The organism is Alcanivorax sediminis (genome assembly GCF_009601165.1).
GTDB classification, from domain to species: Bacteria; Pseudomonadota; Gammaproteobacteria; order Pseudomonadales; family Alcanivoracaceae; genus Alcanivorax; species Alcanivorax sediminis.
In genome coordinates this window covers 800551-855959 of sequence record NZ_WIRE01000001.1, presented here as the reverse complement: position 1 = coordinate 855959, position 55409 = coordinate 800551, and the positions used below count along the sequence as shown (strand labels likewise).

Annotated in this window: 59 protein-coding genes (2 of these 59 only partly in view); 29 read left to right on the top strand and 30 right to left on the bottom strand. The window is 59.0% G+C overall.

Annotation, left to right across the window (positions count from 1 at the left end; all coding sequences use genetic code 11):
• The 4 genes from GFN93_RS03755 to GFN93_RS03740 all read left to right on the top strand — a co-directional run.
• Nucleotides 1-1197: the 3' portion of a DUF3604 domain-containing protein gene (locus tag GFN93_RS03755; protein WP_153499064.1), read on the top strand. Its footprint begins 828 nt before the window's first position; the window shows 1197 of its 2025 coding nt (coding positions 829-2025); its start codon lies off the left edge, out of view; its stop codon occupies nucleotides 1195-1197.
• Nucleotides 1198-1211: 14 nt separating this feature from the next.
• Nucleotides 1212-2093, top strand: a complete 882-nt coding sequence (locus tag GFN93_RS03750) for a peptidylprolyl isomerase (RefSeq protein WP_153499063.1) — start codon at nucleotides 1212-1214, stop codon at nucleotides 2091-2093.
• A gap of 3 nt (nucleotides 2094-2096) precedes the next feature.
• Nucleotides 2097-3047, top strand: coding sequence for a HupE/UreJ family protein (locus GFN93_RS03745; protein ID WP_153499062.1), 951 nt, complete (start codon nucleotides 2097-2099; stop codon nucleotides 3045-3047).
• Between the two features lie 345 nt (nucleotides 3048-3392).
• Complete coding sequence (locus GFN93_RS03740; protein ID WP_153499061.1) at nucleotides 3393-4112, top strand: hypothetical protein; 720 nt, start codon at nucleotides 3393-3395, stop codon at nucleotides 4110-4112.
• Between the two features lie 21 nt (nucleotides 4113-4133).
• Here GFN93_RS03740 and rhuM read toward each other — a convergent pair whose 3' ends face one another.
• Nucleotides 4134-5132 (bottom strand): virulence protein RhuM/Fic/DOC family protein, encoded by a 999-nt coding sequence (gene rhuM, locus GFN93_RS03735; RefSeq protein WP_153499060.1) that lies wholly within the window; start codon nucleotides 5130-5132, stop codon nucleotides 4134-4136.
• A gap of 358 nt (nucleotides 5133-5490) precedes the next feature.
• Between rhuM and GFN93_RS03730 the strand changes: the two genes are divergently transcribed.
• Nucleotides 5491-5991, top strand: coding sequence for a CPCC family cysteine-rich protein (locus GFN93_RS03730; RefSeq protein WP_208993715.1), 501 nt, complete (start codon nucleotides 5491-5493; stop codon nucleotides 5989-5991).
• Between the two features lie 317 nt (nucleotides 5992-6308).
• On the opposite strand, the gene GFN93_RS03725 is transcribed toward GFN93_RS03730, so the two are convergent.
• Nucleotides 6309-7259, bottom strand: coding sequence for a LysR family transcriptional regulator (locus GFN93_RS03725; RefSeq protein ID WP_153499059.1), 951 nt, complete (start codon nucleotides 7257-7259; stop codon nucleotides 6309-6311).
• Between the two features lie 253 nt (nucleotides 7260-7512).
• Here GFN93_RS03725 and GFN93_RS03720 point away from each other — a divergent pair, with 253 nt between their 5' ends.
• Both GFN93_RS03720 and oadA read left to right on the top strand, forming a co-directional pair.
• Complete coding sequence (locus GFN93_RS03720; protein WP_153499058.1) at nucleotides 7513-8928, top strand: acetyl-CoA carboxylase biotin carboxylase subunit; 1416 nt, start codon at nucleotides 7513-7515, stop codon at nucleotides 8926-8928.
• A gap of 26 nt (nucleotides 8929-8954) precedes the next feature.
• A complete protein-coding gene (gene oadA / locus GFN93_RS03715; protein ID WP_153499057.1) occupies nucleotides 8955-10772 on the top strand; it encodes a sodium-extruding oxaloacetate decarboxylase subunit alpha in 1818 nt (605 codons plus the stop codon).
• A gap of 192 nt (nucleotides 10773-10964) precedes the next feature.
• Here oadA and doeB read toward each other — a convergent pair whose 3' ends face one another.
• Both doeB and GFN93_RS03705 read right to left on the bottom strand, forming a co-directional pair.
• Nucleotides 10965-11954 carry a N(2)-acetyl-L-2,4-diaminobutanoate deacetylase DoeB gene (gene doeB / locus GFN93_RS03710; RefSeq protein WP_153499056.1) on the bottom strand — a complete coding sequence of 330 codons (990 nt, stop codon included), beginning with the start codon at nucleotides 11952-11954 and terminating at the stop codon, nucleotides 10965-10967.
• Nucleotides 11955-12160: 206 nt separating this feature from the next.
• The gene (locus tag GFN93_RS03705; protein WP_153499055.1) at nucleotides 12161-12520 is read right to left on the bottom strand and encodes a hypothetical protein; all 360 of its coding nucleotides are present in this window, start codon (nucleotides 12518-12520) and stop codon (nucleotides 12161-12163) included.
• A gap of 218 nt (nucleotides 12521-12738) precedes the next feature.
• Here GFN93_RS03705 and gmk point away from each other — a divergent pair, with 218 nt between their 5' ends.
• From gmk to spoT, 3 genes are all read left to right on the top strand, one after another.
• A complete protein-coding gene (gmk, locus tag GFN93_RS03700) occupies nucleotides 12739-13362 on the top strand; it encodes a guanylate kinase (protein WP_153499054.1) in 624 nt (207 codons plus the stop codon).
• 136 nt (nucleotides 13363-13498) lie between these two features.
• Nucleotides 13499-13762: a DNA-directed RNA polymerase subunit omega gene (gene rpoZ / locus GFN93_RS03695; protein WP_035232669.1), complete on the top strand. Its 264-nt coding sequence runs from the start codon at nucleotides 13499-13501 to the stop codon at nucleotides 13760-13762.
• Nucleotides 13763-13935: 173 nt separating this feature from the next.
• A complete protein-coding gene (spoT, locus tag GFN93_RS03690; RefSeq protein WP_153499053.1) occupies nucleotides 13936-16044 on the top strand; it encodes a bifunctional GTP diphosphokinase/guanosine-3',5'-bis pyrophosphate 3'-pyrophosphohydrolase in 2109 nt (702 codons plus the stop codon).
• Between the two features lie 126 nt (nucleotides 16045-16170).
• Here the strand turns inward: spoT and GFN93_RS03685 are convergent, their stop codons facing one another.
• A complete protein-coding gene (locus GFN93_RS03685) occupies nucleotides 16171-16608 on the bottom strand; it encodes an REP-associated tyrosine transposase (RefSeq protein WP_407921780.1) in 438 nt (145 codons plus the stop codon).
• 243 nt (nucleotides 16609-16851) lie between these two features.
• Between GFN93_RS03685 and GFN93_RS03680 the strand changes: the two genes are divergently transcribed.
• Nucleotides 16852-17238 carry a RidA family protein gene (locus tag GFN93_RS03680; protein WP_153501806.1) on the top strand — a complete coding sequence of 129 codons (387 nt, stop codon included), beginning with the start codon at nucleotides 16852-16854 and terminating at the stop codon, nucleotides 17236-17238.
• A gap of 194 nt (nucleotides 17239-17432) precedes the next feature.
• On the top strand, nucleotides 17433-17669 hold the full coding sequence (locus GFN93_RS03675) for a DUF2789 domain-containing protein (RefSeq protein WP_153499051.1): 237 nt from the start codon (nucleotides 17433-17435) through the stop codon (nucleotides 17667-17669).
• A gap of 414 nt (nucleotides 17670-18083) precedes the next feature.
• On the opposite strand, the gene GFN93_RS03670 is transcribed toward GFN93_RS03675, so the two are convergent.
• Entirely contained in the window at nucleotides 18084-18662 is a 579-nt protein-coding gene (locus GFN93_RS03670; RefSeq protein ID WP_328594208.1) for a TVP38/TMEM64 family protein, read from the bottom strand.
• Between the two features lie 203 nt (nucleotides 18663-18865).
• Here GFN93_RS03670 and GFN93_RS03665 point away from each other — a divergent pair, with 203 nt between their 5' ends.
• On the top strand, nucleotides 18866-19318 hold the full coding sequence (locus tag GFN93_RS03665; RefSeq protein WP_153499050.1) for an SRPBCC family protein: 453 nt from the start codon (nucleotides 18866-18868) through the stop codon (nucleotides 19316-19318).
• Nucleotides 19319-19595: 277 nt separating this feature from the next.
• Here GFN93_RS03665 and GFN93_RS03660 read toward each other — a convergent pair whose 3' ends face one another.
• From GFN93_RS03660 to GFN93_RS03650, 3 genes are all read right to left on the bottom strand, one after another.
• Complete coding sequence (locus tag GFN93_RS03660) at nucleotides 19596-20702, bottom strand: 5-(carboxyamino)imidazole ribonucleotide synthase (RefSeq protein ID WP_153499049.1); 1107 nt, start codon at nucleotides 20700-20702, stop codon at nucleotides 19596-19598.
• A 44-nt stretch (nucleotides 20703-20746) separates the two neighbouring features.
• Complete coding sequence (purE, locus tag GFN93_RS03655; protein ID WP_035232652.1) at nucleotides 20747-21238, bottom strand: 5-(carboxyamino)imidazole ribonucleotide mutase; 492 nt, start codon at nucleotides 21236-21238, stop codon at nucleotides 20747-20749.
• 526 nt (nucleotides 21239-21764) lie between these two features.
• The gene (locus GFN93_RS03650) at nucleotides 21765-22619 is read right to left on the bottom strand and encodes an NAD-dependent epimerase/dehydratase family protein (RefSeq protein ID WP_153499048.1); all 855 of its coding nucleotides are present in this window, start codon (nucleotides 22617-22619) and stop codon (nucleotides 21765-21767) included.
• Between the two features lie 204 nt (nucleotides 22620-22823).
• Here GFN93_RS03650 and GFN93_RS03645 point away from each other — a divergent pair, with 204 nt between their 5' ends.
• Together GFN93_RS03645 and recG are read left to right on the top strand one after the other, a co-directional pair.
• On the top strand, nucleotides 22824-23726 hold the full coding sequence (locus GFN93_RS03645) for a hydrogen peroxide-inducible genes activator (protein WP_153499047.1): 903 nt from the start codon (nucleotides 22824-22826) through the stop codon (nucleotides 23724-23726).
• A 99-nt stretch (nucleotides 23727-23825) separates the two neighbouring features.
• On the top strand, nucleotides 23826-25922 hold the full coding sequence (gene recG, locus GFN93_RS03640; protein WP_153499046.1) for an ATP-dependent DNA helicase RecG: 2097 nt from the start codon (nucleotides 23826-23828) through the stop codon (nucleotides 25920-25922).
• Between the two features lie 165 nt (nucleotides 25923-26087).
• Here recG and GFN93_RS03635 read toward each other — a convergent pair whose 3' ends face one another.
• Nucleotides 26088-26870, bottom strand: a complete 783-nt coding sequence (locus GFN93_RS03635) for a substrate-binding periplasmic protein (protein ID WP_153499045.1) — start codon at nucleotides 26868-26870, stop codon at nucleotides 26088-26090.
• A gap of 238 nt (nucleotides 26871-27108) precedes the next feature.
• On the opposite strand from GFN93_RS03635, the gene GFN93_RS03630 reads away from it, so the two are divergent.
• The 3 genes from GFN93_RS03630 to GFN93_RS03620 all read left to right on the top strand — a co-directional run bounded on the left by GFN93_RS03630 (nucleotide 27109) and on the right by GFN93_RS03620 (nucleotide 28917).
• Nucleotides 27109-27384: a hypothetical protein gene (locus tag GFN93_RS03630; protein WP_153499044.1), complete on the top strand. Its 276-nt coding sequence runs from the start codon at nucleotides 27109-27111 to the stop codon at nucleotides 27382-27384.
• 203 nt (nucleotides 27385-27587) lie between these two features.
• Nucleotides 27588-28478, top strand: coding sequence for an NmrA/HSCARG family protein (locus tag GFN93_RS03625; protein WP_153499043.1), 891 nt, complete (start codon nucleotides 27588-27590; stop codon nucleotides 28476-28478).
• Nucleotides 28479-28491: 13 nt separating this feature from the next.
• The gene (locus GFN93_RS03620) at nucleotides 28492-28917 is read left to right on the top strand and encodes an SRPBCC family protein (RefSeq protein ID WP_153499042.1); all 426 of its coding nucleotides are present in this window, start codon (nucleotides 28492-28494) and stop codon (nucleotides 28915-28917) included.
• A gap of 155 nt (nucleotides 28918-29072) precedes the next feature.
• On the opposite strand, the gene GFN93_RS03615 is transcribed toward GFN93_RS03620, so the two are convergent.
• From GFN93_RS03615 to GFN93_RS03605, 3 genes are all read right to left on the bottom strand, one after another.
• Entirely contained in the window at nucleotides 29073-29435 is a 363-nt protein-coding gene (locus GFN93_RS03615) for a SpoIIAA family protein (RefSeq protein WP_194285739.1), read from the bottom strand.
• An 84-nt stretch (nucleotides 29436-29519) separates the two neighbouring features.
• Complete coding sequence (locus tag GFN93_RS03610) at nucleotides 29520-29714, bottom strand: hypothetical protein (RefSeq protein ID WP_153499040.1); 195 nt, start codon at nucleotides 29712-29714, stop codon at nucleotides 29520-29522.
• 145 nt (nucleotides 29715-29859) lie between these two features.
• Entirely contained in the window at nucleotides 29860-30306 is a 447-nt protein-coding gene (locus GFN93_RS03605) for a YtoQ family protein (RefSeq protein WP_153499039.1), read from the bottom strand.
• Nucleotides 30307-30467: 161 nt separating this feature from the next.
• Here GFN93_RS03605 and GFN93_RS03600 point away from each other — a divergent pair, with 161 nt between their 5' ends.
• Nucleotides 30468-31274, top strand: a complete 807-nt coding sequence (locus tag GFN93_RS03600; protein WP_153499038.1) for a DUF3298 and DUF4163 domain-containing protein — start codon at nucleotides 30468-30470, stop codon at nucleotides 31272-31274.
• Between the two features lie 60 nt (nucleotides 31275-31334).
• Here the strand turns inward: GFN93_RS03600 and cobS are convergent, their stop codons facing one another.
• Genes cobS through GFN93_RS03585 form a run of 3 tightly spaced genes read right to left on the bottom strand, consistent with a single transcriptional unit; the run spans nucleotide 31335 to nucleotide 33490 of the window.
• Complete coding sequence (cobS, locus tag GFN93_RS03595) at nucleotides 31335-32075, bottom strand: adenosylcobinamide-GDP ribazoletransferase (RefSeq protein WP_328594205.1); 741 nt, start codon at nucleotides 32073-32075, stop codon at nucleotides 31335-31337.
• A gap of 18 nt (nucleotides 32076-32093) precedes the next feature.
• Nucleotides 32094-32627 carry a M23 family metallopeptidase gene (locus GFN93_RS03590; protein ID WP_153499037.1) on the bottom strand — a complete coding sequence of 178 codons (534 nt, stop codon included), beginning with the start codon at nucleotides 32625-32627 and terminating at the stop codon, nucleotides 32094-32096.
• Nucleotides 32606-33490, bottom strand: coding sequence for a LysR family transcriptional regulator (locus GFN93_RS03585; RefSeq protein ID WP_153499036.1), 885 nt, complete (start codon nucleotides 33488-33490; stop codon nucleotides 32606-32608). The genes GFN93_RS03590 and GFN93_RS03585 overlap by 22 nt, the downstream gene beginning before the upstream one ends.
• 188 nt (nucleotides 33491-33678) lie before the next feature.
• Here GFN93_RS03585 and GFN93_RS03580 point away from each other — a divergent pair, with 188 nt between their 5' ends.
• On the top strand, nucleotides 33679-34455 hold the full coding sequence (locus GFN93_RS03580) for a ferredoxin--NADP reductase (protein WP_153499035.1): 777 nt from the start codon (nucleotides 33679-33681) through the stop codon (nucleotides 34453-34455).
• 150 nt (nucleotides 34456-34605) lie between these two features.
• On the opposite strand, the gene GFN93_RS03575 is transcribed toward GFN93_RS03580, so the two are convergent.
• The 3 genes from GFN93_RS03575 to GFN93_RS03565 form a co-directional block, all read right to left on the bottom strand.
• A complete protein-coding gene (locus GFN93_RS03575) occupies nucleotides 34606-34800 on the bottom strand; it encodes a YheV family putative metal-binding protein (protein ID WP_153499034.1) in 195 nt (64 codons plus the stop codon).
• Nucleotides 34801-34865: 65 nt separating this feature from the next.
• Nucleotides 34866-36902 carry an oligopeptidase A gene (prlC, locus tag GFN93_RS03570; RefSeq protein WP_153499033.1) on the bottom strand — a complete coding sequence of 679 codons (2037 nt, stop codon included), beginning with the start codon at nucleotides 36900-36902 and terminating at the stop codon, nucleotides 34866-34868.
• Nucleotides 36877-37059 carry a hypothetical protein gene (locus GFN93_RS03565; RefSeq protein ID WP_153499032.1) on the bottom strand — a complete coding sequence of 61 codons (183 nt, stop codon included), beginning with the start codon at nucleotides 37057-37059 and terminating at the stop codon, nucleotides 36877-36879. Before GFN93_RS03565 ends, prlC begins: the two co-directional genes overlap by 26 nt.
• A gap of 43 nt (nucleotides 37060-37102) precedes the next feature.
• Between GFN93_RS03565 and GFN93_RS03560 the strand changes: the two genes are divergently transcribed.
• A complete protein-coding gene (locus GFN93_RS03560) occupies nucleotides 37103-37645 on the top strand; it encodes a gamma carbonic anhydrase family protein (protein ID WP_153501803.1) in 543 nt (180 codons plus the stop codon).
• Between the two features lie 441 nt (nucleotides 37646-38086).
• Here GFN93_RS03560 and GFN93_RS03555 read toward each other — a convergent pair whose 3' ends face one another.
• From GFN93_RS03555 to GFN93_RS03520, 8 genes are all read right to left on the bottom strand, one after another.
• Nucleotides 38087-39085 carry a lipid A deacylase LpxR family protein gene (locus GFN93_RS03555; protein ID WP_153499031.1) on the bottom strand — a complete coding sequence of 333 codons (999 nt, stop codon included), beginning with the start codon at nucleotides 39083-39085 and terminating at the stop codon, nucleotides 38087-38089.
• 171 nt (nucleotides 39086-39256) lie between these two features.
• Entirely contained in the window at nucleotides 39257-39706 is a 450-nt protein-coding gene (locus tag GFN93_RS03550) for an ion channel (protein WP_235901631.1), read from the bottom strand.
• Nucleotides 39707-39709: 3 nt separating this feature from the next.
• Complete coding sequence (aroE, locus tag GFN93_RS03545; RefSeq protein ID WP_153499030.1) at nucleotides 39710-40522, bottom strand: shikimate dehydrogenase; 813 nt, start codon at nucleotides 40520-40522, stop codon at nucleotides 39710-39712.
• Nucleotides 40519-41427: an oxygen-dependent coproporphyrinogen oxidase gene (gene hemF, locus GFN93_RS03540; RefSeq protein WP_153499029.1), complete on the bottom strand. Its 909-nt coding sequence runs from the start codon at nucleotides 41425-41427 to the stop codon at nucleotides 40519-40521. Before hemF ends, aroE begins: the two co-directional genes overlap by 4 nt.
• Before the next feature lie 80 nt (nucleotides 41428-41507).
• Complete coding sequence (locus GFN93_RS03535) at nucleotides 41508-42056, bottom strand: L-threonylcarbamoyladenylate synthase (RefSeq protein ID WP_153499028.1); 549 nt, start codon at nucleotides 42054-42056, stop codon at nucleotides 41508-41510.
• Between the two features lie 62 nt (nucleotides 42057-42118).
• Complete coding sequence (locus GFN93_RS03530) at nucleotides 42119-42343, bottom strand: hypothetical protein (protein ID WP_153499027.1); 225 nt, start codon at nucleotides 42341-42343, stop codon at nucleotides 42119-42121.
• A gap of 162 nt (nucleotides 42344-42505) precedes the next feature.
• Nucleotides 42506-43579: a DNA-processing protein DprA gene (gene dprA, locus GFN93_RS03525; RefSeq protein WP_153499026.1), complete on the bottom strand. Its 1074-nt coding sequence runs from the start codon at nucleotides 43577-43579 to the stop codon at nucleotides 42506-42508.
• Between the two features lie 83 nt (nucleotides 43580-43662).
• Complete coding sequence (locus GFN93_RS03520) at nucleotides 43663-44733, bottom strand: LysM peptidoglycan-binding domain-containing protein (protein WP_235901630.1); 1071 nt, start codon at nucleotides 44731-44733, stop codon at nucleotides 43663-43665.
• A gap of 147 nt (nucleotides 44734-44880) precedes the next feature.
• Between GFN93_RS03520 and def the strand changes: the two genes are divergently transcribed.
• The 6 genes from def (at nucleotide 44881) to GFN93_RS03490 (ending at nucleotide 51470) form a co-directional block, all read left to right on the top strand.
• Nucleotides 44881-45387 (top strand): peptide deformylase, encoded by a 507-nt coding sequence (gene def / locus GFN93_RS03515; RefSeq protein ID WP_153499024.1) that lies wholly within the window; start codon nucleotides 44881-44883, stop codon nucleotides 45385-45387.
• 132 nt (nucleotides 45388-45519) lie between these two features.
• Nucleotides 45520-46500 (top strand): methionyl-tRNA formyltransferase, encoded by a 981-nt coding sequence (gene fmt / locus GFN93_RS03510; RefSeq protein WP_153499023.1) that lies wholly within the window; start codon nucleotides 45520-45522, stop codon nucleotides 46498-46500.
• Nucleotides 46487-47782 carry a 16S rRNA (cytosine(967)-C(5))-methyltransferase RsmB gene (rsmB, locus tag GFN93_RS03505; RefSeq protein WP_328594199.1) on the top strand — a complete coding sequence of 432 codons (1296 nt, stop codon included), beginning with the start codon at nucleotides 46487-46489 and terminating at the stop codon, nucleotides 47780-47782. The genes fmt and rsmB overlap by 14 nt, the downstream gene beginning before the upstream one ends.
• 8 nt (nucleotides 47783-47790) lie before the next feature.
• Nucleotides 47791-49167, top strand: a complete 1377-nt coding sequence (gene trkA / locus GFN93_RS03500) for a Trk system potassium transporter TrkA (RefSeq protein WP_153499021.1) — start codon at nucleotides 47791-47793, stop codon at nucleotides 49165-49167.
• A 97-nt stretch (nucleotides 49168-49264) separates the two neighbouring features.
• A complete protein-coding gene (locus tag GFN93_RS03495) occupies nucleotides 49265-50716 on the top strand; it encodes a TrkH family potassium uptake protein (protein WP_153499020.1) in 1452 nt (483 codons plus the stop codon).
• A gap of 127 nt (nucleotides 50717-50843) precedes the next feature.
• Nucleotides 50844-51470 (top strand): hypothetical protein, encoded by a 627-nt coding sequence (locus tag GFN93_RS03490; protein ID WP_153499019.1) that lies wholly within the window; start codon nucleotides 50844-50846, stop codon nucleotides 51468-51470.
• A 162-nt stretch (nucleotides 51471-51632) separates the two neighbouring features.
• On the opposite strand, the gene GFN93_RS03485 is transcribed toward GFN93_RS03490, so the two are convergent.
• A complete protein-coding gene (locus GFN93_RS03485) occupies nucleotides 51633-52781 on the bottom strand; it encodes an alkane 1-monooxygenase (RefSeq protein WP_153499018.1) in 1149 nt (382 codons plus the stop codon).
• A 146-nt stretch (nucleotides 52782-52927) separates the two neighbouring features.
• On the opposite strand from GFN93_RS03485, the gene GFN93_RS03480 reads away from it, so the two are divergent.
• Together GFN93_RS03480 and GFN93_RS03475 are read left to right on the top strand one after the other, a co-directional pair.
• Nucleotides 52928-53593 carry a GntR family transcriptional regulator gene (locus GFN93_RS03480; RefSeq protein WP_153499017.1) on the top strand — a complete coding sequence of 222 codons (666 nt, stop codon included), beginning with the start codon at nucleotides 52928-52930 and terminating at the stop codon, nucleotides 53591-53593.
• A 267-nt stretch (nucleotides 53594-53860) separates the two neighbouring features.
• The gene (locus GFN93_RS03475; protein ID WP_153499016.1) at nucleotides 53861-54325 is read left to right on the top strand and encodes a hypothetical protein; all 465 of its coding nucleotides are present in this window, start codon (nucleotides 53861-53863) and stop codon (nucleotides 54323-54325) included.
• A 116-nt stretch (nucleotides 54326-54441) separates the two neighbouring features.
• Here the strand turns inward: GFN93_RS03475 and GFN93_RS03470 are convergent, their stop codons facing one another.
• Nucleotides 54442-54852 (bottom strand): hypothetical protein, encoded by a 411-nt coding sequence (locus GFN93_RS03470; protein ID WP_153499015.1) that lies wholly within the window; start codon nucleotides 54850-54852, stop codon nucleotides 54442-54444.
• Nucleotides 54849-55409, bottom strand: partial view of an OsmC domain/YcaO domain-containing protein gene (locus GFN93_RS03465; protein ID WP_153499014.1) — the end only. It continues 1659 nt past the right edge of the window; 561 of the gene's 2220 nt are visible here — the last part of the coding sequence; its start codon lies off the right edge, out of view; its stop codon occupies nucleotides 54849-54851. The genes GFN93_RS03470 and GFN93_RS03465 overlap by 4 nt, the downstream gene beginning before the upstream one ends.

Below are 55409 nucleotides of genomic sequence, written 5' to 3'. Positions count from 1 at the left end.
CTCTTGTGGCAACAACTGGATGAGGCCTGCACCGGTGATTGCGATTACCTGACCATCCCCCACAACTCCAATCTGAGTAACGGGCGCATGTTTGCCGGGCCGGATGAGGATGGCTACGACATCGCCGACAAGCGCCGCGCCGAACCGCTGATTGAAATCTTTCAGGTGAAGGGGGATTCCGAGTGTGTGCAGGCAGAGAACGGCAGCCCGAATGACCCCCTCTGTGATTTCGAAAAGCTGCCCGCCACTAACTTTTTTGAATTTTTCCTGGGCGTTAACCCGATTCCCGCCGCACCGGAACATCTTAACTATGTGCGCCACGGTTTGAAGGAAGGCCTGCTGATTGAAGAGAGCAAAGGGGCGAACCCGTTCCAGTACGGGTTCATTGCCAGCACCGACAGTCACTTCGGTTTGCCGGGTGCGGTGGACGAAGACAATTTTGTCGGTCACCGGGATGTGCCTCCGGCGCAAGGGGTGAAGGATGACTACTTCAATAACCCCGGTGGCCTGGCCGTGGTGTGGGCGGAAGAGAATACCCGTGAGTCGTTGTTTGCCGCCATGCAACGCAAGGAAACCTACGGCACCAGCGGCCCACGCATGCAGCTGCGGGTATTTGGTGGCAGCACCGAACTGTTGCCGGAGGATCTGTGCCAGCGTGGCGGGCGCGCCTTTGTGGAAACCGGTTATGCAGCCGGGGTACCCATGGGCGGCGAGCTGCATGCCGGTCAGGGCACGCCACGTTTTGCGGTGTGGGCCACCGCCGATACGTTCCCGCGGGAAAATGATCGCTCGGTGAGTGTGCCGCTGGAGCGGGTGCAAATCGTGAAAGGCTGGATTGAGAAAGATGCCAACGGTCAGTCTCAGGCCCGCGAGCAGGTGTATGACATTGCCACCGGCAACAGTGACTGGTCGCTGGATGATGACACCTGCCAGGTATCCGGGGACGGCCCGCGGCAGATGTGCGCGGTGTGGGACGACCCGGATTTTCAGGCAGACCAGAGTGCCTTCTATTATGCCCGCGTGGTGGAAGCGCCTACTTGCCGCTGGCTCACCCGGCAGTGCCTGAATGCCCCTGCCGATCTGGATTGCAGCGATCCCCAGGAAGAGTGGGCGGCCTGCTGCGAAATTGAAAACGGCAACACGCCGACTCGACTTCAGGAGCGCGCCTGGGCATCACCGATCTGGTACAAACAGTGATCACAAGAAACGTGTTGCGACAGCCTCTGCTGCACTGCGTGCTGATTGGCAGCCTGGCGTTTTTTGTCTACGGCGGGATCGCGGAAGATACCGCGCCCGTGCGAAGGGAGATTCACTTTAGCGCTGCCGACATCGACACGCTGAAAACCGAGTGGCGCCAACAGCTGGGCCGACCGCTGACGCCGGAAGAGTTTGCGGCCTCGCTGCAGGCCACGGTGGACGAACGCATCCTGATTGAAGAAGCTCTGGCGCGGGGCTGGGACCGTACCGATCCCATCGTGCGGCGGCGGCTGCGCGACAATCTGGCGTTCACCGAACATGGTCACGATGACGACGCCGACCTGCTGGCCACCGCCAAGGCACTAGGCATGCCCTTGCTGGATCCAGTGGTAAGAAAACGACTGCTGCTACGCATGCAGGCCACGCTGCGCAGCGAGGCAGAGGTCGTCCCCAGCGATGAGCAACTGGCTCGCTATGCCGCCTCCGCCGAGACCACCGCGCGCCGCTGGCACCTTTCCCATGTGCTGCGTACAGGGCCCTCGGCCGAATCACAATTACGGGCACTGTCCGACATTGCGCCCGAGGCGGCAGCGCGCCATTCCGAGCCGTTTCTGGCCGGCAATATTTTTACGCACGCCACGGACCGATCACTGGCCAAGGCCTTCGGGCCCGGTTTCGTGAAGCAGCTGGAGGCATTGCCCACTCGGCAATGGGCCGGGCCGGTGAGCAGTGTGTTTGGCGAGCATCTGGTCTGGATCGAACAACGGCAAACCCAGCAGATACCGGTGGACCGGGACAAGGCCTATCTGGCCTGGCACGCGGCGCAGGAGCACGCTGCCCTGCAACGGGGTCTGGCCGCGTTGCGCCAACAGTACCGTGTGAGCTGGGAGGACTAACCCATGCGGCGCAGCCTGTTGGCGATATTTCTGCTTTGCGCACTGACCAGCACGGCGACCGCCCACGGCCTGGTGCCGATGCTGCTCAAGGCGGAACAGACTGCCCCAGACACGTTTCAAGTCAGCCTGAAATCCGGTGTGCCACAGGCGCAAACACCGGTGCCCATCTTTCCTGAGGCATGCCAGGTGACGCCGGGGCGAAGGTGGCGAGAGGAACGTGCTCACTGGTCAGTGTGGCGGCTGCGTTGCACCTCCGTCCCCACTGAAATCCGCCTTGATGGACTGGGAGATTATCAGGCCGTGGCTCAGCTTTATAACCGCGATGGGCTGTCGCACAGCCGCTTGCTCACCGCCCAGTCGCCCTCGCTTGCATTGCGCCACTCCCCCCAGAATGTTGACGTACTAGCGGGCGCCACGCTGTCTGGCGTGGTTCATCTGTTGGCCGGCTGGGATCACCTGCTGTTTATTATCGGCCTGACCCTGTGGCTGCGCCGGGGCAAACCGCTGCTGATCGCCATCACCAGCTTTACCCTGGGACACAGCCTGACTCTGGCGCTGGCCACCACTGGGCTGCTGACAGTACCCGTTACAATGGCAGAACTGGCCATCGCGGCCAGCCTGTTGTTTATGGCGGTACAGTTGAGCCGTCCGGCTGCGCGGCGTACCGGCACGGCAGTGGTGATGGCGGCGCCGCTCCTGTTTGGGTTATTGCACGGTCTTGGTTTTGCCAATGTGCTCAATGCCCAGGGGCTGCAAGGGGCCGATCTGATCGTGACGCTGCTGGGCTTCAACCTGGGCCTGGAGCTGGCCCAGCTGCTGGCCGTGGCCGCGGTGTTGCTGATCCATATGCTGATGCAACGCCAGGCACAGCATCTGCAAACGGTCGCGGTGTATGCCATCGGTTCGCTGGCGATTTTCTGGATGTGGGAGCGGGCGTTGCTGCTCACCGTTTGAGCCTCTTCTCTGCCCTCTACCTTCTTCCTCTTCCCTCTACCTTCTACCCTGCACACTGTCTCCTTCCTGTTGAAACTGTGACCCCCTCGTTGGCGAGCCTTCACTCACCCCTTTACGGTGAGAAAAGGCAATAACGCACGCCAAGGAAACCCACGGGGGCATCATGAAACCATCTCAACACAAACGCGCCGGTTTGGTCGGCGTGCTGTGCACCTGTCTATTTTTGCTTAGTGGCTGCGGCGGTTCGTCCAGTTCGAATCCACCGCCGCCTGCGTCATTGAACGCACCGGACAGCAGCACGAAAACGGAATGGAATAGCAGCAACTGGAATGAGGTGGAATGGCAATGAATACCACAAGGATTACACGATGGTTTAACGGTGGGCTGGTGCTGCTGGTGGGCTCACTTTCCACGCCGCTGATGGCGTCGGACGTGACCGGGCTCACTACCTTTGTGCCGAACACGCCGGCCCTGGCGGAAGAAGTGAATGGCAATTTCGATTCGGTGAAATCGGCGGTGGATGATAACCATCAGCGGATTACCGATCTGGAAGCGAAGGTGGTTGATGGTGCGGTGTCATTTTCGGCATTCGCGTTTTCTGAATGGACCAGCAGCAACAGTAGTTCGTCGGCATGCCAGGAACTGCGGATTTTGAATTACGTTTACTTTGACCTTTTCTGGGCGAAGTCCGCCAGCTGTAGCTTGACCACCCCCGTGCATTTACCCCAAGGGGCCACCGTGACCGAACTCTCATGCCTTGTGGATGATGCGCTGTATGGCACCACGGCGGACAGTAATTTCTATCCCGTTACACTGCGCCAGCTGGATCTGACGACCGCAACCACCAACAGCATTCTTTCCACCAGCACTTCCTCAAGTAATGTGGGCCTGCAAACCCTCACGGCGACGCCGTTTGATCCTGATGCTCCTGAGCTGGTGATCGATAACACGCAATATGCCTATACCTTGATGGTGACCGCCAACTACGCCGACGATGTGGCACCGGCCGTCGATGGCAACACACTCAAGCTGCACGGCTGTACGGTGAGTTACAGCTTGCCGTAGCTATATCTACCAGAGCCACGATTACTTGGCGCTGCAGCTCAGCATATTCATGATCAGCCGGATCAGGACCTCTTTCTGTTTCGGGTCCGATTCGGCTACCAGCAGGGTGAGGGCTGCCAGGCCGGTGTCGTTGATGATGGGGTTACCGCTGGCATCGAGCAGGCGGCCGTTGCGGTACAGGAAGTCCACGAACAGGAAGGCACCACTGCGTTTGTTGCCGTCGGAGAACGGGTGGTTCTTGACCACGAAATACAGAAGATGTGCCGCTTTGCTTTCTATGGATGGGTAAGCAGGTTCTCCGAAGACGGACTGGTCCAGGTTACCGAAGATGCCGGCCAAGCCGGCTTCTCTTACACGGGCGAACAGGTCTGTGGCCTCGCCTCGAGCCATTAGCTGGGATTTGAGTTCTGCCAGTGCGCTCATTGCTTCGGCTTCGCTGGGTAGCTTGCCACCCTTCTCGCCTTCGGGTTCGTCCAGCAAACCTTCATCGTAGCGTTGTAGCCAGAGGAAGGTTTGAGTGTAGCGGGAGACGATGTCTACCAAGCCTCGGCCGGCCTTACCAGAGAGTTCGGGGCTTTGGGCGGCTTTCTGGACCAGGGCGAGGGCTTGCTGGAGTTCGACGGCGTTGCGCTCGAAGCGGTGGCGATTAAGGGTGTAGCCCTGGACGAGATGCTCTTTCAGGCGCTGGGTAGCCCAGATGCGGAATTGGGTGCCCTTTTTGGAGTTCACCCGGTAGCCCACCGAAATCGCCATATCCAGGCTGTAGTGCTCAACTTCCCGCCCAACCTGCCGAGAACCCTCTTGGCGAACTATCCGGAATTTCCGGATAGTTGAATCCTCATCTAACTCTTTGTCAGAAAAGATGTTCTTTATATGCTCATTGACCGTTCTCACATCTTTGTCAAAGAGCTCCGCCATCTGTCTCTGGTTTAGCCAGAGGGTTTCATCCTCCAGCCTCACCTCGATTTGTGTCTCGCCATCGGCAGTTTGATAGATTTCGATCTGCTTTTCTGTGTTCATGGGGTCTCCTGGCATCCTTGCTCTGTGGGGACGGGCCCGAATCCTTTCGGGTTATCTGATCCATACTATACGTCTTGGGTTGGGTATTCATGGGCTGACTGGGTGCCTGTGCTTGTTTCAGGTTGGGGACCAAGTTGAAATAGTGGCAGAGCTTATTTCATTTTGAGGGCTTAGAAGCTCTCCAGGCGAAGCCCAGGAACGTCAAAGACGGCCCCGAAGAGGTGAGCGCAGCGAGTAAATGGCACACCGACAGCAGGCCGAGGGCTTTGGTGGTGATCGCCATGCAAGCATGAGCTCCTACAAGGGGAAGGGTTGATGTTTAATGGTGGCTTCTCCTTGATTGGGTGTGTTGGTGGGTATGCGAACTCCTCCCTGGACTGACGAGAATCAGGTGCTGCTGGAACAGCGGCGGGCTTTGTTTGGGCCGGCGCTGTGTAGTGGTGTTCGGTTGAAGAAGCACAAGATGCTGGAGCGGGTGCCTTGTCCTTGTTGCGGGTATCCCACGCTGGAGCGGCGAGACCACTATGAGATCTGTTGCCTGTGCATCTGGGAAGATGATGGTGAGGATGATGCCGACACCCAGGGCTGGGGGGGTGGGCCGAACGGGGCGTATTCGCTGACCGAGGCACGGGCGAATTTTGTGGCATTCGGGACCATGTATCACCCAGATAATAACACCACTGTAACGGGTAATGATTCGGCGGAGATTACTGCGCTGAAGCAGGAGCTGATTCGGTTATATGAGGCGTTGCCTTCGGTGGGTGAGGACGGCTTGGTGGCGCACTGGAAAGGGATTCTGGATAAAGAGCGGGGACTGCGGAAGGCGGAGGAGAAGCGCTGGAAGGATTTGCATCGGTAGGAACGCCCAGCCCGTAGGAGCCTGCCTGCAGGCGATCTTTTCGGTGGGAAGCTCTCTGTGCCGTTGAGGGTATACCTACAGGCGACAAATGAATTGCGAGTTTCGAGTTTCGAGTTTCGAAGATTAAAGATCGCCTGCAGGCAGGCTCCTACGGCGAATTTATCTTTTGTGGGAGCGGTGGTCCGACCGCGATAGCTGCGACGCGGCGCTTTTATCGCGGTGGAACCACCGCTCCCAAGGTTAGCCCCCGCCGTCGGCGGATCGCCATGCGAGCATGGCTCCTACGGAAAACCCGGTTCGCGGCTCGAGCGCCGCTCCTACGGCCTTGTTTGCTCGCGGAAGCTGGCGGCGATTTGTTTGAGGTTCTGTCTCACATAGTCCACGAAGGCGGACATGGCGGGGGTGGGGTATTTGCTTTTGGGGTAGACCACGCACCAAGAGCGGCGCAGGGGAAAGCCTTTAACGGGTAGTACTGTCAGCTGCCCCAGTTGCAGTTCGGCGCGCAGGCTCAGGCGTGGCAGCACGGCCACACCCAGGCCGGCCATGGCCGCGTGCTTAATGGCGTCGTTGGCACCCAGTTCCATGAAGGGGGTAACACCCAGGCGGCGCTCCTGGCAGAACAGTTCCAGTGCCAGGCGGCTGCCGGAGCCTGACTCCCGCAATAACAATTTTTCCTTGAGAAAGCGTTCCGGCGTAATGCTGTCGGCCTTGGCCAACGCATGCTCCGGCGTCGCCACCGCGATCAGTTCGTTGTCGAGAAACGGCAGTACATTGAGCGGTTTGTCTTCCGGAACGATCCCCATGATCATCAGGTGATCTTCGTTGTCATCCAGCCGGCGCAGGGCTTCGGCGCGGTTCACCACGCGCAGGTTCACGGTCACATCCGGATGCGCCGCCACAAACCCTGTCAGCAAATACGGCACCACATACTGGGCGGTGTTCACCGCCACCAGTTTCAATTCCCCGGCCACCCGGCCCTGCTGAGCGGCGAGATCGGTTTGCAGGTTTTTCAGGGATTCGAAGATGCCCGCGGCCGTCTCGGCCAGCCGCTCGCCGGCGGCGGTGGTGTAGAGCTTGCGGCCCACGTACTCGAACACCGGCATGTCCAGCGCCGCTTCCAGTTGGCGGATCTGGCTGCTGACGGCGGGCTGAGTGAGGCCCAACTGTTCGCCGGCGCGGCTGTAGCTGCGGCACTCATGCACCGTCAGGAACACCTGTAACTGGCGAAAGGTGAGGCGGCTGGCGAGCTGGTTGAAGGTCTGGGGCATGGGGCCTCTGGTGGTGACGGCCTTGCGGACACGGTGCCAGGACCTTCATCCTGCAAGCCGAATTTCCCACAAAGCCGCTGTATTTGTTTCAGCCGGAGGATCTGGCGATCAGGGCGCGATCCGCTGCAGCCCTTATAAAACCTGACTTCAACGCCAAACTATAAGCAATACCTTATATTCACCTAACCAGATTCTGATTTCCACTTATGGTTTGACCGGCATAGCCTCCACACCCTCGATGGAGGAGCTTTTCATGCTGAAGAAAGTCCTGATTGCCAACCGGGGCGAGATCGCGGTGCGGATCATTCGTGCCTGTGCCGAGATGGGTATCCGCTCGGTGGCGATCTACACCGAGCCCGACCGCTACGGCCTGCACGTGAAGCGCGCGGACGAGGCCTACTCCCTGGGCGATGACCCCATTGCCGGGTATCTGGACCCGCAGAAGATTGTCAGCCTGGCCAAGCAGGTGGGCTGCGATGCGATCCACCCGGGCTACGGGTTCCTGTCGGAGAACGCCGATTTTGCCCGCCTGTGCGAAGAACAGGGGGTGCGCTTTATCGGCCCGAAATCCGAAGTGATCCACAAGATGGGCGACAAGACCCAGGCCCGCGACAGCATGCGCGCCGCCGGGGTGCCGGTGACGCCAGGCTCGGAAGGCAACCTTAAGGATCTGGACGATGCCCTGGCACTGGCTGGCGAGATCGGCTATCCGGTGATGCTGAAGGCCACCTCCGGTGGGGGCGGGCGCGGCATCCGTCGTTGCGACAGTGCCGACGAGTTGCGCACCCAGTACCCGCGGGTGATCAGCGAGGCCACCAAGGCCTTCGGCAGTGCGGAAGTATTCCTGGAAAAGTGCATCGTCAATCCGCGCCATATCGAGGTGCAGATTCTCGCCGACAGCCAGGGCAATGTGATTCATCTGTACGAGCGCGACTGCTCCATCCAGCGCCGCAATCAGAAACTCATCGAGATTGCTCCCAGTCCGCAGCTCACTCCCGAGCAGCGCAACTATATTGGTGGCCTGGCCGTGACCGCCGCCGAGGCGGTGGGCTACGAAAATGCCGGCACGGTGGAATTCCTGCTCACCGGCAACGAAGTTTACTTCATGGAAATGAACACCCGGGTGCAGGTGGAACACACCATCACCGAGCAGATCACCGGGGTGGATATTGTCCGCGAGCAGCTGCGCGTGGCTGCTGGCTTGCCGCTGAGTTACCGCCAGCAGGACATCAGCTTTCGCGGCTATGCCTTACAGTTTCGCATCAATGCAGAAGACCCGAAGAACGACTTCCTGCCCAGCTTTGGCCGGGTGAGCCATTACTACGCGCCGGGCGGCCCGGGCGTGCGAGTGGATACCGCCATCTATACCGGTTACGAGATTCCGCCCTATTACGATTCCATGTGCCTGAAGCTGGTGGTGTGGGCGCTGCAGTGGGACGACGCCATTGCCCGCGGTGAGCGTGCCCTCGATGACATGCGCCTGCATGGCATCCGCACCACCGCCAGCTACTACAAGCAGATTCTCCAGCACCCGGATTTCCGCGCCGCGGATTTCAACACCAGCTTTGTGCCCGAGCATCCGGAACTGCTGCAGTACTCGGAAAAGAAACATCCCACGGAAATGGCGCTGGCCATTGCTACCGCCCTTGCCGCCCACGCCGGCTGGTAATCCGTTGCCGAAAACAGGAATTGATCATGAGTAACCCTAACGCCAAGAAAGTCGAAATTACCGATGTAATCCTGCGCGACGCCCACCAGTCGCTGATCGCCACCCGCATGCGCACCGAAGACATGCTGCCGATCTGCGAGAAGCTGGACCAGGTCGGCTACTGGTCACTGGAAGCCTGGGGCGGCGCCACCTTTGATGCCTGCGTGCGCTTCCTCAAGGAAGACCCATGGGAGCGTCTGCGCAAGCTGCGCGAGGCGCTGCCCAACACCCGCCTGCAGATGCTGCTGCGCGGCCAGAACCTGCTGGGCTATCGCCATTACGCCGATGATGTGGTGGAAGCGTTCGTACAGAAGTCCGCCGACAACGGCATGGACGTGTTCCGGGTGTTCGACGCCCTGAACGATGTGCGCAACCTGGAAACCGCCATGAAAGCCGTGAACCAATCCGGCAAGCATGCCCAGGGCACTCTGTGCTATACGACCAGCCCGGTGCACACCCCGGAGCTGTTCGTGACCATGGCCAGGCAGCTGCGTGACATGGGCGCCCACTCCATTGCCATCAAGGACATGGCCGGCCTGCTGACGCCCTACGCCACCTATGATCTGGTCAAGGCACTCAAGGAAGCCGTGGATCTGCCGCTGGTACTGCACAGTCACTCCACCGCCGGTCTCGCGCCGCTGTGTCAGATGAAGGCCATCGAAGCCGGTGTGGATCGGATCGACACCGCCATCTCCGCGTTCGCGAGTGGCACCAGCCACCCGGCCACGGAAGCCATGGTGGCGGCACTGGCGGGTACCGAGCATGACACCGGTCTGGACCTGACGTTGCTCAGCGAGATTGCCGATTACTTCCGCGAAGTGCGCAAGAAGTACCACCAGTTCGAAAGCGAATTTACTCGCGAAGACGTGTCCGTGCAGATCAACCAGGTACCGGGCGGCATGATGTCTAACCTGGCCAACCAGCTTAAAGAACAGAACGCACTGGATCGCATCCGCGAAGTATTCGAGGAAATTCCCCGCGTGCGTGCCGACCTGGGTTACCCGCCGCTGGTGACGCCGTCTTCGCAGATCGTGGGCACCCAGGCGGTGTATAACGTGCTCTCCGGTGAGCGTTACAAGACCATCACCAATGAAGTGAAGCGTTACTTCCAGGGTGGCTACGGTCAGGCGCCGGCGCCGGTGAATCCGGAAGTTCAGAAAAAGGCCATCGGTAATGAGAGCCCCATGGAAGGTCGCCCGGCGGATCTGCTGTCGGCGGAGCTGAACAAGCTGCGCAAGGACATCGGCGAACTGGCGCAAAACGAAGAAGACGTACTCACCTTTGCCATGTTCCCGGAGCTGGGCCGCGAGTTTCTGCAGCAGCGTGCCGACGGCACCCTGAAACCGGAGGCCCTGTTGCCCGAGCCGGTACCCGGCAAACAGAAGGGAGCAGAAGGCACACCCACCGAGTTCATCATTGATGTGCACGGCGAAACCTATGAAGTGGCCATCACCGGTGTGGGTGACGCCGGCAGCGGCAAGCGCAAGCTGTACCTGTCGCTGGACGGCATGCCGGAAGAGACCATCTTCGAACCGCTCAACGCTTACGCCGCTGACGGCGGTGGCAGCAAGCGCCGTCGCGCCACCGATCCAGGCCACGTGACCACCGCCATGCCAGGCAACGTGGTGGAAGTGCTGGTGAAGGAAGGCGATGCGGTGAAAGCCGGCCAGGGTGTGATGGTGACCGAAGCCATGAAAATGGAAAACGAGATCCAGGCCAACATCGCCGGCACCGTGAAGGCGGTGTATGTGGAGAAAGGGGATCGGGTGACGCCGGGCGAGGTGTTGATCGAGATTGAGGCGTAAAGAGAGAAGCAGTTACGAGTTGCGAGGAGCGAGTTTCGAAAATCTTTAGACCGCGCGATCCGGAAAGTTTTGCCTTTCGCAACTCGTTACTCGTGACTCGCTTTTGGAATCATTACCTCGCTCAGGCTCGGATCGCCAGCAGGCTGGCTCCTACAAAAGGCAGCGCCCCATCAAGGTCCAGATCTTTGCCGGTTAACGCGGTACCGCCAGCACCGCAAAGGTGTCGCCCACATTGACCAGCGCCGGGTGGCGGCGACCGATCAGCATAGCGTCATAGGGGGCGCGACATTCTTTGGGGGGTTCGCCGGTGCGATGCATGTCATGGATGCGTGCGATGACATCGCCTTCTTTTATCCAATCCCCCAGCGCCACCGTAAATTCCAGAATCCCCGCATGCTCACTGACCCGGTAGGCGTCGCCATCGGGAATTTCCAATGCCTGCGACGGCAGGGTTTCCACCTCACCGGCCAGCACGCCGGCATGGCGGAGCACATTGTCGATGCCCCGCTCGGCAATGGCGACGGTCTCCGGTGTGGTGGTGCCGCCGCCGCGCAGTTCGGTGCTGATGAACACCTTGCCCTGCCCTTCCACCGCGCTGTCGAACAGCACATCGCCCTCCAGTTCGGCCATGAACAGGGTGTAGGGCGCGCCAAAGGCGGCGGCTCCGGCGAGGCAACGGGCTTCGAAGCCCTTGTCGGCCATGCGATGGGTGGCGGCAAACGGCAGCAGGTCCAGGGTCTTGCCGCCGGAATGAATATCCAGCACCACATCACTGATGGGCACCAGATAACGGGTGAGATAATCCGCCAGTTTTTCCGTGAGGGTGCCCGCCGGGTTGCCAGGGAAGCAACGGTTCAGGTTGCCGCCATCCAGCGGCGACGTACGCGTGCCATTCAACACGGCCGGATGATTGAGCATGGGCACGATAATCACCCGCCCGGTGATCTGCTCCGGCTGTAAACGGTTCGCCAGTTTCAGCAGCGCAGTGATGCCCTCGTATTCATCGCCGTGATTACCACCAGTGAGCAGCGCCGTGGGGCCCTCACCATTGCGCACCACAGTGATGGGCGTCATCACATGCCCCCAGGCGGAACCATCATGGGAATGGGGCAGTTTGAGAAAACCGTGCTGGACACCATCGCGGTCAAAAATCACGCTGGTCGTAATCGGGCTCTCGCTCATACCGGCTAAACACTCACTGACAAGACATTGCCGACATAGTGCGCCTTTGCCCGTTTACTTTCATCGAGATTCCGCATCACAGGACACGAAAGTTTTTCCGCAAAGGGGATCACGCACAGAACCCCTGCCCGACCGACCACAACGGACTGAAAGGGTGTGCAGGGGCGGAACACTCCGCCCGCAACAACACACGTGTCGAGCTCGAATTATTCCTTGGCGGGCTTGTCGGTCTGGCTTTCAGTCTCGTCCAGGTATTTCTGCATCATATCCATATGCTGCTGCATCTGTTTGATCATGCCCTCCATGTACTCACGACGGGCTTCCGGGTCTCCCGCCATGGGCATACCCTGCATCTGCTCCCGCATCATGCCCATATGCTGGCGCAGCATGGGCATGGTGACCGGGCCCTCACAGTGGCCCATCATCCGCCCGGCGCCCATACCCATCATGCCGTTACCACAGGGCGCCATACTGTCATTGCCTTTGCCCATCTCAGCCGGGGCCGCCAGCGCAGACACCGTCAGGCCCAGCAGGGCCGCTCCCATCACGGTCTTGATCGTTTTCATTGCAACACTCCTTGTCCTTGTCGATCACTGAGTCGTTGTCGATATCCGACCCTCTGAGTGTCTACCTCCTCTCTGCCGGCAATATTGACCCGCATCAATTCCCAGCCCCAGTGCTGCCCCATCCCGACCAATGGTCCGCCAGTCTCCATGCATATGACGTGCAGTTGCATTTGTCCCTATAATGCGCCTTTTAACCGGGATCACAGGATCAGCTCGTTATGGCCGACAAAGGCACGCTCTATATTGTTTCCGCCCCGTCCGGCGCCGGCAAAACCAGCCTGGTGGCTGCGCTGGTCGACAAGCTGGCCCAGTTGCGTCCATCCGTATCCCACACCACCCGCCCCATTCGCCCCGGCGAAGAGCACGGGGTGAACTACCACTTCACTGATCGCGACGAATTTGTCCGTCTGGTGGAGCAAGGGCGTTTTCTGGAGCACGCAGAGGTGTTCGGCAACCTCTATGGCACCAGTTCTGACTGGGTAAAACAGACTCTGCATGGAGGCGAGGACGTGGTTCTGGAGATCGACTGGCAGGGTGCCAGCCAGATCCGCAAGCAGATGCCGGAAGCCGTGAGCATCTTTATCCTGCCACCGTCACTGGAAGAGCTGGCCGAGCGACTGCGCGGCCGTGATACCGATGATGAAGAGGTTATCCAGCGCCGCCTCAATGGTGCCCAGGAAGAGATGAGCCACTACGCCGAGTTCGATTTCCTGGTCGTCAACGATGACTTCAGCCGCGCCCTGTTCGAGCTGGAGGCCATCGTGGAAGCCCGCCGGCTCCATATTGTGCGCCAAAGCGTGCGGCTGGAGCCGATTCTGGAGAACTTGCTGGCCGGGCGCTAAGCCCTCCCTGCGGGAGCATGGCCAGCCCCGAGGCCCCAGCGGCACTGGACTGATCAAGCTTTCACCATTAAAATCCCCGCCTTGCGAATTTTTGTTGGTGTTGCCCCCTGGCGGCACCCGCCTGTAGGAGAACAACATGGCACGTGTAACCGTTGAAGATTGCCTGGAACAACTGGATAACCGCTTCGAGCTGGTACTGGTGGCTGGCAAACGCGCCCGTCAACTGCAGACTGGTGGCAAGGAGCCGCGTGTAGCCTGGGAAAACGACAAGCCCACCGTGGTTGCCCTGCGCGAAATTGCCGAAGGTCACGTGACTGCGGATTCCGTGGACAGCCCGCTGGCTGACCGCAACGCCGACGTGGACGAGCTGGCCCTGCTGACCCAGTCTTTCGGCGAGTAACACCCCGGTTCGACGAAGATACCGCCCTGGTATCTTCGTCCGCTTCCGCCATAGCGTTTCCCCGGTTTGCCAATTGGTACAACCTATCTCCTTGTCATAGACAAAACCCCTCCTCAAATCTAAGCTAAGAGTGAATTTCACTAGCTAACTCGCCAAGGGCGTGACGAGGACTTTTGCCCACCATTCATAACCTGGAAAAACGGCTACGCAGTTATCTGGACGATGAACAAATCGGCCAGGTCGTACGCGCTTATCATTTTGCCGAGAAGGCACATGAGGGCCAGTATCGCCGTACCGGGGATCCTTACATCACGCACCCGCTGGCCGTCGCCAATATTCTGACCGACATGCACATGGATCACGCCTCGTTGATGGCGGCCATGCTCCATGACGTGATTGAAGACACTGGCGTCAGCAAGGAACAGCTGGCGGAAGAGTTCAGCGAGGAAGTCGCCGAACTGGTGGATGGTGTTTCCAAGATCGCCCAGATCAAATTCGAATCGAAGGCAGAGCAGCAGGCCGAAAACCTGCGCAAGATGATGCTGGCCATGACCCGGGACATCCGCGTCATTCTTATCAAGCTGGCCGACCGCCTGCACAACATGCGCACCCTGCATGTGATGCGCGCCGAAAAGCGCCGCCGCATCGCCACCGAGACCCTGGAGCTGTACGCCCCCATCGCCTTCCGCCTGGGCATGTACAACATGCGGGTGGAATACGAAGACCTGGCCTTCCACGCCATCTATCCCATGCGTGCCAAGCTGATCGGTCAGGCGGTGAAGAAGGCCCGTGGCAACCGCAAGGAAATTCTCACCACCATCAAATCCAGCCTGGAGCACTGCCTGGAAGAAGAAGGTATCGAGGCGCGGGTACTGGGGCGCGAGAAACACCTGTTCAGCATCTATTCCAAGATGAAGGAACAGCACAAACCGTTCGCCGACATCATGGATGTATTCGGCTTCCGCATCATCGTTGACCGGGTGGACACCTGCTACCGGGTGCTCGGTGCCGTGCACAATTACTTCACTCCGATTCCCGGCCGCTTCAAGGATTACATCGCCATTCCCAAGGCCAACGGTTATCAGAGCCTGCACACTACCCTCAAGGCACGCTCCGGCATTCCTCTGGAAATGCAGATCCGTACCGAGGAAATGGAGGCCATGGCCAACAATGGCATTGCCGCCCACTGGCTGTACAAGTCTGACGACGAGCCCGGCACGCCGACCCACAGCCGCACCCAGAGCTGGATGCAGCGCCTGCTGGAATTGCAGCAGAAGACCGGTAACTCCATGGAGTTTATCGAGAATGTGAAGGTGGACCTGTTTCCGGACGAGGCCTATATCTTCACCCCCAAAGGCGATATCAAGGAACTGCCTGGCGGCGCCACGGCAGTGGACTTCGCCTACGCGGTGCACACAAATGTGGGCAACAAGTGCGTGGCAGCACGCATTGATGGCAAGCTTTCGGCCCTGTCCACCCCGCTGGAATCCGGGCAGACGGTGAAGATCATTACTGCCCCCAACGCCACCCCCAATCCTGCCTGGCTCAACTTTGTCGTCACCGGCAAGGCACGCACCAACATTCGCCACTTCCTCAAGCACCAGCAGCGCGAAGATGCGGTGGAGCTGGGCCAGCGCCTGCTGGAAAAAGCCCTGCACAGCTACGATATGGGCCTGGACGACCTGCCCATTGAGCGGGTGGTCAGTGAGCTGGCCGGCAACGGCTATTTCGAGCTGGATGACCTGCTGGAAGATATTGGCATCGGCAACCGTCTTGCCCCGCTGGTAGCCAGGAAACTGGCTGGCGCGCGAGATGATGACGAGCGCCACGAAGATGATCGCAAACCGCTCGCCATCCGCGGTAGTGAAGGGCTGATGGTGAGCTACGCCAAGTGCTGTTACGCCCTGCCCGGCGACACCATCATCGGCCACCTCAGCGCCGGCCGTGGCATCGTCGTGCACCGCGATTCCTGCAAAAACCTGCTGGCAGAAATGCGCAACGCGCCGGAAAAATGCATCGCGCTCAGCTGGGACAAGGACGTGGAGCAGGAGTACACCGCGGCCCTGCGTATTGAACTGATCAACAAGCGCGGCGTGCTCGCCACCCTGGCCAACAGCGTGTCCGAGCTGGGCTCCAACATCGACACCATCGACATGGCCGAGAAGGACCCGACCCTCACCATCCTCAACGTCACCATGACTGTGAAAGATCGGATCCACCTGGCGCGCATCATCAAGAAACTGCGCACCCTGGACAGCATCGTGCGGATACACCGGCTTTAAAGACGCTGGACGCCTGACGCAGCTGCGTCACGCCAAAACGATCCTGCCACCGTAGGAGCCTGCCTGCAGGCGATCTTTTACTTGTCGAGGCAAGAGATCGCCTGCAGGCAGGCTCCTACGGCAATATTATGGCAGCCAGATTGCGTCCCAGTGCGGGTAATCTCTGACACTTTTTGCCAAGCCTGCGCGAAGTGGATTGGCCACGATGTAACGCGCAAGCTGGACCAGGTCTTCCTCTTCCCTCACTGCATGATCATGAAACCCCCTCTGCCAACCAGCGCTATGACCGGCTGCCCGAAGCGATCTCGTGGAGCGTGATTTGATCCGTTGTACGACAGCAGACAGCGACTCTTTAGAGCCCAACTGCATCAACCAGTGAAAATGGTCAGGCATCACCACATACGCCAGCGTGTCGGCTAGACCTGACGCTTGCGCCTGAATCAACTCGCCAATGAGAGTTCTGGCCGCCTGCGTAGTCGCAAAATGGGGCAGCCGGTTATGAGTAACAGAGGTAATCATGTATATCCTGCCCACCTCACTGACGCGGCCGTTTCTGAGGTTCATTCCATGCATCAAGAAAGGCTAACGCTGGGGAGAAAGCCACCCAATTCGCCAGTATCTCCAATCGCCGTAGGAGCTTGCCTGCAAGCGATGTCATTCATCTGCGACAGCAAATCGCCTGCAGGCAGGCTCCTACGGCGGGATATCCTACCGGTGTTGCGTGTGAACGGGTGGCGTGCCAGCATAGCCGATTCCCTGTTTCGCCTGCTGGCTGTTGCCGGGGGCACAACCAATGAAGATCGCATCATGTCCAACCATTCTGTAATCAGCACCGACAAGGCCCCGCAGGCCATTGGCACTTACTCCCAGGCAATCAAGGCAGGCTCTACCGTTTATCTGTCTGGCCAGATTCCGCTGGTGCCGGCCACCATGGAGATGGTGGACGGAGACATGGAAGCGCAGATCGAGCAGGTATTCAGCAACCTGACCGCGGTATGCGAAGCCGCTGGCGGCTCCCTGCAGGACATCGTCAAGCTGAACATCTTCCTCACCGACCTCAGCCACTTTGCGCTGGTGAACGAAGTTATGGCGCGTCACTTCACCCAGCCCTATCCGGCCCGTGCGGCCATTGGTGTGGCATCCCTGCCCAAGGGTGCCGGTGTGGAAATGGACGGCATCATGGATATTGCTTAAAAGCCGCAACACGCAGCATGCATCACGCAACACGCGCCCGCTTTCAGCGGGCGTTGTTGCTTTTGGCGCCTCAAGCGTCCAGCGCGCCACCAAACCCTCCCAAAGGATGGGAGACAGTACGGTTGAAAAAGCGCAGGATCAGGGTCAGGTTATAGGAAAGGCCTCATTCACCAGCCATGAGAAGGGAGTGCGATATGGATACCGCGACCCACGACCTCAATACCCTGTTTGCCCAGCTTGGGCTGGATAACAGCGACGACGATATCGAAGAGTTCATCCACACTCACTCGGGTCAACTCAGCCCCAGTATGCAACTGCACCAGGCCCCGTTCTGGACGGTTTCCCAAGCCCGGTTTCTGGTCGAAGCCGTGCGCGAGGATGCGGACTGGTCAGAAGTGGTGGACTCGTTGAGTGCGTTGTTGAGGCATTAAGACAGCTTCTAGCTTCTGCAAGCATCCCGCTGTGGGAGTTCTCTGTGCTCGTCAGGGTATGCCTGCAAGCGATCAGAGCCTTGGCGAGGCAAAAGGTTCGAGTTACGAGTAACGAGTTGCGAAAGACAAAACCCCAACCCTGGGGCTCGGCCGCCGGTTTTAGATTTTCGAAACTCGTCACTCGAAACTCGCTTCTGGAATCTTTACCTCGCTTGGGCGCGGATCGCTTGCAGGCAGGTTATTCGCTTCGCTCCCCCTTCGGGGCCGCACTCCGTGCGTTACTCCGCTGCGCCACGTTCCTACGGCGCCATGATAGCAAACTTGCCCTTCACACGAGGGTTTGGGCGCGGGCCGGAGCCGCTTTCGGGTGGCACAGCCTCAATCCGCGTTGAAGTTGCAGCCTGGAGCTTGTATCTACCCAATCGGTAGCAGCAACAGAATCCGGTCGAAGAACAGGCAATACACCATGATCGGCAATGGCAGGCCAATGAGCGTGCCGATCAGGTAGGGGCGCAGGGGAACGCCGCTGAGCGCCAGCGTGTAGTTGAGGGCAGGCATGGTCTGGAACACGGTGCGCAGCAGCGCCACGCTCTGGATCGGGTGGGTGTCCAGCTTGGTAAGGATTTTCTGCGCCCAGGGGTTATTGATTTCTCGCAACGCACTGCCACCGAGGCCGCGCACCAGGGCAAAGGTCACCAGGCACGAGGTCACTGCTGCCAGATACGTCACCAGCCCGCCCATCACCGTACCCAATGCCAGAATCGCCGCCACCAGGAAGATCCAGCCGGGCAGCTGAATCAGGTTGCCCACCACAAACACCAACATGAAGATCACCATTCCGGTAATCGGGTTGGCCTCCAGATGCTCGCGCAAAAAAGACACCGACAGCTGTGCTCGCAATCCGGTCATTTCCACGGCAATCAGCACCAGCGCAATGATCATGACCAGCATGATCAGGCGACGGTAGCGAGTGAGCGAGAGAGCAAGTGACACGGCACGGGTCCTGTTATTGATGAAACGTTCAGTTTAGACCATTCACCGCAGGAAAGAATGTGAAGAGCGTATAAGAGATGTAGTGAAGCCGGCCTGCTGGCCACACACCTGGGCGAGTCATCGGATCGGTGTATCACGCCGTGGCGTTGCAAGTTCGGCGCTGACACCCGACACTCTGGCAATAACAAGAAACAGAGACAGCCATGCCCGTCATCCTCAAGAACAGCATCCTGATAGCGGCACCTTGCCAGCCCGTTTTTGACTACGTCACCCAGCCCTGGCGGTGGCATGAATGGCACCCCAATTCCCTCTCCGCCCGGGCCGAGGTGGATCGCCTGCAGGTCGGCGATCACTTTGATGAAGTCATTGAAGTGCAACCGCTGGCCCCCCTGCCTCCGCGGCTGCAGCGTCAAACGCACTATGTGGTCGAAGCCAGCGAACCGCACCAGCACTGGAAGGTGCGCGGCGATACTGGCGATGGCTGGCTGGTGATTCGCTATGACCTGACGGGCGACGGGCATCAGACCCGTTTTGAACGCACCCTGACCTTCGATGTGCGCTGGCCGACCCGCCTGCTGCTCCCTGCCCTGAAACGGCAGATGCGGCGGACATCCGGTATCGCGCTGGGGAATCTCAAGGTGAAGCTGGAAAGCTAGCGTCCCTGTAAGAGCCTAGCTCGGCTGGGCGAAAGAGCGGTTTTGCGGGTGCAGGTGCGAGTTGCGAAAGACTGACCCTGTTGGAGCTCTCTGTGCTCGCCAGGGGATGCCTGCAAGCGATCCGAGCCTTGGCGGGGAAAGGATTCCAGAAGCGAGTGACGAGCACCGAGTTTCGAAAGGCAAACACTCGCAACTTCATGGGGTTTGGGTTTTCGCAACTCGAAACTCGTTCCTCGCCTCCGAGAACTGATCCACTCAGAGCACTCCGGGAATGCTGTCAGCCGAGCTTGAGTTCGGAGTCGAGTACGTCCTGATAGCCTTCAGGCAGCACATCCGCCCAGGCATCCAGACCTTCTCGCAGACCTTCCAGGGTATCCGCCACCAGGTTGGCGTGGCCCACCTTGCGACCCGGTCGCACGCTCTTGCCGTACCAGTGCACGACGCCAGGATGCTGCAGCCAGGCGCCCTCGAAGGGGGTGCCAATCAGGTTGACCATGGCAGAGGGGCCATGGACATTCAGTGCATGCAGGGACACACCCGCCAGCGCATGAACGTGCAGATCAAACTGGGACCAATCCGCCCCTTCATGGGTCCAGTGGCCAGAGTTGTGTACCCGCGGGGCAATCTCGTTGACCATCAGCTGGCCATCCACTTCGAAGAACTCCACCGCCATGACGCCAGCGTAGTTGAGCTCTTCCATGATGCCGCGGAGCATGTCTTCCGCCGGCTTCTGCAGATCGGCACAGGCATTGGCCGGTGCCAGGCTCAAGCGCAGGATGCCGTCCACGTGCCAGTTGCGGGTGAGCGGGTAAAACAGGGTTTCACCGTTGAGGCTGCGCGCACCGACAATGGACAGCTCGCGACGGAAAGGAATTTTTTTCTCGACGATGGCCTTGCCCGCCAACTCCGCTGCAGGCACGGCGGACAGGTCACCGCCTTCACCCACAATCCAGGTGCCGCGACCGTCATAGCCTCCGGAACGGGCTTTCACCACCACGCCACCGAACTGGTCCACCGCGGCCTGTAAATCGTCGACCTTATCCAGCAACACCCACGGCGCCGTGGGGATACCCAGCTTGTCGAGCATGGACTTCTGGGTGAAGCGATCCGGGATCACTGCCAGTGCGCCACGGGCAACGCAACGATCGCTTTTCGCCAGCTCTGCCGACAGGCCTTCTTCCGGGAACGCTTCCCGCTCCACGGTGATCACCGGATAACGCTCCTGGCACTCCTCCCAGCTGATCGGCACAGCCAGATCGGAGGTGCCCGGCAGCAGCAGGGCGCGCTCCGGATCATAGCGATCCACCACCAGCCCCAGCCGCGCCGCAGCTTCCGCCATCATCAGGCCAAGCTGGCCACCACCAAGAACGAGTACGCGATTCATAGCAAATCCGTCAGGTCACACAGGGACAGGAGTGGCACCAGGCATCAGCCCTGGCCCAGCTCCGCGTTGGCCAGCACCTCATCCGCACGGGAGGCCTTCCAGTCAGCGATCTTGTTGAGCAGTTCCGGATTCTCCGCCGCCAGCATCTGGGAAGCCAACAAGCCAGCATTCCAGGCACCAGCAGCGCCGATGGCCAGGGTGCCCACGGCCACGCCCTTGGGCATCTGCACGATGGACAACAGGCTGTCCCAGCCAGACAGGGTGCGGCTTTTCACCGGTACACCCAGCACCGGTAGCGGCGTCAGGGCGGCGATCATGCCCGGCAGGTGGGCGGCACCGCCGGCACCGGCGATGATCACCTTGTAGCCGTTTTCGTGGGCGCTTTTGGCGAAGTCGTACATGCGCTGGGGGGTGCGGTGGGCAGAGACCACCTCGGCTTTCCAGCCAACACCAAACTGGGTCAGGGCGTCACAGGCTTCTTTCATGGTTTCCCAATCAGACTGGGACCCCATTACCACGGCAACCGGTGTGCTCATTCACTTCACTCCATTGCGCCCACCACGGGCATTTGCGGCGCATCAGGCTAACCCGGCACCGCCACAGACAAAATTTGAGGCGCACACTTTACTAATGCCAGCGCCGTAGGCAAGTCTATCGGCGAAAAAATCACCAATTCCCCCGTCATTCTCCGACAGGAGGGGGATTTTAGCGTGAAATGCGCGGGAATGCGCTTTGAAGCAGCTACGAGCTTCAAGCGGCAAGCTACAAGGCGCGGAGGAGGCCCGAGTGAATCCAGCGCCCTGCCCGCGCTCGCGCCTTTTCGATTCGGGGAGGCCAGCGAGTTACGAGTTTCGAGTTGCGAAGGTCAAGACCCGGTAATCGACTTTACGATTGCGGGAGCCAGCCTGCTGGCGATTGTGAGTTTTTCCAGGCCTGAATCGCTTGCAGGAATACCCTGACGAGCACAGAGAGCTCCCACAGCAGGTAGAGAACGGTTCGGTTTTGATCTTCGCAACTCGAAACTCGTACCTCGTCACTCCATCACAATGCGAGCATGGGCCCCTACTGCTCGGGGCTGCTCCTCTCCGCCAGCACCTGCGCATACCCTTCCTGATAACCAGGATATTTCAGGGTGTAGTGCCCCTGGGAGATATACAGGCTTCTGACCTGTTTGCCGGCAGGTGTGTTGTCGAGCGCATCGTCAGGCACATCAAGAGTCAGCCCCTGTTGCTCGGCCAGCCACTGGAGCACATCCAGGTTCCGGCCGCCCACATTGTCAGTGCCCACCACCAGTGGTGGCATTTCCCGGCCTTCCAGCCAGCCGCTGGTCACGCTGTGCAACAGGCCCACGCAGTCATCCCGGTGGATGCGATTGGTCCACTGCGCCGCAGGCAATGTTTCCTCACCACGGGCAAGGCGGGCAGCCTTGTCGATCAGCCTGTAACGTCCCGGGCCATAGATACCGGTGAACCGCACCGCCGTGCCCATGGCCCGCACACTGATTTCTTCTTCCGCCGCCAACAGCACCTTGCCGTTATACCGTTCCGGCCTGGGCGGCGTGGCCTCATCCACCTCTCCGCTGAGCTCACCGAACACCGCGCTGCTGGACACAAACACCACTGGCGGCAAGGGCTGTTGTTGCGCCACCGCCTCCAGCAGTGTCAGCGGAGCACGCACGTAGGCCTTCAAGTAACCCTCTTCGCTGTACTCGGCGGGGGTCATGATGATGACCATCAGGTCCACCTGATCCGGCGGCAGCATGGCCGCGCCCTCGGTCAGATCCTGGCTATACAGCTCCACGCCGACCGGGCAGCCATCCCCACGGCGAATAGCACTGACACGATGGCCATCAGCCAGTAATTGTTCCGCCAGACCGGTACCCAGATCTCCCAGACCCGCAATCAAGATGTGAGACATAACAAACCAATGAATAGTTAATAATGAATAATTAATAGCGAAAAACTGCGGGCACCACTTACGTGAAAGCGCGGCCACGGACGGTGAGGATACTAGTCGCGAGTTATTAGCTATTAACTATTCATTATTAATTAATGACTGCTCTGGCATCACTCACCTTTGGGGTGCACAATGCAGAGACCATCGGCTAAACATATCGACGCCATGACACTAACAGAACTTCGCTATCTAGTCGCCCTGGCCCGCGAGCGCCACTTCGGCCACGCCGCCCAGTCCTGCAATGTCAGCCAGCCCACCCTGAGTGCCGCGATCAAGAAGCTGGAAGAGCAGCTGGGCATGCCCCTGTTCGAACGTCGCCCCCGCGAAGTGGTGGTCACGCCTCAGGCGGAACCGATCGTCACCCAGGCTCAGCGGGTGCTGGAGCAGGCGGACCTATTGTCACAGATGGCCATGAGCCAGCGTGACCAACTGGGCTCGCCGTTACGCGTCGGCGCGATTTTTACCGTAGCGCCCTATCTGTTTCCGTCCATGGTGCCTCGGGTGCGCAAGGCCGCCCCGGACATGCCACTGTTTATCGAGGAAAACTATACCCACGTGCTACGCCGCAAGCTGGAGCATGGGGAGCTGGACGCCATCATCGTTGCCTTGCCTTTTTCCGGTGGCGGCCTGGTGCGGGCACACATGTATGAAGAATCCTTCTCGGTGCTGTTGCCCAAAGGCCACCCGTGGGGCAAGCAGCAGCAGATTGCCCCCGAACAACTGCTTAATGAAACCCTGCTGTTGCTGGGTGAAGGGCATTGCTTCCGAGACCAGGTCATGGAATTGTGCCCGGCCATCGACTCCCAGAGCCAGCGTAATCTGGTGCAGATTGAAGGCGGCTCTCTTGAAACCCTGCGACACATGGTGGCCGGTGGCCTGGGCGTAACCGTACTGCCCAACTCTGCGCTCTATCAGCATGGCTACGACAAGGACACCTTCACCGTGCGCCCGTTCGAGGAGCCAGTCCCCTCGCGGACCATTGCGCTGGTGTGGCGTGACAGCTTCCCGCGTCCCAAGGCCATCGAAGTGCTGCGTCAGGCGGTGCCGAAGGAAGGGCTGTCGGGTTAATCAGTCACGAGAAGCGAGTTTCGAGTTGCGAACACCCCTCCAGCTTTGCCTTTCGTCACTCGCTACTCGCTACTCGCTGCTTTTGGGTAATGCTTGATCATGGCCAGTGATTCTCTCTCCAGTCTGCCTCTCCACCGCCTCAAGGGCGTGGGGCCGGCTGCGGCGGAAAAACTGACCAAGCTGGGCCTGCACAACCTGGAAGACCTGCTCTTCCATCTCCCCTTCCGTTATGAGGATCGCACCCGCATCACGCCTATAGGCAGCCTGCGCCCGGAAACCGGCGTGGTGATCGAAGGGGAAGTGATGGCGGCAGACGTGGTGTTTGGCCGCCGCCGCGCGCTGTTGTGCAAGGTGGCCGACGGCACCGGCATGGTATCCTTGCGCTTCTTTCATTTCACCGCTGCGCAAAAGAACAATCTGGAACGGGGTCGCCCCATTCGGGTGTATGGTGAGCCGCGCCCCGGTGCTGCCGGGCTGGAGTTCTACCATCCGGAATACCAGATTGCCCACGGCAGCCAGCCCTTGCCACCACTGGAAAAAGCCCTGACACCGGTGTACCCCACCACCGACGGGGTAAGCCAGAAGACGCTGCGCAATCTCACCACCCAGGCACTGAACTACCTGCAGGCTCACCCGCCGCAGGAGCTGATTCCCCATGCCCTGCTGGACCAGAGTGGCCTGCCCAGCCTCAGCGAGGCCCTGCACAAACTGCACAACCCGCGTCCCGACGATCCAGTCAACCTGCTGCTGGAAGGCCAGCACCCGGCGGTGAAGCGGTTGGTCATGGAAGAGATGGTGGCGCATCAACTGGGCATGCTGCAAAAGCGCGCCGGCCAGAAGGCATTTCATGCCCCACGCCTCACCGGCGCCTCCCTGTTTGAGCAACTGCAAGCCAGCTTGCCCTTTGCGCTCACCGGCGCCCAGCAGCGCGTGATTCGCGAGTTGATGGCGGATATGGGCAAGCCGCACCCCATGCTGCGTCTAGTGCAGGGGGATGTGGGTTCAGGCAAGACCCTGGTCGCCGCCGCCGCCGCGCTGGCCGCCATCGAAGCGGGTTACCAGGTGGCCTTGATGGCTCCCACGGAACTACTGGCCGAGCAGCATCGCGACAACTTCCGGCACTGGCTGGCGCCACTGGGCATCGAGGTGCAGTGGCTGGCCGGCAGCCTGGGGGTTAAGGCTCGCCGGGAAACCAATGCGGCGCTGGCCGATGGTTCCGCACAGATTGTGGTGGGCACCCATGCCCTGTTCCAGGAAGCCGTCCAGTTCCATCGCCTCGGTCTCACCATCATTGATGAGCAGCATCGCTTCGGGGTACAGCAGCGTCTTGCCCTGCGCGAAAAGGGGCGCTTCGAAACCCGTCATGGCGTGCAGGTGCCCCACCAGCTGGTGCTCACCGCCACCCCGATTCCCCGCACCCTGGCCATGAGCGTGTATGGCGACCTGGATACCTCGGTGATCGACGAGATGCCACCGGGTCGCAAACCCATCGATACGCTGGTGCTCCCGGAAGGCCGTCGCCCCCAGGTGATTGAGCGCATCAATGATGCCTGTCGGGCGGGAACCCAGGCTTACTGGGTCTGCACCCTGATTGAAGAATCCGAAGAGCTGCAGGCCAAGGCCGCCGAAGCCACCTATGAAGAACTGCAGGCTGCCCTGCCGGAGCTAAAGGTGGAGCTGGTCCATGGACGCATGAAGGCCAGGGAAAAAGCCGAACGCATGGCGCGTTTCTCCAGTGGCGAGGCACAACTGTTGATTGCCACCACAGTGATTGAGGTCGGCGTGGACGTCCCCAACGCCACCCTGATGGTGATGGAAAATGCGGAACGGCTGGGGCTTGCCCAGCTGCATCAGTTACGCGGCCGGGTAGGCCGCGGTGGTGAGCAAAGTTACTGCCTTTTGCTCTACAAGAGCCCGCTGTCACTTACCGGCAAGCAGCGGCTGGCGGTGATGCGCGAAACCACCGACGGCTTCGTGATTGCCGAGGAAGACCTGAAACTGCGTGGCCCAGGCGAATGGCTGGGCACCCGCCAGACCGGCGACCTGGCATTCCGGATTGCCGATCTGGTGCGCGATGAAGCGCTGATGGAACCGGCCCGCGAAGTGGCCGACCGGTTACTGGAGGAATGCCCGGCGCTGGTTGATCCTCTGCTGCGCCGCTGGCTCAAGGGCGGGCAGGATTATGCGGATATTTAGGGACGCCTGACGGTAAAACCAGGCCATCGCCATCTAGCACCGTAGGAGCCAGCCTGCTGGCGATTCGGCCTTGATTGCCGCTCTATCGCCTGCAGGCAGGCTCCTACGGCATGAAGAGCGCCGAAGGTTAGATTCAGGCGTCAGGCCTCCAGCGTCCCGCCTTCATCATTCCCCGGAAAGTATCTTCACCGGGATCCACTTGTGCTTCAGGCGCATGAGTTCGCCGCTGCTCATCCATTGCTTGAGTACCGCATCCACCTCTTGTTTCAAGCGGCGGTTTTCCGGCGCCATGACCCAGGCCAGCTGCTCGCTGGTCAGTGGTTTGTAGAGGCCCAGTAAATCGGAACGGTATTGGGGATTGTTGGCCAGGTTCCATACCGTGGGCGCATCATGCACAAAGGCATCTACCTGGCCACCCACCAGCGCGTCCATGGCTAGCGCATTACTGTCAAAGCCGACACCGTTATTGGTCTTGCTCTGCACCAGTGCTTCACCGGTAGTGCCTTTCTTGAAGCCGACGCGAAAATCACTGCGTAATAACACGCCGGGGGCAGACATTTTCGCGGCGTCACTCAGCCGCACCACGGCCATTTGCCCGATGGTGGTGTAAGGCAAGCTGAACAGATACTGCTGCTGGCGCTGTGGCGTAATGGAAATACCGGACATGATGATGTCTATCTCTCCCTCCTCCAGTGCCGCAAAGAGCCCCGCCAGAGAATATTCCCGGAAGCTGACCGGGCGCGCCAGCGCGGCCCCCAGCTGGTTGGCAAAATCCACCTCCAGCCCGGCAAGCTCGCCGCTGTCGTCACGGAAAATGATTGGCGGATAATCCGCCATGATGCCCACACGCAGCTCCTCTCCCTTTGAGCCCCCTTGCAGTCTTTCCAGACCAGTACAGCCTGACAGGACTATTCCCAGCGCCAAGAGCACCATCGATAAAATTCGCATCCCACTTCCTTGTTGACCGTGACAGGGTATAGCTTAACCGGCGCTTAACGCCCCATAAATGGACTTTGGTGACAGCCACTCATCTGCACTATCTCACACCCTTTCGCCGCTCTGAACTCGCCAGCAAATAAAGTGTCTATTATCTCTGGTAAAGCGTCCGCACCCTCACTACTATCGCGCCGCTTTCCCGGTGGCCCTGACGGCCGCCACCTAATGCCAACACTCACAGGAGAAGACCATGGCAGCAGCCCCCAAGCCCATGCGTAACTGGGCGGCAATCGACCCACTGATGCGCAAGGGCGGTGTCCACCAAGCACCCAAAAAACAGACCCGTCCGAAACTGGACTGGCGCGACGCGCTGGACGATTTCGAGGACTGGCAGGACGTCGAGTCCAACAACCAGGCAGAGGACGATAACGAGGGGGCGACAGTCCCCTCTTTTTTTGGCCGCTTCGCGGCTGCAACAAGCTCCACGCAACATGCCACTCACCACACCCACACGCAAAACCATTAACGTCGAGCCGCGACAGCTCTCTGTGTCAGGATTAGCCTGACCCAATATACTCAAGCCTCTGCCCCTCCTTCGTTCATCAAGCTGAATCCCCACGCTGTTAACGCCACCACATCCACCATCTCCCTGACTGATTTTGTCATTGTTGGCGCCCGAGACTCCGGGCATCCTGTGCAGAACTTGCCAGTTCTATAGACGGATACACCATGACAGTCCAACGCATTCTCGTGACCGGCGCCACTGGCGCACAGGGCGGCGCCCTGATCCCTCTGCTGCTCGAAAAAGGCTTTGCCGTTCGCGCCCTGACCCGCAATCCGGACAAGCCCGCCGCCCAGGCGCTGATACGCAAGGGCGTTGAGGTCGTGGCAGGCGATCTTGATGACAGCGTATCCCTGCAACTGGCCTGCAAGGATTGCTACGGTGTCTTTGCCTTGCAGAACTTCTGGGAAAAGGGCGTGGGCTACCAGCGCGAAATCGATCAGGGCATCCGCCTGGCCGATGCCGCCAGGGCGGCCGGGGTGCAGCACTTCCTGCAGACCTCCGTGGCCGGCTGCGAGGAAGCCGGCAACGTACTGCACTTCGCGAGCAAATGGGTGATCGAGCAACACATCGAAAACATCGGCCTGCCGTTCACCATGCTGCGCGAAGTGTTCTTCATGGAAAATTTCTTCGAGCCGGTCATGGGCAACAAAGGCAAGAAAGCCATCAACCCGGCACTGGTACTGGCGACGCTGGATGGCTGCCTGAAAAAAGACGTGCCGTTCCACATGGTGACGGTTGAAGATATTGCCCGCGCCAGCGCCGAAATCTTTGCCAACCCGGACAAGTTCATCGGCAGCAAGCCTGATCTGGCCAGTGATGTGCTGACGGTGGCACAGATGAAAACCATCTACCGGAGCGTGACCGGCAAGCGCCCGCTGCCTTTCCGTATTCCGTTATGGGCACTGCGGCTCACTAACGCGGAAGCCGCCCGCCAGTATGTGTGGAACAACACCGTGCGCTGGCGCTTCGATGTGGAAGCAGTACGCAAGGACTTCCCGTTCCTGACTTCGTTCGAAACTTTCCTGCGACAGCGGCTTGCCGCCAATAACAAGTAAACAGGGGACGAGCATGGCCGTTATTTTTGTGGAGCAGCAATTCACCCAGAGCGCCGATACCGTTTGGCAGCGGATTCGTGATTTTTCTGATCTCAGCTGGCTACCCGGCGTCACCGGCTGCAGTGTCGAGGGTGAAGGGGTCGGTGCAGTGCGTACGGTATCCACTGCTGATGGCGGCCAGGTTGTTGAGGCACTCACCTCACTGAATGACCAATCGCTCTCGTTCGGCTATCGCATACTCAAGGCGCCGGGCGTAAGGGAAGAGACACATTATCAGGCGTATGTAGAAGTGAAACCCGCTGACAGCGGCTGCACGGTCACGTGGCAAGCCAGTTTCAACGGCGGCAACGCCCCACAAGACAAGATTGAAAAAGCACGACTGGGCGCCGAGCAGATGTACCGGATCTGTCTGGCGAATCTGGCGAGATTGCTGGACTAGGACGAGTTGCGAGTTGCGAGTTGCGAGTTGCGAAGAGCAAAACTTGCCCCACGCTGAATTAAAAGGGTTTGCTGTTTATCTTGTGCCTTTCGCAACTCGAAACTCGTCACTCGCTCCGAACGCGCTGATTCTGTAGATGCCAGGTTCTGAAAACATCAGGGCTCGCAAATCCATGCCCTGGCCAGATCCTCCTGATCCCGCTCGAACACTTGCACCTGAATGTTGCTGAACAGCCGGGAGGCCAGATTGCCAAGACGGCGCACCCAATCGGCATCGGACACGACCACCTTTCGCTCCACATCATGCCAGTGGCGAAGACCAAACTTGAGATCTTCCAGCAAGGTGTCCATGGCCACGCCACCGAAACTTTCCAGCTCCACGTAGACTCGGACCTTGGCGTACTCTGTGAGTACCGACTCCAGCCTCTCCACCATGAGGTCAAACTCGGGCCGGGTGATCTTGCCGGAAATCCGTACCCCCACCACGCGGGTGTCATCAAACGGAATCAGGGTCAGCATCGTCTTCTCTCCCTTCTCATCCATTTTTCAGGGCCGCCAGTGACAAGCACCCCTGGAGGAGAGCTTGACGCGTCTCCACGGTGCTTACTGCTTCAGGTCACCCATGCCCGGCGTGATGTCTTTCCCATCATTGAGCATCTCGGCATCCGCGTCCTGGCGCAGCTCCATTGGCTCCGCAAAGGCGGCCTGAGAGATGGCAACCTCCTCAGCGCTGTCTGCCCAGGCGGAGGCAGTGGTCACCAGCATCAAGGTGGCGGCAGCCCATAATTTGGTTGTCATGTTCGCTCCTGAACTGTGAACGTCAGGCATAGGACAACGGAAACACCGGATTCTCTCCCGAGGGAGATGCAAAAGCGGGTAAAAAGACGTTTGTGGAGAATTGAACGGCTGACGCCCCTGATCCGGGGCGTCAGCCGGAGCGGGGTTATGCCTTGAGGATATATGTCAGCATGGCCACCACCTGTTCGGGGGTGCGGGCAACCGCATCCGCCGCAGCGTCCACTTCCTTGAGAGGATGATCATGTTCCTCATCGTGCAGGATGATCATCGGTGTGCCGAGTGCTGCGGTGTAGCCTGCATCAAAGGCCGCATTCCACTGCTTGTACTGCGGCCCGAAGCGGACAACGACCAGATCAGCTTCATCAATCAGCTTGCGGGTACGAATACCGTTAATGCCTGCACCCAGCCGATCTTCCCAGAAGCGTTTGTCTTCTGCGCCGAGAATATTCACGCCCACCTTGTCACTGGCTTCGTGATCCGTCACCGGGCTGGTGAATTCGATATCCAGCTCCAGTTCGGCACAGCCTTGAATGATCCGTTCGCGCCAATCGGTGTGAATCTCACCGGACAGATACACAGTCCAAAAACTCATTTTTGTCTCCCATCATAGCTGCATGCTTGGCCCCATTGGGCCGCTGCAGGATAGTGTTTGCCCATCCCGGTTGCAAAAGGCAACTTGAACCCGGTAAGGCGCTGGCTTTAAATGCGTTAACCGCTGTTTACCACTGTTCACCAACTTTTTAAGGGTACGCCATGCGCATGACAATGGCGCTGCTGCTGGGGATCTTTCTGCTGGCTGGCTGCGACAACGCTGAACAACCGGATAACAACGCCGAGAACAATACTGCTCAGGCACCGGTCGCCGAATCAACGCACAAACCCATCCGCATCCGCATCGAACTGAAAAAAAGCGCCCCGCAATGCGAAGGCAAGGGCTGCCCACACGTTCATATCGCCTGGCTCAACTTTGAAGATCAGCCCGTACTCAACAAGGCCATCGAATCCCGGCTCGCCTCAATGCTGGTGAGAATGGAAGGCGATGCCATCCACGACGGCAGCATTGAGGGTCTGGCTGATGCCTTTCTCGCGGATGCCAGTGACATGGCGATGGCGTCTGAACAGGGCTGGGAGTTGAGTGCCACGGTCAAACATCAACGCTGCGAACATGGTTTGCTGACCCTGAGCATGGAAAGTTATGAATATACCGGCGGTGCCCATGGCCAACCCAATGTGGGCTATTTTCACTGGGACCTGGCACGTCAGCAGTGGTTACAACTTGAAGACCTCCTGATACCGGGTCAGGAAGCAGCATTCTGGGCAGCAGCACGCGAGGCTCATGGGAACTGGCTGGATGAACAGAAACTGGATGAAGCCTTTCGTGACAGCTGGCCGTTCGACAAGACCGATGATGTGTTCTTCACCAATGAAGGGCTGGTGCTGCAGTACAACGTCTACCACATCGCGCCGTACGCCATGGGTCAGCCACAACTGACACTGCCTTATGAAAGGCTAACCGGAATTTTGCGCGACAAGTATCAGCCTGGGCAGGCAAATAATTAAAGTAGCTCTTCTGCTGGGTGCTTCTGACTTTCTCGTGCCGAAGACAGAAGCGCCCGGCCTTCACACTGCCAGCAGCAATAGAAACAACAGCTCCGACAACACCACACTGGCTCCGAGGGCGTCACCGGTGTAACCCCCGAGACTTTTCTTCAACATAGCGCCCCAGACCAGGAATACCAGCACCACTGCTACCAGTGCCGCAATGACGACCTGAAAAACCAACGCAAGAATCACAATACCTGTCACGGCTGCCAGCAGGCGATCGCGACTGAATCCTTCTGCCACCGGCTTGCTCTTGCTGCCATCCGGATCCGTGACGTAGGGCAACCAACGCATCAGACACAGGGGCGTCAGCCGGCTCACTGCCGGCGCCAGTAGCAAGCCCAGCCACACCGACGGGAGCTCGGTGAGCAACGCCACCTTCAATAGCAGCACCATGATCAGTGCCGCCGCCCCATAGGTACCAATGCGGCTGTCCTTCATGATCTCCAGTCGACGAGCAACGGTATACCCGCCCCCGAGACCATCAGCACTGTCGGCCATGCCATCTTCATGGAAGGCGCCAGTGACCCACAGGTGAAAAGCCAGCACCAGCAGAACGCAAACCAACGGCGGCCACCACAGCTCCAGTACACTGTAAAAACCCGCGTAGAGGCCACCCAGCAGCAAACCCACCAGGGGAAAATAAACGCTGCACTGGTTCATCAATTGCGGGGAGTAATCCACCTTCACCAGCATGGGAATGCGGGTCAAAAATCCCAGCGCCAGCCAGAAGGCCTGCCATTCTCGTTGCAGGTTCACTGCGCTTCCTTTTCAACGTTACTGTTCATTCGATTCACGAAAGTGCCGCGTGGGATCCAGATAAAACATCTTCTTCCAGCCCTGGGGTTTACCGTCTACCTTCCACGGCAACGGCAAAAGGCTGACCAACGAATAATGCAGGTGCGGCGGCTTGCCTGCCGCGTTGCCGCTATCACCCACGGTACCCACCACGTCCCCCGCCCACAGCCAGAGACCACTGTCCGCCACCTCGTTGAGGTGGGCATAATAATGCAGCCGCCATTTCGGCCCCAGTGACAGCACCACCTTGCCACCGCGCGCCAGCTCACCCCTGAACAGCACCAGCCCGCCACTGCTGGCCACCACCGGCGTTCCCTTTTTTGCGAAAATATCCACGCCCTTGTGCACGCCCGAACGGCCCCATGGGTAATACCAGAACGTGTCCGGATGCCAGTCACCCTGACCGGCGCCCTGTACCGGTATGCCCCTTGCTTCCGGCAACACCAGCCCCACCGCCAGGATCACCGCCCCGACCAACAGCAACCAGCGCATCACAGTGCGGATTCGCGACATAACTCCAACCACCTCTCAATCCCCGGGCTGCGATACTTCTGTCGATGCAGCACAAAATAAAAGTCCCGACTCATATCCCTGTGTGGCACTGACAGCTCCACCAATGAACCCCGCCGGAAGGCCTCACGCAAACATACCCGTGACAGACAACTGATCCCCAGCCCCGCTTCCACTGCGCGCTTGATGGCCTCGGTATGCTCCAGCTCCAGCGCCAGATCCAGTTCCGGTACCAGTCCATGCAGCGCCCGCTCAAAGGTCTGACGTGTGCCTGAGCCGGACTCACGCACAATCCAGTGCGCCTCGCGCAGGTCATCATCCGTCAGCGTCCCCTTGCTGGCCAGTGGATGTTCCGGGCTGCAGAACACCACCAATTCATCCTCCCGCCAGGGCAGCACCTCCAGATCCGGATGGTTCAGCTCCCCTTCGATCAGCCCCAGATCCAGATCAAACGCCAGCACCCGCTCGACAATGCTGCGCGTGTTGGCCACTTCCAGGTGCACCCGGGCACCGGGCTGCTGGGCCATGTACTCTGCCATGATCCCCACCGCCAGATAGTTGCCGATGGTCAGGGTCGCGCCCACATTCAGTCGCCCCAGATCCCGACGGTCCTGCAGATCCGACTCCAGCTCCCGGGCCTGGGCCAGCAACGCTTCCGCCCGCGGCCAGAATTGTCGCCCCAGCTCGTTGAGCTTGAGTCGCTTGCCGGCCCGCTCGAAAAACTTCACGTCATAGAGCGTTTCCAACTCCTTGAGCGCCCCCGAAGCGGCGGACTGGCTCATGCTCAGGCTTTCTGCTGCCTTGCTGATGTTCTCGTGGTGAGCCGTGGCCAGGAATACCTGGAGCTGGCGCAGGGTGAATTTCATGGCTCCCTCCGGTCGGGCCTGATGCTGGACGCTTGACGCCTGACGATACAACCAGGCCGCACCGTCAGGTGTCAGGCGCACATATCGTTAATACCGATATACAATATCGCAATTACCCATTTTACCGATAATGGAGTTTCGATTAAATTTCCATCAACTGGAATTTTGGAATAAGCGCTGATTTAACTATGTCTAATTTGAATACTGAAACCGTCACTAGCGTTCGCCACTGGAACGACACCCTGTTCAGCTTCACGACTAGCCGGGACTCGGGTTTCCGTTTCAAGAATGGCCACTTCACCATGATTGGACTGGAGCAGGACAATGGTCGCCCATTGCTGCGCGCCTATTCCATTGCCAGTGCCAACTATGAAGAAGAGCTGGAGTTCTTCAGCATCAAGGTGCCTGATGGTCCGCTGACCTCCCAGCTGCAGAAGATCAAGCCCGGCGACAAGATCTATGTGAGCCGCAAGCCCACCGGCACCCTGGTGGCCGATCATCTGCTGCCAGGCAAGAACCTGTGGCTGCTCTCCACCGGCACCGGTCTCGCGCCGTTCATGAGCATCATCAAGGATCCGGAAGTCTACGATCAGTACGACCGTGTAATCCTGACCCACGGCGTACGCCATGTGTCCGAGTTGGCTTATCAGGACATCATCGAAAACGAACTGCCGAACAATGAATTCTTCGGTGAGTTTGTGAAAGGCAAGCTGCTGTACTACCCGACGGTGACCCGTGAGCCGTTCCGTAACCAGGGCCGCCTCACCGACCTGATGACCAGCGGCAAGATCTTCGACGATCTGGGCCTGCCCAAGCCGAGCCTGGAAAATGACCGCTTCATGCTCTGCGGCAGCCCGGCCATGCTCAAGGACACCACCGACATCCTCGACAGCTGGGGCTTCAAGGAAACCCGCGCCGGTGTGCTGGGTGAGTATGTGATCGAGCGGGCGTTTGTGGAAAAGTAGACGCTAGCACGCTTCACGCAACAGGCAACTCGCTTAAAGAAAAGGGCCGCTTTCGCGGCCCTTGTTTGTTGTTGCCAGCTGGTTGATGCCGGAGACCGGACGCGAAAACCGCTTGCAGGCAGCCCCCTCCCCATCATCACTGGCCATCTGCTATTTCTTCGGCGGCTGCAAACTCACCGGCTGCGCCAGGGCATCGATGGCCTCGGCGGGTTTCTCATCAAGATCTTTTTTGGCACCACAACCCACACACTCCATCCACTGGCGATCGCCGTCGATGATGCGCTGGATCTTGTCCATCTGCCCGCACTCAGGGCAAGTGGCGCCAGCAATAAATTGTCGTTTCATGCGCTCTCCGCACCTGACACTGGATGCCAGAGGACTCCCTCGTCAGGCATCCAGCATCTGGCGTTCTATCCATTAATTCCCGAATGACGCAGCAAGGGTTCCACACTGGGTTCACGACCACGGAAGGCCTTGAACAGATCCATGGGCTCGCGGCTGCCGCCCATGGCCAGGATGGCGCTGCGGAATTCACGGCCGGTGGACTCGTTGAACTCGCCCTCTTCCTCAAACCGGGAGAACGCATCGGAGGACAACACTTCCGCCCACTTGTAGCTGTAGTACCCCGCCGCATAACCACCCGCAAAGATATGCCCGAAGCTGTTGGGGAAACGGTTGAACGCTGGAGGCTGAATCACTGACACCTGTTCGCGCACTTCATCCAGCACCTCCTGAATGCTCAAACCATCCTGATACTCGGCGTGGATACGCATATCGAACAGGGAGAACTCAATCTGCCGAACCATCTGCATGGCACTCTGGAAGTTCTTCGCTGCCAGCATTTTTTCCAGCTTGTCTTTCGGCAGCGGCTCACCGGTTTCATAGTGACTGGAAATCAGGGCAATGCCTTCCTCGGTCCAGCACCAGTTTTCCAGGAACTGACTGGGCAGCTCTACCGCATCCCAGGCCACGCCGTTAATGCCGGAAATACCGGACACATCCTGCTCGGTGAGCATGTGATGCAGGCCATGACCAAACTCGTGGAACAACGTCACCACTTCATCATGGGTCAGCAGGCCCGGCTTGCCTCCCGCGGGCGGCGCAAAGTTACAGGTCAGGTAAGCCACCGGCGTCTGCAGACTGCCATCCGGACGACGGCGACGAATGCGCGCGTCATCCATCCAGGCACCACCTCGCTTGCCGGTACGGGCATACATGTCCAGATAGAAGGCGGCCCGGACAGAGCCGTCGTCATCCACCAACTCGTAGAAGCGCACATCGTCGTGCCAGGTATCCACGTCTTCGCGTTGTTCGAATTTGATCCCGAACAGCTTGCCGACAATGCCAAACATGCCATTGATCACGGTGTCCGCCGGGAACCACGGGCGCAGCTCTTCTTCGGAGATACTGTAGCGCTCCTCACGCAGGCGCTCGCTCCAGAAACCGATATCCCAGGGCTGCAGATCCTCGGCACCCTGCTCGGCAGCGAACGCTTTCAGCTCCGCCAGCTCCTGCTCTGCCTGGGGCTTGGCCCGTTTGGCCAGATCCTCCAGAAACACCGTGACTTCCTGCACATCCCGCGCCATCTTGGTCGCCAGGGACTTCTCTCCATAGTTGGCGAAACCCAGCAGGCCCGCCTGCTTGTGACGCAAGGCAAGGATTTCATCCATCAGCGCCGCATTATCAAACTCACCGGCATTGGGCCCCTGGTCGGAGGCCTTGGTGGTCCAGGCGATGTACATTTCCTTGCGCAGTGCCGCATTCTTGCAGTGGCTCATGACGGCGATGAACACCGGCGCATCCAGAGTCAGCACCCAGCCATCCTTGCCATCGGCGGCAGCACGATCCGAGGCGCCAGCCTTGGCACTCTCCGGCAGCCCATCCAACTCGGCCTCATCGGTCACCTGTTTGGTCCAGGCCTGGGTGGCGTCCAGCACGTTGTCAGAGAACTTGCTGGTGAGTTCGGACAAACGCTTGGAGTTGGCCATGTACTCGGCTTTCTTGTCGTCCGGCAAGTCGACACCGGAGAGACGGAAATCACGCAGGGTATTCTCAATGTCTTTCTGCTGAGCTTCGCTCAGGGAATCCCACTCGCTACTGTCGCGTAGGGACTGGTAGGCGGCGCACAGCGCTGCATTCTGACCCACCTCGGTACCGTATTCGCTCAGTAACGGCAGACAGCTGTTATAGGCATTACGCAGGGCTTCATCCTGGGCGACTGCATTCAGGTGTCCGGCCGGACCAAAAGCCTTGCCGAGACGATCATCTTCCTCATCCAGTGCCTGCACCAGATGGACATAATCGAAATTGCCTGCCGCCAATACCGCCTGGATGCGCGCACGGCCATCGGCCACCAGTTGCTCCACCGCCGGCAATACATGCTCGGGCTTGATGGCGGAGAACGGGGGAAGATCGGGGTAATCAATCAGCGGATTGTTGTTGCTCATGCGGAGTCGGTCCTGCTTCTGTGGGCGCCACTGGCAAACGATGACGGGCAGTGTCATCCGGTTGCAGCAGCGTCTGGAAAATCAGCCACTTGCTCAGCAGAAAAACGCCAAGCAAGATCATCACTATCAACAGTATACGGGTGGGTGGCTTGTTCATGCGCCTCCCTGACCATGAATTTAATCTATCGAGTGTATCAGTGATGGGGATTCGCCGCTTTGAAGACAAGGCCCCGCAGTTGGGCGAGAGAGTATTTGTGGACCGGGACGCCACCGTGCTGGGGGAGGTGACCCTGGGGGACGACTGCTCCGTGTGGCCCAAGGCCGTCATCCGCGGCGACATGCATCATATCCGTATTGGCGCCCGGGTCAGCATTCAGGACAACGCGGTGCTGCACATTACCCATGACTCCCGTTTTAACCCCGGTGGCTATGGTCTTGAGATCGGCGACGACGTGACCATCGCCCACCAGGCCATGCTTCATGGCTGCACACTGGGCAGCCGGGTGATGGTCGGCATGCAAGCCATCATCATGGATGGTGCCGTGGTAGAAGACGACGTGATTGTCGCCGCCGGGTCGCTGGTGGGTCCCGGAAAACGTCTGGAAAGTGGTTATCTTTACCGCGGTCAACCGGCCAAGCAGGCTCGTCCACTGACAGATGAAGAAAAAGCATTCCTGACCTACGTGGCCGGAAATTATGTGCGGTTGAAAGATCGCTATATGGCGGATGGGGAGCATACCTAGGAGTACCAACCGCTGCCCCCTGCAGGGGGCCATGACAAACCCGGGCGCGAGTTGCGAGTTGCGAAGATCAACGTCCAAAACGGCTCTATCCTGCGGGGGTTTGGTTCTCGAAACTCGGTACTTGAGACTCGCTTCTGGAATCCTTACCTCGCTGAGGCTCGTATCGCGGTCGAACGACCGTTATTCGCTACGCTCACCCTTCGGGCCAGCCTGCGGCTGTTATCTCCGTTGCACTCCGGTTCCTACAGCGGCTTCGTAGAAATGCAGAACCTCGGGAACTTTCCGGCCTTCCCTAATCCAATCAAGCGTAGCTTGTAGCTTGTAGCTTGTAGCTTGTAGCTTGTAGCTTGTAGCTTGTAGCTTGTAGCTTGTAGCTTGTAGCTTGTAGCTTGTAGCTCGTAGCTCGTAGCTCGTAGCTCGTAGCTCGTAGCTCGTAGCTATTCATATTTTCCACATGAACGACATATTGCCAAAGCTGAGAATATCGTCGTTGTTACGCAGTGGCGACTGCGAACCTTGCAGCGTCAACGTGAACGAAAAATTGTCCAGATGCAGGCCACTGCCCACGACGAGTCCCAGCGTACCATCTCGGCTTTCAAGATCGTAAAGGTCCGTTTTTTCTTCCAGATAGAAATAACCGATGTATTGCGCTGTGGCACCCAGAAAGAACTCCCAGCCCAACCCTCTCTGCTCGAACAAGCCAACCTGGGAGCTTGAGGTACCGACACCAGCGTAATCAGGCGTGAAGTTTTCCGGCAGATTTTTACCGAAGCGCACAAAGCTGCTGATGCCGGCGGTACCGAGAAAGTTGTTGGCATCCAGCATGGCACTGTAGCCCATGTCGGTCTGCAAGCCGTTCGCATGATCATGGCGAAACAATCGATTGGCAAACACGGCAATCACCCCACCAATCACATCCGGCCCCAACTGGTTATCCCAACCTTTGGGCTCTTCTGATCCGGTGATCTTGTGAATGACTTTCTGGCTTTGCTCAGCACCGGAGTCAGGGCCGGTGGTACCGATGCGAATGCCATAACCCAGCAGGTGCTGCGCATTCCAGCTGAACATACCCAGCTCGATATTGCTGTAACCCACGTACGGAACATCGCTGTAGTCTGGCGCACTACGGGTAATATCGGACGGCGTCACCATGGTCTGTTCCAGACCAACGGCCAGGGCATGCTTCTGCCCTTCAAGTCGGATACCCGGTAATGGATTGATCACCCGAGCCAACCCGCAAGTGAGACCGCGATCCTGTTCACCCGCGCACTGCTCATGGGCATTGCCCACCCAACTGAACCGCACACCATTGGTGTAGCGCCCGTCCTCTCCGACAAACAGGTCGTTATCCCAGGCAAAGCCGAGAGTGGAGGCAAGGGAAAAACCGGGTACGCAAGCAAGCAGCAGCGCTGCGAAAAAAACACGAAAGAACTTCAGCATTGGACAATCCTTTAGCAAACAGCGGTTGTCCCCCGAAAACCGGCTACAAGCTACAAGCCGCAACGCGAAATGATGCCTCTGTACCTGCAACGTTATCCCCGCGCACAACACCATAAGCGCGGGCTGAAAAGTTGAAGAACACAAACACTTCGCCCGTGTTGAAGCTTGCAGCTAAAACCGCCAGCGTCGCTGCATCACCAGAAATGCAAACGACGCGGACCAGGTAATCAAAATCAATCCGTTGAGTGCTTCTACCCCGGCAATCAATCGCAGGGTGCCCATGGGAAACAGGTCGCCCAGCCCCAATGAGGTATAACAGGCCGCAGAAAAGTAAAGGTGGTCCAGGAAGCTGCCATCGACAGCGCCGCCGATATTCATGGCGGTATCGCTATTGTCGAGCATCAGGTACACCCAGCCATACAGGGTAATTTCGACCATATGGGCAGCAAACATGGCGATCACCACAATCAGGATCTCGCCACGAAAACGTTGCTTCCAGCGCTTGAGCAATTCTGACAGGCCGAACAGGGTCCAGTAGTGAAGCGTCACAGTGACCAGCACCATGCCCAGGCTCACCAACGAGGCATAGATGACCTCATACAAGACCGTGTCGTTTTCCATGGATTATCTCAACATGGCCATGACCGGCGCCGTGTCGGGTCGCCAACCGCGCCAGATCTCAAATGCTTCGGCGGCCTGCTCCACCAGCATGCCCAGGCCATCGGAGATCGCCGCTGCACCCTGCTGCTCAGCCCAGCGCATAAATGGGGTTGGTTCTTTGCCATACACCATGTCATAAACCACCGCGCCTTCCGCCAGCAGGCCGTCCGGCAACGCCGGCATCTCGCCGTGCAAACCAGCGGAAATCGCATTGATCACCACATCGAACTGCCCGGCCAGGCCCTCAAGCCCGCTACCCAGCACCGGTGGATTGGTGCCATCCATAAAACGGCGCGCCAGCACCTGCGCCTTTTCGGCTGTGCGATTGGCAACGCGCACCAGGGTCGGCTTTTCCGCCAGCAGCGGCCCCATGACGCCACGCACGGCACCGCCTGCGCCCAGCATCAGCACTCGTTTACCCTGAATCTGCCAACCCAGGTTATCGCGGATGTCTTTCACCATGCCTGCACCATCGGTGTTATCACCGTTTAGCTGGTCACCTTCCCACCACAGGGTATTCACTGCCCCGGCCAGGTTGGCCCGCTCAGTGACCGCAGCGCAGAGCTCGAACGCCTGTTCCTTGAAGGGCACGGTCACGTTGGCACCCAGGCCTCCGTCATCACGAAACCCCTGCAGGGCAGAGGCAAAACCATCCAGCGGCGCTTCGCGTTTTTCGTAGCGAACATCATCGTCTTTCTGTTTCGCAAAGGCGTGATGAATATCCGGCGAACGCGAATGGGCCACCGGATTGCCAAACACACAATACAAGGCGCTCATACCCACTCCCGCTTGATCAAAAACTTGTCATACAGCTCGCTTTCCGGGCTGCCCGGTTCGGGGTGCCAGTCATAATCCCAACGCACCAGGGGTGGCAGTGACATGAGGATGGACTCGGTACGCCCTCCGGACTGCAAACCGAAGATCGTGCCGCGATCGTAGACCAGATTGAATTCCACATAGCGGCCACGGCGATACAGCTGAAAATCACGCTCACGTTCGCCGTACTCGTGATCCTTGCGGCGCGCCATGATCGGCCGGTAAGCCTCGATATAGGCATCACCGATACTGCGCATCAGCGCAAAGCTGGTGTCAAAATCGAAACGGTTCAGGTCATCAAAAAAAAGGCCGCCGACACCGCGGGGTTCATCGCGATGCTTGAGATGAAAGTAGTCATCGCACCAGTGTTTGAATTCCGGATAGATTTCAGCGCCAAAGGGGTCACAGGCCGCCTTGGCCGTCTGGTGCCAGCCCACCACATCTTCTTCAAAACCATAGTAGGGGGTCAGGTCGAACCCACCACCGAACCACCACACCGGCTCTTCGCCTTCCTTTTCCGCAACGAAAAAACGCACATTGGCATGACTGGTTGGCACATAGGGATTCCTGGGATGAATCACCAGGGACACCCCCATGGCCTGGAAACTGCGTCCGGCCAGTTCGGGGCGAGCCGCCGTTGCGGAAGGCGGCAACTGGGCGCCAAACACGTGGGAAAAATTCACCCCGCCTTTCTCGATCACCGCACCGTTTTCCAGTACCCGGCTGCGGCCACCGCCCCCCTGCTCCCGTTCCCAGCTGTCTTCACGGAAGCTGGCGCTGCCATCTTCGGCAGCCAGTTGCTCACAGATGCGATCCTGCAGGCCCAGCAGATACTCTTTTACGGCCTGCAGCGAAACGTCTGACATGGTTCTCTCCCCGGGGAATACTTTATACCGGGCATCATGCACCCGGCCGACTTACCCTCCGTGCGAAGGGAAGCCTGTCATCAGGCGCGCAAGGTGCGCCCGCTTTCAAGATCAATAATGGTAGAGGGTTTGCTGGCGCGGTCACAGGCTCCCGTCACGATAAAGTCCAGCCGATCTCCCAGCTGGCGAGCTACCTGATAGCAGTTGCGGGCAGAAGGCCGACCAGAAAGGTTGGCGCTGGTGGAAATGATCGGGTGGCCGACCAACCGGCACAGCTCCCTGGCCAGCGGGTGATCCGGCACCCGGATCGCCACCTTGGGATGACTGCCCCGCACCCAGGAAGGCACTGCCTCGGTGATGGGCACCAGATACGTGAGCGGAGCCGGCCAACCGGCCGCAAGCTGTTGCTGCTGCGCATCAGTCAGCTGCACATAGGGCAGCAGTTGCTCCAGATCAGCACCGATCAGGATCAGGCCTTTTTCCACTGGGCGCTGCTTGATCGCCAGCAACCGCAGCACCGCCTCTTTATTAAACGGATCGCAACCCAACCCATAAACGGACTCGGTAGGATAGGCCACCACACCACCGGCCTGGATGATTTCTGCTGCGGATTGAAGATGCTGTTTCATGAAGGCTGCCCGGCACCAAAACGCGCAACATACCCTGCCTTTCAGCGGCCCACAAGAGCCTCCTACCAAGGCTGGGCGGGCGGCGCCACGCGCCTGGCCAGTAGCCGGATATGGCCCTGATCATCGGTCTGCTGCTCACATTCCACCCGGTCTCCCGGACCAAAACGCAACGCCGGCGCGTTTTCAGGCACAGAGGTGATGCGATACACATTGCCCCGCAGTGAGACCGCATCCACTGGATACCAGCGGGCGGGGTCATCCCGGTACGGAATCAGGATCTCAAACATGCTGACAGCCCTCCCCGGCATGGCCGGTTGGCAAGTCATACTTCCATGGTAGGCGCTTGGTTAGTCAGAGTGAAACAGCACCTTGCCTGTTACCTTATTGGCCACCTTCGCGCACACTGCACTTTTGCTTTCAGCCACCAGCTTCAGGTTTCGGGCGCCCGTTCACGACGCCCTTGAGGTATGGCTGCGCTTCAGATAGCCACCGGCCACCCGCTCTACCCAGCCTTCCATTTCCAGGTCAGCCAACTGGCCAGCCAGCTCATTCATGGGCAGGCCAGTGCGGGTCTGCAGCATATCGAGGGAATTGATACCACTGGTGAGGTGCTGTAGGAGCGCGGGTCGCCCGCCATCGCTGGCCAGATCATAGCCTTCTACCGCCCGGCGGAAGTCGCCAAAGGCATCAAAGATATCCTCCATGGACTCCAGCCAGGTAGCGCCATCGCGCAACAAATGATGGCAGCCCTTGCTGAGCGGATTGTGAATGCTGCCCGGGATGGCAAACACTTCGCGCCCCTGCGACAGCGCCGTGCGTGCAGTGATCAGCGAGCCGCTGCGAATCGCCGCCTCCACCACAATGGTGCCGAGGCTCAAGCCACTGATAATGCGATTGCGTTGGGGAAACTGGGACGGTAACGGCGGCGAGCCGGGGGCGAACTCGGACACCACCGCCCCACCTTCATCCGCAATCTGGTTCGCCAAAGACGCATTGCGTGGCGGGTAGAGTCGGTCCGGGCCGCTGCCGAGCACGGCCACGGTACGGCCGGTGGCCAGCGCGCCACGATGAGCCGCCGCATCCACCCCCAATGCCAGTCCACTGGTCACCACAAATCCCGCCGCCGCCAGCTGGCGTGCAAAACGGCGACTGTTATCCAGTCCGTCGGCGGAGGCATTGCGGGCGCCGACAATGGCCAGGGAGGGTTCGCTGAGCACCCGAACATCACCGCGCACCGCCAGGACACCAGGCGGGTCAGCGATTTTCGAGAGCAATTCCGGGTAATCCTTGTCGCCCAGTGCGATCCAGCGCCAGCCCTGCTCGCGCAACTGTTCATAGTGGGCAGTGAGATTACCGGTATTGTCCAGCAACCGGGCACGGTCTTTCAGGCCCGGCGGTAGCAGGGGCAGAAAATGCGAGACCGGGGCCGTGTTGATCCGGAGCTGTTGCAGGGCGCGGCCCAGGGCCGCTGACGAAGGAGAAAACAACGCCTGCAACAGCAGGCGTTTGAATTGTCCGTCCATCGCCCACCTCCTTGTGTGCGTTGACGGTTAATGGGGCGCCGAAGCACCGGCGGTGAGCGCTACCGCAAATTCCTGTCGAGAAATCAGTAGCTGCCCGCCGGACTCTTGGCGATGTCATTCATATAAATAGGCCGGGTGGACTCCATAATCAAGCCATAACTGACCTTGTCGAAGACCCGGAACACAACCAGGGAACCCGTTTTTTCCGCTGGCAGGGCCACATTGTCACCCAGCTGACGGTCACGGACCACTTCCCCCTTGCCGAAGATATCCAGCACGTTGCCTTCTTTCAGGCCGTCGCGAATACCCTTGTTCAACACCACCACATCATTGCGGGCCACGCTGTTGAGGCGGTCGAAGAAACGAATCACCTGGGCTTCGATCTTGGTTTCCGGCGCACTGGGGTACAACACCGCGCGGACACGACGATCTTCGGTGGAGAAGATGCGGTCATCGATACGGATGTCTTCGGTGGAATCGGTGAGACGCATGCTGACGATCTCGCCTTCGTGGTTGGATACCCGAGCCAGACCCACCTGACGAGCTTCATAGCCCAGCACTTCGTTGGTTTCCGGATCTACATACTGTTCGCCAGTACGGTAAACGCCGTAGCCCTGCTCCAGCTCTTCCCACTGGGTACGGTTATCGCGGGCATAGATGGTGTCGCCTTCGCCAAAGACCACACGGCGGTCACGGCCACCGACCACATAGGGCGCTTCCTTGATTTCCTGACGAGTGACTACCAGACCTTCCTTCAGGTAGGCCGCAATGGCACTGGCGGGAATCATGGGGATGGCTTCGTCGTTGGCGATTTCACGGACCCGCGGGGTCAGCTTCACCACGCCATTGGACATGACGGTTTCCTGCACGCCCCGTTTAACGGTCAGGCGTGGCTCCCCACCCACATAGGAAAGACGAATCTCGTCCCCCGGATAGATCAGGTGCGGATTACCAATTTCTTCATTGATCTGCCAGATTTCTGGCCATTGCCACGGCTCTTCCAGAAAACGGGAACTGATATCCCACAGGGTGTCGCCATTCTTGACATAATACTTGCCGGGATGCCCATCTTTGAGCATCACTGCAGCGGAGGCCAAGCCTGTCACTGACAGCAGCAGCCCGACGGTAAAGGCGCGCTGGACCGATTTCATCATCATCGGATTCCTTTTATCATTATTGGTCTCATCCCCTAAAGAGGCCGTGCGACGCCGAGGCAGACACGGTTTCTTTTGGATATTAGCAATGCGATCATATATTTAGCAACCGAATTTCGAGTTCTACTGCAACTTCTGAGAAGGTACATGGCCAAACTGGAAATACTGGAATTCCCTGACCCCCGACTGCGAACCGTAGCAAAGCCGGTGGAAAAGGTGGATGACGAGCTTCGCAAACTCATCGATGACATGTTCGAAACTATGTACGACGCCCCCGGCATCGGCCTGGCTGCCACCCAGGTAAACGTTCATCTTCGGCTGATCGTCATGGACCTGTCCGAGGAAAAGAACGAGCCCCGGGTATTCATCAACCCGGAGATCACCCCCCTCACCCAGGAACTGGCCCCCTATGAAGAGGGCTGCCTGTCGGTGCCCGGCTTCTATGAGAAAGTGAAGCGTCCGGCACGGGTGAAGATCAAGGCGCTCGACCGGGACGGCAATGAGTTCGAGGAAGAGGCTGACGAGCTCCTCGCCACCTGTATCCAGCACGAGATCGATCATCTCGAAGGCAAGCTGTTCGTGGACTACGTCTCCCGCCTCAAACGCGACCGGATCAAGAAGAAGCTGGAGAAGGTGCACCGGCTGCAGGGCTGACAGCACCTGTCGAGTTTCGAGTTTCGAGTTTCGAAGAGCAAGCCCCGGAAACACACTCCGAACAAGGTTTTCGCTTATCGCAACTCGTCACTCGCTTCGCCCCACCTACTGAAATTACCCAGAGGCTGTTCATTGAAACCCTTACGTCTCGCCTTCGCCGGCACCCCGGATTTTGCTGCAGCCAGCCTGCAGGCCGTGCTCGACAGTGACCACGAGGTGGTTACGGTGCTGACTCAGCCCGACCGCGCGGCCGGTCGTGGCAAGAAAGTGCAGAAGAGCCCGGTCAAGCTACTGGCCGAAAGCCACGCGATTCCGGTGCTCCAGCCGGAAAACCTGAAGGGCGAGGAGATCCGCCAGCAACTGCGTGACCTCAATCTGGATGTGCTGGTGGTCGTAGCCTACGGGTTGATCATTCCCCAGGCTGTGCTCGATATTCCGCGTCTGGGCTGCCTTAACGTGCATGGCTCCCTGCTGCCCCGCTGGCGGGGTGCCGCCCCGATTCAGCGTGCCATTACCATGGGCGACACCGAAACCGGCAACACCATCATGCAGATGGAAGCCGGGCTGGACACCGGCCCCATGCTGCTCAGTGAAGCCCTGCCCATCGGCGACGCAGAGACCGGCGGCGAGCTGCACGACCGTCTGGCCGCCCAGGGAGCGCGCCTGCTGGTGACGGTACTGAACGACCTTGAAACCTATCTGGCCAATGCCACAGTGCAGCCGGAAGACGGCGTCACCTATGCCCACAAGCTGAGTAAGGCCGAGGCGAGACTGGACTTCCGTCTGCCCACCCGCGCCCTCTACAACCGTATCCGGGCCTTCAATCCATTCCCGGTGACCTGGGTGCCACTCAACGGCCAGCCCATGCGCATCTGGCAGGCCAGCGAAAGCCCACTGCCCGGCAAGGATGATGACGAACCCGGACAGATCCTCAAGGTGGATGACAGTGGCATTCAGGTTGCCACCGGCGACGGCATTCTGGTTCTGAAGGAACTGCAGCTGCCCGGCAAGCGGCGCATGGCCGTGGCCGATCTGCTGCGCGGCAACCCTGACCTGTTCAAGGTGGGCGAGCCCCTGGGTGACGCACTGGATATGCATAGTGGCGACGCCTGATCCGCGCCTGAGCGCGGTGCGCGTCCTGGACCGTGTCCTTCCCGGGAAGGGTGACGGGGAAAGCCTGCGCGAAGTGTTGCGCGACTTTCCCTTGCAGGGCAGCGACGGTGGCCTGATGCGCGACATCAGCTTTGGCGTCTGCCGCCACCTGCGCCCCCTCAACCACTGGCTGAACCAGCAGCTGTCCAAACCGCTCAAGGCCAGTGCCCAGCCAGTGCGACTGGCGCTGCTCGCTGGTCTCTATGAATTGTGGTTCAGCGATCGCCCGGCCCATGCCATCGTCAACGCTTACCCGCAACTGTGCCGCAAACTGAAAGCCCCCTGGGCTGCCGGCCTGAGCAATGCGGTGTTGCGCAAGGCCAGCCAGCTAAGCGTGCAAGACGCGCTACAGGACGCTACCCCCAATATTCAGCTGAGCCTGCCCGACTGGCTGTACAAGCGTTGGCGCGAAGACTGGCCGGAACAAGCCGACGCCATGGCCCGCGCCAATCTGCATACCCCGCCCTTTACCCTGCGGGTAAACCGCCAGCAACAACAACGCGCCGGCGCCATCGCCGCCCTCGGCGACGGTGCCCGCCCCGGCGCGCTGTCGCCGTGGAGCATTTATGTTTCACCGGCGCGCCCCGTATTCCAGTTACCCGGTTTCGAGCAAGGCGCGCTCTCGGTGCAGGATGAAGCCGCCCAGCTGCCCGGCGAGCTGCTGCAGGCGCCGTCTCAGGGACGCATTCTGGATGCCTGCGCCGCCCCCGGCGGCAAGACCGGCCAGCTGCGCGAAAAATTTCCCGATGCGGACCTGGTCGCGCTGGAGCTGGAACCTCGCCGTCTCACTCGCATTGAAGAAAATCTCGCACGCCTGGGGGCTACCGCCACCCTGCTGCAAGGGGACGCCAGCCAGCCCGACAGCTGGTGGAATGGAACCCCCTTTGACGCCATCCTGCTGGATGCTCCCTGCTCCGCCACCGGCATCCTGCGCCGTCAGCCGGACGTGAAATGGCATCGCAAGGCGTCGGACATTCCTGCACTGGTTGATTTACAAGCGCGCATGCTGGATGCACTATGGCCGCTGCTCAAACCCGGCGGCATGCTGGTGTATGCCACCTGCTCGGTACTGCGCGACGAAAATGATCACCAGATCAGTGCGTTTTTGCAGCGTCAGCCACAGGCACGGGATGTGACGCCACGTCCGAATGAGGCCACAATGGTCGATGCGGGATGGCAGTTGTTTCCGCAGCAAGACGGACCGGATGGTTTCTATCTGGCTTGCCTGCGCAAGGGGGCTTAGCGTAACCCATGAAGATCATTATTCTCGGTGCCGGTCAGGTGGGGGGAACCCTCGCAGAAAACCTGGCCAACGAGCGTAACGACATCACCGTCATCGATACCGATGCGGAACGTTTACGCGAGCTGGGCGACCGGCTGGATATCGGCACCGTGCGTGGCATGGGCTGCTACCCCAATGTGCTCAAGGAAGCCGGTGCCGAAGACGCCGACATGCTCATCGCGGTGACCAACTCCGATGAGGTGAACATGGTCGCCTGCCAGGTGGCCTACTCCCTGTTCCGCACCCCTTCCAAGATCGCCCGGATCAGGACCGCGCACTACACCAGCCGGTCGGACAAACTGTTCAACGAAAGCGCCCTGCCGATTGATGTGATCATCAGTCCCGAGCAAGTGGTGACCGACTACATCCGTCGCCTGATCGAACACCCCGGCGCCCTGCAGGTAGTGAACTTTGCCGGTGGCCGGGTGCAGCTGGTGGCGGTACGCGCCTACTACGGCGGCCCCCTGGTGGGCAACGAGCTGCGAGAACTGCGCAAGCACATGCCCAATGTGGACACCCGGGTAGCGGCTATTTTCCGTCGTGGCCGGCCGATCATTCCGGAAGGCAACACGGTGATTGAAGCGGACGATGAAGTGTTCTTCATTGCCGCCAAGAATGATATCCGTGCGGTGATGAGTGAACTGCGCCGCCTGGAACACAACTACAAACGCATTCTGATCGCCGGGGGCGGCAACATCGGCTACCGGCTGGCCAAGACCATCCAGCACCGCTACAACGTGAAGGTGCTGGAGCGTAACCCGGAGCGGGCCGACTGGCTGGGCGAAAAACTGGCCCAGACCGTGGTATTGCAAGGCCTCGCCACCGACCGCGATGAACTGCTCAAGTCCAACATCGAAAACACCGATGTCTTCTGCGCCCTGACCAACGATGACGAAGCCAACATCATGGCCTCACTGCTGGCCAAGCGCCTTGGCGCGCGTAAGGTGATGACCCTGATCTCCAATCCCGCCTACGTGGATCTGGTACAAGGTCACGACATCGACATCGCCATCTCGCCCCAGCAGTCCACCATCGGTAGCCTGCTCAGTCATGTGCGTCGCGGCGATGTGGTGAATGTGTACTCCCTGCGCCGTGGTGCGGCGGAAGCCATCGAGGCGATTGCCCATGGCGACGCCAGGTCATCCAAGGTGGTTGGACGAGCCATCGAGGATATTGATCTGCCCGAAGGCACCACCATTGGCGCCATCGTGCGCGGCGAGAAAGTACTGATTGCCCACGACGATGTGGTCATCGAACCAGACGACCATGTCATCCTGTTCCTGATCGACAAACGCCGCACCCGGGACGTGGAAAAATTATTCCAGGTCGGCTTTACCTTCTTCTGATGAAAACGCTGACACGCAACATGCAACACGCAACACGCTGGCCCCAGAGGTTACAGCGTGATGCGTGGTGCGGGCCAGCCTGCCAGCGGGTATCGCCATGCATTTTGCGCTGATCTCGAAAATTCTTGGCCTGCTGCTGGTGGTGTTCAGTTTCACCATGATGCCGCCGGTAGCCGTGTCCTACTGGTATCAGGAAGGCGGGGAAGCTCCGTTTCTGATTTCCTTTGTGTTGTCTCTGACTCTGGGCCTGGCCCTGTGGCTGCCGTTCTTTCGCAACAAGGCTGAACTGCAAACCCGCGATGGCTTCCTGGTAGTTACCCTGTTCTGGTCGGTTCTGGGAGTGATCGGCGCCCTGCCGCTGATTCTCAGTGATGATGTGCCCGTTGGATTCACCGATGCCGTGTTCGAATCCGTTTCCGGGCTGACCACCACCGGCGCCACAGTCCTGTCCGGCCTGGATTTCATGCCGAAATCCATCCTCTATTACCGACAGCAACTACAGTGGCTCGGCGGCATGGGCGTGGTCGTTCTGGCCGTCGCCATTCTGCCCATGCTCGGTATTGGGGGCATGCAGCTGTACAAGGCCGAAATTCCCGGCCCCATGAAAGACGCCAAACTCACCCCGCGAATTGCCGAAACCGCCAAGGCGCTCTGGTACATCTACCTGTTTATCACCATTGCCTGTGCCGCCCTGTTCTGGGCCGCCGGCATGAGCGCCTTTGATGCGATCTGTCACAGCTTCAGCACCGTCGCCACCGGTGGCTTCTCCACCCATGATGCGTCCATGGCCTACTGGGACAACCCCTGGATCGACTGGACTGCCACCACGTTTATCCTCATTGGCGGTATCAACTTTGCCCTGCACTTTGCCATGTGGCGTGGCCGCTCATTATTGGTGTTTCTTCGCGATCCGGAATTCCGCTTCTTTATCACCCTGTTCCTGATCTATACCAGCATCATCACCGCCGGATTGCTGTTCTTCCATTATGACTTCAACTTCGCCGATGCACTGCGGCACTCGGCGTTTCAGGTCGCGTCCTTCAGCACCGGCACCGGGCTGACCAGTACCAATGCCGCCGCTTTCCCCGGCTTTATCCCATTCCTGCTGGTGTTCACCAGCTTTATCGGTGGCTGCGCGGGTTCCACCGGGGGCGGCATGAAAGCGGTGCGCGCAGCCCTGATCTTCCACCACAGCGTGCGCGAACTGCGCCGACTGATTTATCCCAACGGCGTTTTCGCCCTGCGCTTTGGGCGCCAGTCCATCCCGGACCGGGTACTGCAGGCCGTATGGGGCTTTGTCGGGGTGTATATCACCATCTCGGTCATCTTTACCCTGCTGTTCACCATGACCGGTATGGACCTGACCACCGCAGTCAGCGCCGTGGCGGCCAGCCTGAACAATCTCGGTGTCGGGATTGGCGAAGTGGGCTCAGGGTTTGCCAACATCACCGACAGCGCCAAATGGATGATGACCGTGCTGATGGTCGCCGGCCGACTGGAAATTTTCACCCTGCTGGTACTGTTTACACCCATGTTCTGGCGACAATGAAAAGACAGTTAATAGTGAATAATTAATCGTTAACCGTTGCGCGGGGTTGGCCATACCAGCTAATCGCCGTGCCCGCGCCAACCTGCAACAACCCAAACCCTCTTCTCATCTCTCACAAGGAAAAGTGATGTCTTTGCTTGCTCAATTATTACTGCAGTTGCCCGCCTTTTTAATCGCGTTAACCGGTTTTGTGCTGGCGGGTATTTTCATGGGGAGGGCGCGGACATCGGCGATCCTGGTGATTATCGCCAGTATTCTGACCCTGCTGCAGAGCGGGTTCACCGTGTTCAATCATGTCGTGATGCTCGAACTGGTAATGAATGGAGAGCTGGACAGTGACACCTACAGCATCATTGGCAGCGCCATTTTCACCCTTTTCTATATCGCCATTAGCGTCCTGTTGCTGGCCGCCGCCTTCGCTGGCCGCAATCCGCAACCGGAGATACACGTGCACACCCAAGGCTCAACGGCCTTTGACGCGCCAGCCACCCCTCTGCACCCCCACCGCGGCGCCTTGATCCTGACCCTCGGCTTGCTGGGCCTGTTGATGTTTGCTCCTCTGGGCATCGCAGCGTGGATCATGGGCAACAAGGATCTCGCGGCCATGCGTGAGGGAACGATGGACAAGCAAGGTGAGGGCCAGACCCTGGCCGGGAAGGTGCTGGGCATCCTGGCAACGGCACTGATGATCTTTGCCATCATTGTCTTCTTTGCCACCATTGCCATCCTCACCAGCAACTACCGAGGCTTCTAATCACAGGATAGACACGCATACCCGGTTTTACCTTCCGAGTGTTACGTGATGCGTGTAGCGTTTTGCAGCCGCAGCGCGGCATAAAAAAGCCCCGGCAATGCCGAGGCTTTTTTGTTTTCGCTATTAATTATTAACTATTCATTATTCATTATTCACTGCCCTTCAAGCGATATTGTTCACTCGCTTGCCTTCACGGAACAGCTGATCCATTTCACCCTCGTAGTAGGCTTCTACACGCGGGTTCATGACCTTCTTCCACAGCGGCGGAATCATGGCCAGTACAAACATGGTGGCGTAACCGGCCGGCAACTGCGGGCTTTCTTCATAGTGACGCAGCACCTGGTAGCGACGCTTGGCGTAGGCGTGATGATCACTGTGACGCTGCAGCTGGAACAGAGCCAGGTTAGTCAGCAGGAAATTGGAATTCCAGCTATGGGCAGGGGTTACCCGCTCGAAACGGCCTTTCTCATTCACGCGACGGTGCAGACCGTAGTGCTCAATGTAGTTGATGATTTCCAGCGCCAGTGCCGCAAAGAAGCTCTGCCCCAGGAAGAACAGCACGCCTTCCCAGCCCCAGATCAGACCAAAGGTCACCGCGAACAGCGCAGAAATGCTGTACCACCAGATCAGCTCGTTGTAGATGCTGATGTTCTTCTTGCCCTTGCGCTCCAGATACTGCTTTTCCAGCGCCCAGGCATTCTTGAAGTTGCGCACGAAAGCCTTCGGCAGGAAATCATACAGGCTCTGGTTATAGCGGCTGGAAGAAGCATCTTCCGGTGTAGAGACATGCACATGGTGACCACGAACGTGCTCCACCTTGAAACCGGCATAGGTGACGGTAGACAGCAGCAACCCGCCCATCCAGTTTTCCAGCTTGGGATCCTTGTGGATCAGCTCATGGCCCAGGTTAATAGCGATGATACCGCCCACGGTACCGATGGACACGATCCAGCCAATCTTGCCCAGCAGGCCGTAATCATTGCTCACAAACACATGGCCGGCGTAGAACAGCACGGCAATCCAGACACAGCCCATGGCGATGGCTGAGACCCGGTAGAAAATCTCTTCACTCATGGTCGGAACCTGAACGGCTTCATCGGGATTGCTCGGGTCTTTTCCTACCAGAAAATCCAGCACGGGAATAATCCCGAAAATGAAGACATACATGAACCACGCCCAGTAATCCTGAGTGCCACTCTCGACACCCACGTAGGCAGAAAACGGCACCAGCGGAACCATCAATGCCCAGAAGGTCAGGTAGCCGTATTTTTTCATTTTTAGCATTAGATCAGCATTCATGTTCTCGAACATGGCCTTGTCCTCGCTTTGCTCAAGCTCAAAGTAACAGTCAACGATGGCAAGGTTATGCCTCATTTCTTGAATTGTCAAACAACTCAAGAAATGAAATACTGCCCCCATGACGTCATAATGGCGCCGCCGATTCACAGGAAGTTGTCATGTCGTTGCAAGCCGTCAGCCTGAGCGAACAGATCGCTCGCCACCTGGGTGAACGCATCATCACCGGAACCCTGGCTCCAGGTGCAAAACTGCCCGAGAGCGAGCTGGCCAAAGAGATTGATGTAAGTACCAACTCACTCCGTGAGGCCTTCAGGCTGCTGGAAAAGCAGCACCTGATCGAGCTTCAGCCGCGCCGGGGCGCACGGGTCTGTGAGGTCACCGAGACCCAGGTGAAGGATCTTTACGAGTATCTTTTTCTGCTGTTGTCCCAGCTGGCGGAACGGGCTGCTGCGAGCTGGCAACCCGGCCAGATTGAAGATCTGGTGGCCATGCTGCCTCAGCTGGAGCAGCATTTTCATAACAACGACATGCCTGCCGCTCATCAGTTGGCCTTCCGTTTCGTGGAGATTGCCACTGCCCGGTTCTCGGCCAACCGCTATCTGGAAGCCGACATCCTCAACCTGATACCGCTGCTTAAACGCTATTCGTTTATCGCCCTGCAGGAAGACACCACCGAGTTCGATGTCTCTCTGCAGATCTTCAAGCGCCTGCTGGTCAATATCGTTGGCCGCAAGCAGCAGGATGCAGGGGAAGATATTCGTGAATATGGGGAAAATCAGTGCCAGATCGTGCTGCGCGCCATCGCCAAGCGGAGCGCGGCATAGATCAGTTAATAGTTAACAATGAATAGAGGCCCTGCCAGCGGCAATGCCGTGCCCGCGCCGACGTTAACGCCCTTTTTCTCTATGCCCCCCTTAGTAGCGGTGGTTCCACTGCGAAAGATCCTTTGTCCGCAGCGACACCTTCGCGTGAAAGCACGATCCCACAGTGACGCTCCTGACGGTGCTATTTCTGTCCCCCATATGGGGGATGCGCCATTACCTTTCTCTGCGCCAGACTCGTTCCTGACAACACCAACTGGGGAAAGACCAATGAAAGCTCCACGTCTTTTGATTGCCTCACTACTGACCGCCAGCCTGGCACCAGCTACCGCCCTGGCGGTGGGCCCGGGCTCGGGCAGCGACAGCAAATACAATGTTCGTATCGGCAACTGCAACGCCAGCAGCGTTGAGGTCCGTTACCGTCTCGACAGCTTGATGGGGGAACCGGTTGTGGGCGGTTCCTGGCGCTGGAATGGTGACAGCAACTGCGATGCGCCCAGCAGCACCGTGATCTGGCTGAAGGTCCAGAGCGGATCCAGCCACGGCTATGTTCGCCTTGATCCTGCCGTGCCGGATGCCAACCAGGGCTTTGGTTACAATGTTTCAGGCTCACCGGACTGGGATGAAGTCGCGTGTGGTTACAGGGGCACACAGCGCAACGGCTGTATGGATCCAGGTTCGGCAAAACAACTATGGAAGAGCGGCCGAGTCACCGGGTTCGAGATCGCCTGGTAACGGGCAAGAAACGGCGGATACGGGCTCTTGCCCATTTCCGCCTGCGAGGTAACGGTGGTCCGAAACATGAAGAGGAACACCACATTGATCTCAGTAAACCTGCGGTGAAATCGCCTTCAAAGCAGCCGCGAACGCTGGCGATCGCCTTCATGGAAGGCGGCCAGTAATGACCAGCCGAGAAAGGCGGTGCAGGTGGTCAGGTAATCGCGAATCAGGAATTGCACCAACGCCACATCCACGGATGGGTCGACGTTTTCAAATCGGCACGCCACCACTTCTGGTGCATCCCGGGTCTTGCTGTCATCACTGACAACGATCTGCAGACTGGCCGCGCGGGCATTCCACTCACACAACAGATAGCGGGAGTCATCGCGTACATTACGGTCGAGCAGCGCCACGGCTTTTTCCAGCGCCGCCTCCAAACCGTCCTTGATGGCCTGCTCATCGCCCCCCCGGCAAACAAGGCTGTGTACCGTCTTGCCGTTTCCGCCTGCGTCAGGCGACAGTTGTGTCCAGTCCTGCGTCATATCGTTTCCATCTCTGCTTTCCTGATTTCTGCGTGCTTGGCCAGACGCGCCCGCGCCGCGTGCAGCTTCTTATAGCTGTCGATGAGGCGCAGATGCTTGTCCAACCCTTCCAGCTGCATGTTGGTGGGCGTCAGCCCCGGGAAGCGCACTGTGCCTTCCACCGCACCGACCACCTGCGCCATGGTCTCTTCGCCAAACATGCGATTCAGGTTATAGAGGAAGTCTTCCAGCTCCAGCTCCTCGTCCAACGCAATTTCCAGCACCGCGTTCATGGCCCGGTAAAACAAGCCTCGCTCCACCGTGTTGTCGTTGTACTGCAGGAACATATCCACCAGCTCGCTGGCTTCCTCCAGACGCCCCAGCGCCAGCAGTACCAGCAGCTTCAACTCCAGCACGGTGAGCTGACCCCACACCGTGTTCTCGTCAAACTCGATACCGATCAGGGTAATGATGTCGGTGTAGTTATCGATCTGGCTGTCTTCCAGTCGCGCCACCAGTGCATTCAGCTCGTCATCACTGAGGCGATGCAGGTTGAGAATGTCCTCGCGGTAATCCAG

Bases quoted from the DNA above. Each gene is read 5' to 3' on its own strand.
- GFN93_RS03745 (WP_153499062.1), top strand. From the start codon at position 2,097: ATGCGGCGCAGCCTGTTGGCGATATTTCTGCTTTGCGCACTGACCAGC.
- GFN93_RS03740 (WP_153499061.1), top strand. From the start codon at position 3,393: ATGAATACCACAAGGATTACACGATGGTTTAACGGTGGGCTGGTGCTG.
- rhuM (WP_153499060.1), bottom strand. From the start codon at position 5,132: ATGAACACAGAAAAGCAGATCGAAATCTATCAAACTGCCGATGGCGAG.
- GFN93_RS03730 (WP_208993715.1), top strand. From the start codon at position 5,491: ATGCGAACTCCTCCCTGGACTGACGAGAATCAGGTGCTGCTGGAACAG.
- GFN93_RS03725 (WP_153499059.1), bottom strand. From the start codon at position 7,259: ATGCCCCAGACCTTCAACCAGCTCGCCAGCCGCCTCACCTTTCGCCAG.
- GFN93_RS03720 (WP_153499058.1), top strand. From the start codon at position 7,513: ATGCTGAAGAAAGTCCTGATTGCCAACCGGGGCGAGATCGCGGTGCGG.
- oadA (WP_153499057.1), top strand. From the start codon at position 8,955: ATGAGTAACCCTAACGCCAAGAAAGTCGAAATTACCGATGTAATCCTG.
- doeB (WP_153499056.1), bottom strand. From the start codon at position 11,954: ATGAGCGAGAGCCCGATTACGACCAGCGTGATTTTTGACCGCGATGGT.
- GFN93_RS03705 (WP_153499055.1), bottom strand. From the start codon at position 12,520: ATGAAAACGATCAAGACCGTGATGGGAGCGGCCCTGCTGGGCCTGACG.
- gmk (WP_153499054.1), top strand. From the start codon at position 12,739: ATGGCCGACAAAGGCACGCTCTATATTGTTTCCGCCCCGTCCGGCGCC.
- rpoZ (WP_035232669.1), top strand. From the start codon at position 13,499: ATGGCACGTGTAACCGTTGAAGATTGCCTGGAACAACTGGATAACCGC.
- GFN93_RS03685 (WP_407921780.1), bottom strand. From the start codon at position 16,608: ATGAACCTCAGAAACGGCCGCGTCAGTGAGGTGGGCAGGATATACATG.
- GFN93_RS03680 (WP_153501806.1), top strand. From the start codon at position 16,852: ATGTCCAACCATTCTGTAATCAGCACCGACAAGGCCCCGCAGGCCATT.
- GFN93_RS03675 (WP_153499051.1), top strand. From the start codon at position 17,433: ATGGATACCGCGACCCACGACCTCAATACCCTGTTTGCCCAGCTTGGG.
- GFN93_RS03665 (WP_153499050.1), top strand. From the start codon at position 18,866: ATGCCCGTCATCCTCAAGAACAGCATCCTGATAGCGGCACCTTGCCAG.
- GFN93_RS03660 (WP_153499049.1), bottom strand. From the start codon at position 20,702: ATGAATCGCGTACTCGTTCTTGGTGGTGGCCAGCTTGGCCTGATGATG.
- purE (WP_035232652.1), bottom strand. From the start codon at position 21,238: ATGAGCACACCGGTTGCCGTGGTAATGGGGTCCCAGTCTGATTGGGAA.
- GFN93_RS03650 (WP_153499048.1), bottom strand. From the start codon at position 22,619: ATGTCTCACATCTTGATTGCGGGTCTGGGAGATCTGGGTACCGGTCTG.
- GFN93_RS03645 (WP_153499047.1), top strand. From the start codon at position 22,824: ATGACACTAACAGAACTTCGCTATCTAGTCGCCCTGGCCCGCGAGCGC.
- recG (WP_153499046.1), top strand. From the start codon at position 23,826: ATGGCCAGTGATTCTCTCTCCAGTCTGCCTCTCCACCGCCTCAAGGGC.
- GFN93_RS03635 (WP_153499045.1), bottom strand. From the start codon at position 26,870: ATGCGAATTTTATCGATGGTGCTCTTGGCGCTGGGAATAGTCCTGTCA.
- GFN93_RS03630 (WP_153499044.1), top strand. From the start codon at position 27,109: ATGGCAGCAGCCCCCAAGCCCATGCGTAACTGGGCGGCAATCGACCCA.
- GFN93_RS03625 (WP_153499043.1), top strand. From the start codon at position 27,588: ATGACAGTCCAACGCATTCTCGTGACCGGCGCCACTGGCGCACAGGGC.
- GFN93_RS03620 (WP_153499042.1), top strand. From the start codon at position 28,492: ATGGCCGTTATTTTTGTGGAGCAGCAATTCACCCAGAGCGCCGATACC.
- GFN93_RS03615 (WP_194285739.1), bottom strand. From the start codon at position 29,435: ATGCTGACCCTGATTCCGTTTGATGACACCCGCGTGGTGGGGGTACGG.
- GFN93_RS03610 (WP_153499040.1), bottom strand. From the start codon at position 29,714: ATGACAACCAAATTATGGGCTGCCGCCACCTTGATGCTGGTGACCACT.
- GFN93_RS03605 (WP_153499039.1), bottom strand. From the start codon at position 30,306: ATGAGTTTTTGGACTGTGTATCTGTCCGGTGAGATTCACACCGATTGG.
- GFN93_RS03600 (WP_153499038.1), top strand. From the start codon at position 30,468: ATGCGCATGACAATGGCGCTGCTGCTGGGGATCTTTCTGCTGGCTGGC.
- GFN93_RS03590 (WP_153499037.1), bottom strand. From the start codon at position 32,627: ATGTCGCGAATCCGCACTGTGATGCGCTGGTTGCTGTTGGTCGGGGCG.
- GFN93_RS03585 (WP_153499036.1), bottom strand. From the start codon at position 33,490: ATGAAATTCACCCTGCGCCAGCTCCAGGTATTCCTGGCCACGGCTCAC.
- GFN93_RS03580 (WP_153499035.1), top strand. From the start codon at position 33,679: ATGTCTAATTTGAATACTGAAACCGTCACTAGCGTTCGCCACTGGAAC.
- GFN93_RS03575 (WP_153499034.1), bottom strand. From the start codon at position 34,800: ATGAAACGACAATTTATTGCTGGCGCCACTTGCCCTGAGTGCGGGCAG.
- prlC (WP_153499033.1), bottom strand. From the start codon at position 36,902: ATGAGCAACAACAATCCGCTGATTGATTACCCCGATCTTCCCCCGTTC.
- GFN93_RS03565 (WP_153499032.1), bottom strand. From the start codon at position 37,059: ATGAACAAGCCACCCACCCGTATACTGTTGATAGTGATGATCTTGCTT.
- GFN93_RS03560 (WP_153501803.1), top strand. From the start codon at position 37,103: ATGGGGATTCGCCGCTTTGAAGACAAGGCCCCGCAGTTGGGCGAGAGA.
- GFN93_RS03555 (WP_153499031.1), bottom strand. From the start codon at position 39,085: ATGCTGAAGTTCTTTCGTGTTTTTTTCGCAGCGCTGCTGCTTGCTTGC.
- GFN93_RS03550 (WP_235901631.1), bottom strand. From the start codon at position 39,706: ATGGAAAACGACACGGTCTTGTATGAGGTCATCTATGCCTCGTTGGTG.
- aroE (WP_153499030.1), bottom strand. From the start codon at position 40,522: ATGAGCGCCTTGTATTGTGTGTTTGGCAATCCGGTGGCCCATTCGCGT.
- hemF (WP_153499029.1), bottom strand. From the start codon at position 41,427: ATGTCAGACGTTTCGCTGCAGGCCGTAAAAGAGTATCTGCTGGGCCTG.
- GFN93_RS03535 (WP_153499028.1), bottom strand. From the start codon at position 42,056: ATGAAACAGCATCTTCAATCCGCAGCAGAAATCATCCAGGCCGGTGGT.
- GFN93_RS03530 (WP_153499027.1), bottom strand. From the start codon at position 42,343: ATGTTTGAGATCCTGATTCCGTACCGGGATGACCCCGCCCGCTGGTAT.
- dprA (WP_153499026.1), bottom strand. From the start codon at position 43,579: ATGGACGGACAATTCAAACGCCTGCTGTTGCAGGCGTTGTTTTCTCCT.
- GFN93_RS03520 (WP_235901630.1), bottom strand. From the start codon at position 44,733: ATGATGAAATCGGTCCAGCGCGCCTTTACCGTCGGGCTGCTGCTGTCA.
- def (WP_153499024.1), top strand. From the start codon at position 44,881: ATGGCCAAACTGGAAATACTGGAATTCCCTGACCCCCGACTGCGAACC.
- trkA (WP_153499021.1), top strand. From the start codon at position 47,791: ATGAAGATCATTATTCTCGGTGCCGGTCAGGTGGGGGGAACCCTCGCA.
- GFN93_RS03495 (WP_153499020.1), top strand. From the start codon at position 49,265: ATGCATTTTGCGCTGATCTCGAAAATTCTTGGCCTGCTGCTGGTGGTG.
- GFN93_RS03490 (WP_153499019.1), top strand. From the start codon at position 50,844: ATGTCTTTGCTTGCTCAATTATTACTGCAGTTGCCCGCCTTTTTAATC.
- GFN93_RS03485 (WP_153499018.1), bottom strand. From the start codon at position 52,781: ATGTTCGAGAACATGAATGCTGATCTAATGCTAAAAATGAAAAAATAC.
- GFN93_RS03480 (WP_153499017.1), top strand. From the start codon at position 52,928: ATGTCGTTGCAAGCCGTCAGCCTGAGCGAACAGATCGCTCGCCACCTG.
- GFN93_RS03475 (WP_153499016.1), top strand. From the start codon at position 53,861: ATGAAAGCTCCACGTCTTTTGATTGCCTCACTACTGACCGCCAGCCTG.
- GFN93_RS03470 (WP_153499015.1), bottom strand. From the start codon at position 54,852: ATGACGCAGGACTGGACACAACTGTCGCCTGACGCAGGCGGAAACGGC.